Source organism: Paenibacillus hemerocallicola, from assembly GCF_006265175.1.
GTDB classification, from domain to species: domain Bacteria; phylum Bacillota; class Bacilli; order Paenibacillales; family NBRC-103111; genus Paenibacillus_AB; species Paenibacillus_AB hemerocallicola.
On the sequence record NZ_VDCQ01000004.1, the window covers coordinates 447 to 58,117 of the forward strand.

The 57,671-nt window shown below is 55.9% G+C and carries 55 protein-coding genes and 2 pseudogenes (1 of these 57 only partly in view); 10 read left to right on the plus strand and 47 right to left on the minus strand.

Annotation, left to right across the window (positions count from 1 at the left end; translation table 11 throughout):
- Positions 1–109: 109 nt before the first annotated feature.
- From FE784_RS03665 to FE784_RS03680, 4 genes are all read right to left on the minus strand, one after another.
- Positions 110–1,135, minus strand: coding sequence for a LacI family DNA-binding transcriptional regulator (locus FE784_RS03665; protein WP_139600780.1), 1,026 nt, complete (start codon positions 1,133–1,135; stop codon positions 110–112).
- Between the two features lie 119 nt (positions 1,136–1,254).
- Entirely contained in the window at positions 1,255–2,226 is a 972-nt protein-coding gene (locus FE784_RS03670) for an ROK family protein (RefSeq protein WP_139600781.1), read from the minus strand.
- 35 nt (positions 2,227–2,261) lie between these two features.
- Positions 2,262–3,560, minus strand: coding sequence for a Gfo/Idh/MocA family protein (locus FE784_RS03675; protein ID WP_139600782.1), 1,299 nt, complete (start codon positions 3,558–3,560; stop codon positions 2,262–2,264).
- A 276-nt stretch (positions 3,561–3,836) separates the two neighbouring features.
- On the minus strand, positions 3,837–4,391 hold the full coding sequence (locus tag FE784_RS03680) for a superoxide dismutase family protein (RefSeq protein WP_139600783.1): 555 nt from the start codon (positions 4,389–4,391) through the stop codon (positions 3,837–3,839).
- A 187-nt stretch (positions 4,392–4,578) separates the two neighbouring features.
- On the opposite strand from FE784_RS03680, the gene FE784_RS03685 reads away from it, so the two are divergent.
- Complete coding sequence (locus FE784_RS03685; RefSeq protein WP_139600784.1) at positions 4,579–5,631, plus strand: YheC/YheD family endospore coat-associated protein; 1,053 nt, start codon at positions 4,579–4,581, stop codon at positions 5,629–5,631.
- Between the two features lie 67 nt (positions 5,632–5,698).
- Here FE784_RS03685 and FE784_RS03690 read toward each other — a convergent pair whose 3' ends face one another.
- The 11 genes from FE784_RS03690 to FE784_RS03740 all read right to left on the minus strand — a co-directional run bounded on the left by FE784_RS03690 (position 5,699) and on the right by FE784_RS03740 (position 18,240).
- The gene (locus FE784_RS03690; protein ID WP_246131892.1) at positions 5,699–6,496 is read right to left on the minus strand and encodes a YheC/YheD family protein; all 798 of its coding nucleotides are present in this window, start codon (positions 6,494–6,496) and stop codon (positions 5,699–5,701) included.
- A gap of 200 nt (positions 6,497–6,696) precedes the next feature.
- Positions 6,697–8,475 carry a peptidoglycan D,D-transpeptidase FtsI family protein gene (locus tag FE784_RS03695; RefSeq protein ID WP_139600785.1) on the minus strand — a complete coding sequence of 593 codons (1,779 nt, stop codon included), beginning with the start codon at positions 8,473–8,475 and terminating at the stop codon, positions 6,697–6,699.
- A 653-nt stretch (positions 8,476–9,128) separates the two neighbouring features.
- Entirely contained in the window at positions 9,129–10,469 is a 1,341-nt protein-coding gene (locus FE784_RS03700; protein WP_139600965.1) for a peptidase U32 family protein, read from the minus strand.
- Between the two features lie 17 nt (positions 10,470–10,486).
- Positions 10,487–11,449 carry a peptidase U32 family protein gene (locus FE784_RS03705; protein WP_139600786.1) on the minus strand — a complete coding sequence of 321 codons (963 nt, stop codon included), beginning with the start codon at positions 11,447–11,449 and terminating at the stop codon, positions 10,487–10,489.
- Positions 11,450–11,457: 8 nt separating this feature from the next.
- Positions 11,458–12,510, minus strand: coding sequence for an endolytic transglycosylase MltG (mltG, locus tag FE784_RS03710; RefSeq protein ID WP_139600787.1), 1,053 nt, complete (start codon positions 12,508–12,510; stop codon positions 11,458–11,460).
- Positions 12,511–12,657: 147 nt separating this feature from the next.
- Complete coding sequence (locus FE784_RS03715) at positions 12,658–12,978, minus strand: DUF1292 domain-containing protein (protein ID WP_139600788.1); 321 nt, start codon at positions 12,976–12,978, stop codon at positions 12,658–12,660.
- The gene (locus FE784_RS03720) at positions 12,975–13,295 is read right to left on the minus strand and encodes a DUF1292 domain-containing protein (RefSeq protein ID WP_139600789.1); all 321 of its coding nucleotides are present in this window, start codon (positions 13,293–13,295) and stop codon (positions 12,975–12,977) included. Before FE784_RS03720 ends, FE784_RS03715 begins: the two co-directional genes overlap by 4 nt.
- A 9-nt stretch (positions 13,296–13,304) precedes the next feature.
- Positions 13,305–13,724 (minus strand): Holliday junction resolvase RuvX, encoded by a 420-nt coding sequence (gene ruvX / locus FE784_RS03725; RefSeq protein WP_139600790.1) that lies wholly within the window; start codon positions 13,722–13,724, stop codon positions 13,305–13,307.
- A 90-nt stretch (positions 13,725–13,814) separates the two neighbouring features.
- A complete protein-coding gene (locus FE784_RS03730; RefSeq protein ID WP_120749027.1) occupies positions 13,815–14,075 on the minus strand; it encodes an IreB family regulatory phosphoprotein in 261 nt (86 codons plus the stop codon).
- 143 nt (positions 14,076–14,218) lie between these two features.
- Positions 14,219–16,855 carry an alanine--tRNA ligase gene (alaS, locus tag FE784_RS03735; protein ID WP_139600791.1) on the minus strand — a complete coding sequence of 879 codons (2,637 nt, stop codon included), beginning with the start codon at positions 16,853–16,855 and terminating at the stop codon, positions 14,219–14,221.
- 506 nt (positions 16,856–17,361) lie between these two features.
- Positions 17,362–18,240 carry a phytanoyl-CoA dioxygenase family protein gene (locus FE784_RS03740; RefSeq protein WP_139600792.1) on the minus strand — a complete coding sequence of 293 codons (879 nt, stop codon included), beginning with the start codon at positions 18,238–18,240 and terminating at the stop codon, positions 17,362–17,364.
- A 132-nt stretch (positions 18,241–18,372) separates the two neighbouring features.
- Here FE784_RS03740 and FE784_RS03745 point away from each other — a divergent pair, with 132 nt between their 5' ends.
- Positions 18,373–19,248 (plus strand): AraC family transcriptional regulator, encoded by an 876-nt coding sequence (locus tag FE784_RS03745; protein WP_176705951.1) that lies wholly within the window; start codon positions 18,373–18,375, stop codon positions 19,246–19,248.
- 1,234 nt (positions 19,249–20,482) lie between these two features.
- Here the strand turns inward: FE784_RS03745 and FE784_RS03750 are convergent.
- The 4 genes from FE784_RS03750 to FE784_RS03765 all read right to left on the minus strand — a co-directional run bounded on the left by FE784_RS03750 (position 20,483) and on the right by FE784_RS03765 (position 24,859).
- A complete protein-coding gene (locus FE784_RS03750) occupies positions 20,483–21,349 on the minus strand; it encodes a YitT family protein (protein WP_425465528.1) in 867 nt (288 codons plus the stop codon).
- A gap of 169 nt (positions 21,350–21,518) precedes the next feature.
- On the minus strand, positions 21,519–22,622 hold the full coding sequence (locus FE784_RS03755; protein WP_139600794.1) for a metallophosphoesterase family protein: 1,104 nt from the start codon (positions 22,620–22,622) through the stop codon (positions 21,519–21,521).
- A 322-nt stretch (positions 22,623–22,944) separates the two neighbouring features.
- On the minus strand, positions 22,945–23,805 hold the full coding sequence (locus FE784_RS03760; protein WP_139600795.1) for a DMT family transporter: 861 nt from the start codon (positions 23,803–23,805) through the stop codon (positions 22,945–22,947).
- Between the two features lie 286 nt (positions 23,806–24,091).
- Positions 24,092–24,859, minus strand: coding sequence for a DeoR/GlpR family DNA-binding transcription regulator (locus FE784_RS03765; RefSeq protein WP_139600796.1), 768 nt, complete (start codon positions 24,857–24,859; stop codon positions 24,092–24,094).
- Positions 24,860–25,100: 241 nt separating this feature from the next.
- Between FE784_RS03765 and FE784_RS41790 the strand changes: the two are divergent.
- Both FE784_RS41790 and FE784_RS41795 read left to right on the plus strand, forming a co-directional pair.
- Positions 25,101–25,295: pseudogene (locus FE784_RS41790) on the plus strand (YiaA/YiaB family inner membrane protein); the annotation flags it as partial.
- 69 nt (positions 25,296–25,364) lie between these two features.
- Entirely contained in the window at positions 25,365–25,541 is a 177-nt protein-coding gene (locus FE784_RS41795) for a YiaA/YiaB family inner membrane protein (protein WP_246131898.1), read from the plus strand.
- A gap of 216 nt (positions 25,542–25,757) precedes the next feature.
- On the opposite strand, the gene FE784_RS03775 is transcribed toward FE784_RS41795, so the two are convergent.
- The 4 genes and pseudogenes from FE784_RS03775 to FE784_RS03790 form a co-directional block, all read right to left on the minus strand.
- Positions 25,758–26,690 carry an ROK family protein gene (locus tag FE784_RS03775; RefSeq protein WP_139600797.1) on the minus strand — a complete coding sequence of 311 codons (933 nt, stop codon included), beginning with the start codon at positions 26,688–26,690 and terminating at the stop codon, positions 25,758–25,760.
- Positions 26,691–26,834: 144 nt separating this feature from the next.
- Complete coding sequence (locus FE784_RS03780) at positions 26,835–27,080, minus strand: hypothetical protein (RefSeq protein ID WP_139600798.1); 246 nt, start codon at positions 27,078–27,080, stop codon at positions 26,835–26,837.
- A pseudogene (locus FE784_RS42600) lies at positions 27,014–27,340 on the minus strand (sulfatase-like hydrolase/transferase); the annotation flags it as partial. The gene FE784_RS03780 and the pseudogene FE784_RS42600, both read right to left, overlap by 67 nt.
- Complete coding sequence (locus FE784_RS03790) at positions 27,235–28,110, minus strand: ABC transporter permease subunit (RefSeq protein ID WP_342779075.1); 876 nt, start codon at positions 28,108–28,110, stop codon at positions 27,235–27,237. The gene FE784_RS03790 and the pseudogene FE784_RS42600, both read right to left, overlap by 106 nt.
- 370 nt (positions 28,111–28,480) lie before the next feature.
- Between FE784_RS03790 and FE784_RS03795 the strand changes: the two genes are divergently transcribed.
- The gene (locus FE784_RS03795) at positions 28,481–29,461 is read left to right on the plus strand and encodes an ABC transporter substrate-binding protein (protein ID WP_139600801.1); all 981 of its coding nucleotides are present in this window, start codon (positions 28,481–28,483) and stop codon (positions 29,459–29,461) included.
- A 52-nt stretch (positions 29,462–29,513) separates the two neighbouring features.
- On the opposite strand, the gene FE784_RS03800 is transcribed toward FE784_RS03795, so the two are convergent.
- The 3 genes from FE784_RS03800 to FE784_RS03810 form a co-directional block, all read right to left on the minus strand.
- Positions 29,514–29,810, minus strand: a complete 297-nt coding sequence (locus FE784_RS03800) for a hypothetical protein (protein WP_139600802.1) — start codon at positions 29,808–29,810, stop codon at positions 29,514–29,516.
- Positions 29,811–30,006: 196 nt separating this feature from the next.
- Positions 30,007–31,002, minus strand: coding sequence for a Gfo/Idh/MocA family protein (locus FE784_RS03805; RefSeq protein WP_139600803.1), 996 nt, complete (start codon positions 31,000–31,002; stop codon positions 30,007–30,009).
- Complete coding sequence (locus FE784_RS03810; protein ID WP_139600804.1) at positions 30,999–32,003, minus strand: Gfo/Idh/MocA family protein; 1,005 nt, start codon at positions 32,001–32,003, stop codon at positions 30,999–31,001. The genes FE784_RS03805 and FE784_RS03810 overlap by 4 nt, the downstream gene beginning before the upstream one ends.
- A 136-nt stretch (positions 32,004–32,139) precedes the next feature.
- Between FE784_RS03810 and FE784_RS03815 the strand changes: the two genes are divergently transcribed.
- Positions 32,140–33,042 carry a helix-turn-helix domain-containing protein gene (locus tag FE784_RS03815; protein ID WP_139600805.1) on the plus strand — a complete coding sequence of 301 codons (903 nt, stop codon included), beginning with the start codon at positions 32,140–32,142 and terminating at the stop codon, positions 33,040–33,042.
- 16 nt (positions 33,043–33,058) lie between these two features.
- Here FE784_RS03815 and FE784_RS03820 read toward each other — a convergent pair whose 3' ends face one another.
- The 5 genes from FE784_RS03820 to FE784_RS03840 form a co-directional block, all read right to left on the minus strand.
- Positions 33,059–34,192: a cytochrome P450 gene (locus FE784_RS03820; RefSeq protein ID WP_139600806.1), complete on the minus strand. Its 1,134-nt coding sequence runs from the start codon at positions 34,190–34,192 to the stop codon at positions 33,059–33,061.
- Positions 34,193–34,251: 59 nt separating this feature from the next.
- Positions 34,252–34,833 (minus strand): TetR/AcrR family transcriptional regulator, encoded by a 582-nt coding sequence (locus tag FE784_RS03825; RefSeq protein WP_139600807.1) that lies wholly within the window; start codon positions 34,831–34,833, stop codon positions 34,252–34,254.
- A 235-nt stretch (positions 34,834–35,068) separates the two neighbouring features.
- Entirely contained in the window at positions 35,069–35,410 is a 342-nt protein-coding gene (locus tag FE784_RS03830) for a hypothetical protein (RefSeq protein WP_139600808.1), read from the minus strand.
- 152 nt (positions 35,411–35,562) lie between these two features.
- Positions 35,563–37,107 (minus strand): flotillin lipid rafts scaffold protein FloT, encoded by a 1,545-nt coding sequence (locus tag FE784_RS03835; RefSeq protein WP_139600809.1) that lies wholly within the window; start codon positions 37,105–37,107, stop codon positions 35,563–35,565.
- A gap of 15 nt (positions 37,108–37,122) precedes the next feature.
- Positions 37,123–37,659, minus strand: a complete 537-nt coding sequence (locus tag FE784_RS03840) for an NfeD family membrane protein (RefSeq protein ID WP_139600810.1) — start codon at positions 37,657–37,659, stop codon at positions 37,123–37,125.
- 265 nt (positions 37,660–37,924) lie between these two features.
- Between FE784_RS03840 and FE784_RS03845 the strand changes: the two genes are divergently transcribed.
- Genes FE784_RS03845 through FE784_RS03855 form a run of 3 tightly spaced genes read left to right on the plus strand, consistent with a single transcriptional unit; the run spans position 37,925 to position 40,099 of the window.
- Positions 37,925–38,554 (plus strand): YdcF family protein, encoded by a 630-nt coding sequence (locus FE784_RS03845; RefSeq protein ID WP_218103743.1) that lies wholly within the window; start codon positions 37,925–37,927, stop codon positions 38,552–38,554.
- 13 nt (positions 38,555–38,567) lie between these two features.
- Entirely contained in the window at positions 38,568–39,215 is a 648-nt protein-coding gene (locus FE784_RS03850) for a GNAT family N-acetyltransferase (RefSeq protein ID WP_139600812.1), read from the plus strand.
- Positions 39,212–40,099: a carbon-nitrogen hydrolase family protein gene (locus tag FE784_RS03855; RefSeq protein WP_139600813.1), complete on the plus strand. Its 888-nt coding sequence runs from the start codon at positions 39,212–39,214 to the stop codon at positions 40,097–40,099. Before FE784_RS03850 ends, FE784_RS03855 begins: the two co-directional genes overlap by 4 nt.
- On the opposite strand, the gene FE784_RS03860 is transcribed toward FE784_RS03855, so the two are convergent.
- From FE784_RS03860 to cymR, 5 genes are all read right to left on the minus strand, one after another.
- A complete protein-coding gene (locus tag FE784_RS03860; RefSeq protein WP_139600814.1) occupies positions 40,089–41,162 on the minus strand; it encodes an AI-2E family transporter in 1,074 nt (357 codons plus the stop codon). The genes FE784_RS03855 and FE784_RS03860 overlap by 11 nt on opposite strands.
- A gap of 143 nt (positions 41,163–41,305) precedes the next feature.
- A complete protein-coding gene (locus FE784_RS03865) occupies positions 41,306–41,503 on the minus strand; it encodes a hypothetical protein (RefSeq protein WP_138877404.1) in 198 nt (65 codons plus the stop codon).
- A gap of 5 nt (positions 41,504–41,508) precedes the next feature.
- Complete coding sequence (locus FE784_RS03870) at positions 41,509–42,030, minus strand: PRC-barrel domain-containing protein (RefSeq protein WP_139600815.1); 522 nt, start codon at positions 42,028–42,030, stop codon at positions 41,509–41,511.
- A 266-nt stretch (positions 42,031–42,296) separates the two neighbouring features.
- On the minus strand, positions 42,297–43,448 hold the full coding sequence (locus FE784_RS03875) for a cysteine desulfurase family protein (RefSeq protein WP_139600816.1): 1,152 nt from the start codon (positions 43,446–43,448) through the stop codon (positions 42,297–42,299).
- 12 nt (positions 43,449–43,460) lie between these two features.
- Entirely contained in the window at positions 43,461–43,880 is a 420-nt protein-coding gene (gene cymR / locus FE784_RS03880; protein ID WP_139600817.1) for a cysteine metabolism transcriptional regulator CymR, read from the minus strand.
- Between the two features lie 296 nt (positions 43,881–44,176).
- Between cymR and mnmA the strand changes: the two genes are divergently transcribed.
- A complete protein-coding gene (gene mnmA, locus FE784_RS03885; RefSeq protein ID WP_139600968.1) occupies positions 44,177–45,268 on the plus strand; it encodes a tRNA 2-thiouridine(34) synthase MnmA in 1,092 nt (363 codons plus the stop codon).
- A gap of 94 nt (positions 45,269–45,362) precedes the next feature.
- Here the strand turns inward: mnmA and FE784_RS03890 are convergent, their stop codons facing one another.
- The 11 genes from FE784_RS03890 to FE784_RS03940 form a co-directional block, all read right to left on the minus strand.
- Positions 45,363–46,175, minus strand: coding sequence for an IclR family transcriptional regulator (locus FE784_RS03890; RefSeq protein WP_176705952.1), 813 nt, complete (start codon positions 46,173–46,175; stop codon positions 45,363–45,365).
- 165 nt (positions 46,176–46,340) lie between these two features.
- On the minus strand, positions 46,341–47,771 hold the full coding sequence (locus FE784_RS03895; protein WP_139600819.1) for an extracellular solute-binding protein: 1,431 nt from the start codon (positions 47,769–47,771) through the stop codon (positions 46,341–46,343).
- 536 nt (positions 47,772–48,307) lie between these two features.
- Positions 48,308–49,489 (minus strand): N-acetylglucosamine-6-phosphate deacetylase, encoded by a 1,182-nt coding sequence (gene nagA, locus FE784_RS03900; protein WP_139600820.1) that lies wholly within the window; start codon positions 49,487–49,489, stop codon positions 48,308–48,310.
- A 48-nt stretch (positions 49,490–49,537) separates the two neighbouring features.
- Positions 49,538–50,365 carry a carbohydrate ABC transporter permease gene (locus tag FE784_RS03905; protein ID WP_218103744.1) on the minus strand — a complete coding sequence of 276 codons (828 nt, stop codon included), beginning with the start codon at positions 50,363–50,365 and terminating at the stop codon, positions 49,538–49,540.
- A gap of 16 nt (positions 50,366–50,381) precedes the next feature.
- On the minus strand, positions 50,382–51,263 hold the full coding sequence (locus tag FE784_RS03910; RefSeq protein WP_139600821.1) for a carbohydrate ABC transporter permease: 882 nt from the start codon (positions 51,261–51,263) through the stop codon (positions 50,382–50,384).
- 152 nt (positions 51,264–51,415) lie between these two features.
- Complete coding sequence (locus FE784_RS03915) at positions 51,416–53,710, minus strand: helix-turn-helix domain-containing protein (protein WP_139600822.1); 2,295 nt, start codon at positions 53,708–53,710, stop codon at positions 51,416–51,418.
- 54 nt (positions 53,711–53,764) lie between these two features.
- A complete protein-coding gene (locus FE784_RS03920) occupies positions 53,765–54,700 on the minus strand; it encodes an aldo/keto reductase (protein WP_176705953.1) in 936 nt (311 codons plus the stop codon).
- A gap of 12 nt (positions 54,701–54,712) precedes the next feature.
- The gene (locus tag FE784_RS03925; protein ID WP_139600824.1) at positions 54,713–55,483 is read right to left on the minus strand and encodes an SDR family oxidoreductase; all 771 of its coding nucleotides are present in this window, start codon (positions 55,481–55,483) and stop codon (positions 54,713–54,715) included.
- 20 nt (positions 55,484–55,503) lie between these two features.
- Positions 55,504–56,286, minus strand: a complete 783-nt coding sequence (locus FE784_RS03930; RefSeq protein ID WP_139600825.1) for an SDR family NAD(P)-dependent oxidoreductase — start codon at positions 56,284–56,286, stop codon at positions 55,504–55,506.
- A complete protein-coding gene (locus FE784_RS03935; protein WP_139600826.1) occupies positions 56,283–57,122 on the minus strand; it encodes an HpcH/HpaI aldolase family protein in 840 nt (279 codons plus the stop codon). Before FE784_RS03935 ends, FE784_RS03930 begins: the two co-directional genes overlap by 4 nt.
- A 47-nt stretch (positions 57,123–57,169) precedes the next feature.
- Positions 57,170–57,671 carry the end of a Gfo/Idh/MocA family protein gene (locus FE784_RS03940; RefSeq protein ID WP_218103745.1) on the minus strand. It continues 515 nt past the right edge of the window, so the window shows 502 of its 1,017 coding nt (coding positions 516–1,017); its start codon lies off the right edge, out of view; the stop codon is at positions 57,170–57,172.

Sequence of the window (57,671 nt, forward strand, 5' to 3'; positions counted from 1 at the left end):
GCTTTGCAGTCGTAGCTTTGCAATCGCAGCCGTTCAACGCAACTGCAAATAACAGCTGTCACGACAACAAACAAGCTCCCGGAACCGAATGTCCGGGAGCTTGTCCTATTTACCGCAAATCCGCAACCGATTCGCGCTCCAGCAGCTTCGGCTGGAGCATGACGCCCGCTTCCGGCTTCTTGCCGTCGATCAGCACGTCCAGCAGCATGTTGCAGGCCAGCCTGCCCATCTCGTAGGTCGGCTGCAGCACCGTCGTAAGCGGCGGGGTCATCATCTGTCCGAAGTCGATGCCGTCGAAGCCCATCACCGATATATCGCCCGGCACTTTGACGCCTTGCGTAGACAATTCGTTGACGACGCCGAACGCCATCATATCGTTGCAGGCAAAAATCGCCGTCGGCCGGACCCCTCTCTCCATCAACCGGCGGGTCTGGTCCTTGCCGTTCTCGAACTCGTACGTGCCGCTGTACGTTTCGTTGCCGCCTTCCTGCACGATCGGCTCAAAGCCCGCCTCCTGCATCGCCGTCAAATAGCCTTCGTGAATACTGATGCGGCTCGGCCGGTCCAGCGGCGCGGTCACATAGGCGATCCTTTCATGGCCTTTGCCGATCAGATGACGGGTAGCGATGTAGCCGCCTTTGCGGTAATCGAAATCGACCTGGCTGACATCCTCCATCTCCATCTTCTGATCGAACGCCACCACGTTCAAGCCCATGTCGATAAAATGCTTCAGCTGCTTCTTGTCGCTCGAAATCGACGATATGACGAGACCGCGCACCTGCTTCTCGAACATCGCCTGAATATATTTGTCTTCCAGCACCGGGTCCTGGAACGAGTTGCACAGCAGAACCTGATAATTGTTTTTGCGGGCGATTTCTTCGACGCCGAGAATGATGGAGGAATAGAACAAGTTCGTGATCGTCGGGATGACAACCCCGATCGTCATGCTCGTCTTCGTCTTCAGCTGCTTGCCCAGCAAATTCGGAACGTAATTCGTTTCTTTGGCAATGCGCAAAATTTTGGAGCGCAGCTCCGGACTGACGGGGTAGCTGCTGTTGCTCAGCACCCGCGACACGGTAGCCGACGATACATTGGCCATCTTGGCAATATCGTGAATCGTTAACGACTTTTTCATCTAAACGCCTCAATTTCCGGGAAATCGTTTACTATAATTAAAACGGTTTTATTTCGTTCCGTCAAGTCGCATCGCACCCGCGAAGGTGACAGGAATCCGACAATGCTGCCGCCGATCCGTCACGCTTCGAGAACATTCAAGGCTACGGACAAACCGGCCAGATCGCCTACCTGCTCGCCCAGTCCGGCCGGCACGATCCGGCAAGCTTCCACGGAAATCGACAGCGCCTCGTTTCGCAGCTCCTCCAGCGCGATCGGCTCCAGGATAGAGCGTTGACGGCCATATATGCTGCCGATGACGATCATCTCGGGATTCAGCAAGTCGACCAGCAAGGCAAGTCCTCTGCCGAGCTTGCGGCCGACCGTACGGTAAATGTGCAAAGCAAGGTCGTCTCCCCGTTCGGCCGCTTCGCCTACCGATTTCGCGGTTATGGCGTCCAGCTGCTCCAGGCCGGTGCAAAAAGATGGCGCACTACCGCTGCGGATCGCCTTCTCCGCTTCCGTCCGCGCCAGTCCGGCAATGCCTCCTCCGCTGCAGAAGCCTTCGAACGACCCGGCTTTGCCGAAGCCGATCGGTCCGTCCTCGGCCAACCGAATATGACCGACCTCGCCGGCCATATCGTTCGTGCCCGTGTACAGCCGTCCGTCCAATATAAGCCCGGCCCCCATGCCGGTTCCGAACGTAAGAAAGACCATGTTGCGCGTCCCCCGGCCGGCACCCCATTTCCATTCCGCCAATGCGCAAGCGTTCGCGTCGTTTTGCAGCGCCACCGGAACGCCGAATGAGTCGCGAAGCGGCGTCACGCAATCGATCCGGTCCCATAGCGGCAAATTGGGCGGCGATAAAATAAGCCCGGACTTGCTGTTCAGAGGCCCGCCGCAGCTAATGCCGATCGCGCCGATCGTTTCGCCCCGCCGTTCGTCCGCAAGCAGCCGTTCCATCGTCTCGCCAATGCGGTCAATCGCTGCCTCAGGCGTCGGCGGGGTCGGAAATTGCATCTTTTGGATAACCTCTATGTTGCCGTCCCGTGCTTGTCCGATCGAAATCGCGCATTTCGTTCCTCCGATATCGACACCACCCAGCAAAGTCATCCGCATCCCTCCTGCAAATCAAGCTTATTGATCCCTTACAACGTCTCCAGCGCCACGAGTTTCCTGCTCTCCATCGAACGGTCTGCGGCGAAGCCGATCAAGTGGCCGTATATCGATTCCTCCAGCGCGGTAGAGGAGATGGAAGGCTTTTCTCCGCGTACGACCCGAACGAAATCTTCGACCAGCCGCAAATCGCCGCCGCCATGCATGTCCTTCGATACGTTAAGCTCGATCCGCTCCTCGGTGTATTCGTGCCCCGCACGCGGGTCCGGCCGGCGGACGACGAAGTATCCGTCCTCCATGACCCCTTGTATTTCTCCAAACGTCCCGATCAAGTGAATGGAGCGGCACGGCTTCGACGTCCCTCCGGTCATATTATGGGAAGCGGTTGACCCGTCCTCGAATTCTACGACGACCGATTGGTGATCGACCACATCATTGTCGCATTTCCAGACGCAGCGTCCGTACGGATTATCCGTGCGCAACGATTCGATCCTTTCCTCCATGGACGGAACGACGCCCAGATGATAGTCCGGCCACAAGTACGGCGCCCATAGCTTCTGCTCCAAATAATGCTTCTTGGCGGAATAATTGCACGATTCCTCTATGGCGCAGTCCAGACAACGCTCGCCCGCGCCGAGGGGAGCTTTCTCGGCCCGGAAATAGCTGCGTCCGCCGAAGCTGCTTACCGTTGTCGGAGCGATGCCCCCTTTCATCCATGCGAGCAGGTCCAGATCGTGGCAGCATTTCGACATGAGCATGGACGATCCGCCCGTTTCCTTGCTTCTCCACTTGCCGCGGACGAAGCCCATCGCCATATGGTGGTAGCTGACATTCTCCGCCGTCTGCAGGCTCATAATGTCGCCGATTTCGCCGGCTGCCACGCGACGGCGTACTTCCGCATAAAACGGAGCATATCGCAACACGTGGCAAATCATCACTTTGCGCCCGTTCCGGCGCGCGCTGGCGAGTAGCTCGAGCACTTCGCTTTGCCCGGTGCCGATCGGCTTTTCCAGCAGCACGTCATAGCCGGCATCCAGCAGCGGCAGCGAAGTCGGCACATGCTGAGCGTCCATCGTTCCATTAATGGCCGTATCGGCAATTTTCCCGCTTCTGCTTATGAGCTCCTCCACGTCGACGTAGGACGCCTCGTCCGTTAATCCGAACATGTCGGCCGTCCGCCTCCGCCTGGTCGGATCCGGGTCTACGATGCCTACGATCTGCAGCTCGTCCGGATGCCTTTTCGCGTAAGAGGCATAAATAATCGCCCTATGACCGGCTCCGACGATAATCGCGGTTACCGGTCCTGATTTCGATGGCGATACAGCGGTCATAATACATCCCTCCAGGAAATACGATGATAGCGCTTCCTAACTGGAGTGTATCATAATTTGCCAGATAAAGTGGAGACTACGTCGAATTATTCGGAACCGACCAAATAACCTCGCAAAGTGGGGCGTCTGCTCCGATAATTATCCTGGTACCTTTGCGGGACCCGAGACATATAAATTCTGACCAAAAAGACCGCCCCACGGGACGGTCTCGACCATTGAACGGAATCATCCGGACAAGTTGAAGCTGGAGCTCTACGGCCGTAATTACGCAGCCGATCAGCGAATGACGCCGCAAGCGATGCGAGTGCCGGAATTGCCTGCCGGGTCGGTCATGCCGTCATCGGCCTTCTCGTGGATCACGATGGCGGTGCCGCCCTCCTTGCGAAGCGAGTTCGGCTTTCCTTTCGCAAGCGTCACTCCGCTTGCCAGCCAATCCGCCTTGGCGGCTCCGTCGGCGCCGACCGTCACATTCGGCAAATCACCGGCATGCGGTCCTTCCATGCTGAGCAGTCCGTGCTTTTTGCCCTGAGGATTCAAATGGGGACCGGCGCTCGTAAAATCGGGCGCATCGCATTTTCCCGTGTCGTGAAAATGAAAGCCGTGTACTCCCTGCGGGATGCCCGTCACATCCAAACGCACCCGTACGCCACCGGCCTCCTGAGTAAACGTAGCCCCTCCGATCGGCTTCCCTTCGGCGTTCACGACGGTAGCGCGAACCATGGACTCCGTGGATTCGGCTGCGGCCGGTCCCGAGACCGGCTTCGAATCGCAACCCGTAGCAGCGAGCATCAGCAGCCCGAGCGAAAGCAAACCGTACTGTTTTCCATTCATGCTGTTAACCTCCCGAATGTTGGTGTTCGTGTTGGCCATACGTTACACCATTGTTCACGTTTCGGGGAAGCCTTAAACGCGCACCGCCCGATTGCAGCGGGGCCGCTGCACCAACAATACGGGCCGGCATATGCTGAATGGATGACATTTACAATCTGCACGCATTCGACATTTCGGGTGATACGGTATGAAAACGAATCTGTTAGGCATTATGACCCAACGAATCGGCACCCCCGGCCGCTTCATGCGGCACGCGCGCGCAGCCGTTTCCGCCGGCTTCTCCGGCGTCTTGTTGTTCGCGCCGGGCGGTGTCCGGTTGACAAGCAAACGAATTGAAGGATTTGTTTACGTGTCCGGCTCGCGCTGGAGAAAAACCTCGAGCGTGTATCCGACCGTAGCGATCGACATCGGCTATTACACGAAACGCGAAACCGTGCACCAGTCGATCCGGATCAAAAACTCGACGCCTATCCGTTTTACCGGCTTCGCCTCCGGAAACAAATGGACCATCCAGCAGCATCTGCTCGCATCGCCTGTCATTAGGCCGCACCTGCTGCCGACCAAGCCGATGAAGACGACGGAAGACGCATTCGCCTTCGCGCGCGAGCACGGTACGATTATGATCAAGCCGATAAACGGCAAAGGCGGAAAAGGCATTATGAAGCTGAGCCGTGCGGACGACGGCTGGACACTGCGTCGAAACGGCAGGGCGGTCCTCTCCGGCAACGAGCGCAACGTCCGTTCCGTATTGCGGAAGGCTGCGGCAGGCGGAAGCTACTTGCTGCAACGATGGATCGACATCCGCAACCCGGAAGGCCGCGTGTTCGATATTCGCTCGCTCGTACAGAAGAACGGAAGCGGCGAATGGGTGACGACCGGAACCGCGGTTCGCGAGGGGCCTCCGAACAGCATTACGTCCAACATTTGCGGCGGCGGCCGCGCCTGTGATACGAGGGCGTATTTGCAGGGCATTTTCGAGCCGGACAAGGTAGACGAACTGATGGATCGGCTTGGCGAGCTGTCCCGTCATATTCCTCCTCATCTGGAAGCCGATTATGGCAAACGGTTTACCGAATTCGGCCTGGACTTCGCCGTCGATCGGTCGGGCGAGCTGTGGCTGCTGGAAGCGAATATCAAGCCGGGCAAATCGGTTATCCGCAAAGTGTACGGAGAAGATGCCGCCAGGAGGAGCTTCCTGCTCCCGTATCAGTACGCGCGCCACTTGGCTACACATTCTTAAACCGCAATGGATCGCCGGTCTGATTCCCGGCGATCCATTGCGGTTCAACGCGTTACAAGAGATTCGATTAGTGCGGTCTCGTATTGACTTCGAAAATCCACAACCGTCCGGAGCGGTCGAAGCCGTAATCGAAGCCAAGCTCCCCGATACCCGGAAAATGCTTCTCCAATAAATGAGTGCTGATGCGGGTCACATTGCGCATTTCATTTTTTTTGCGCCTGACGAGCGAGCCTGACAGCGAACGCCTGATGCCTTCCGCCGAGGATAGCATCGTCCCGCCGCGGCACAAGTTCGTGACGAACATGCCTGGATTCGCCAGCCTGCCTACCATGGACCGCGTAACCCATCTGCTGTTTACCTTCACGACTTTGACCCGGTAATCGATCGGACGTCCCCGTATGGTAGCCAGATGAATTCCTCTTTGCACGAGATAAGACCGTTTCCGCTTGATGGCCTTTACCGCAGCCAGCATGCCGCCGAAGCTGCGGTATCGGGTTGCTTTGCGGCGATGGCGGATCGTATACGAGGAACCCGATTTGATGACCATAATGACGCCCGAGCCACCCGTGCCGACGACCGGTTTCATGACGACTTTCCCGTATCTGGCCAACATGGCGGACAAATTATCTGGAGTGAAGATGCGGGTTTCCGGAATATGCTGGGCGACTCTCCCGTCTTGTCGCAGAACGGACGTTTTCACCCATTTGCTTGCGACCTGACGCGATATTCTCGCTTTCTCCTCGACGTCCGGCGGATGCGCGGAAGCCGCCGTTACGGCGGGCTCCTCGATAACGGCTGCAGCCGTCTCGGGCTCGGACGATGCGATTTTCGCTTCCATTCCCTCCTCTTGCAGCGTTTGTTCCATCAATATCCCTCCTCAAACGTTTCTGACGAAGCCATCCCGTTCGATGTCGCCAAAGCCTTCGTTAGCGGAAGCCAAGCTTTACCGAATGTCGAATGCGGCAATAATCGTGACGCATAAGCTATACATGTGCGGATAACGATATATCGTATGCCGGGCCGGGGACATCTTCCTGTTCGTTTGCCCCCGGGCATATGCCGCTTCTACTGTGCGGCCAGCGCATTCATAATATCGCGGAATGCGGCTAACGAACGGTTCGGACCGTTCTCCGGCTCGTTCTCGGCTACGACGGCAACCGCATATTGGGGACGCTCGACCGGTCCGTAGCCTACGAACCATTGATGAACGGCAGCCCGTCCCCCGACGGTCGTTTCCGCGGTTCCTGACTTCCCCGCCAACTTCCATTTAGCCTGCTGAAGCGGCTTGCCCGTACCGGTCCTCACCACCTCCTGCATCCATTTCCCGATCTCGTGCGATGTACGGGAGGAAATGCCATCTTGGCTTGAGGATAAGACGTGCACGGGAAATGACTGGGCTACCGTATTGGATCGGTATCGGACGTCCCGGACGATGCGCGGGCTGAACACTTCCCCGCCGTGCAGCAGCGTTACGACGAGGTTTGCCGCCTGAAGCGGAGAAACGAGCACATCCCGTTGTCCGATAGCCGTTTGAACGCGAATGCCCTCATCCTCGGAAGGCAGCCTCCCGGCAAAAATTTGCCCCCGCTCCTCGCCGTCCAATTGGCTCCAAGCTTGTCCGCCGGAGTTTTCCTCCGTCCAACCGACCTGCCGGTCCAGACCGAGCTTGTGGGCAATCTCCTGCAGCTTTTCGCCGCTTAGGCGCTGCATCACTTTCGCGAACACGACGTTGCACGACTGAGCGAACGCCTGCTCGAGCGTAATCGTTCCGTGTCCTCCGTGCAGCCAGCAAGTAAAGCCGTATTTGCCGAATGTGCCGTTGCACTCGAACGTCTCGTCGGGCTTGACGATCCCTTCCTCCAGAGCGGCGGCGGCGACGGCGGTTTTAAACACGGAGCCGGGAGCGATAGCTTTGATCGCTTTATTCCCCCAATCGCCATTATCCGGCAGGATGCGATACGGGTCGAAATCGGGTTTGCTGACCATCGCCAGCACATCGGCGTTCTCCGCATCCAGAACGACGGCCGCTCCTGACGCGATGCCCGCCTGATCCAATATGCGCTCGACCTTCCTCTGCACGTTCAAATCGAGCGTTGTCTGCACCCGCAGCGGGTAATACGGGTTGCCCGGACTGACCAGCCGCACGTCGAGGCCTGACAAAGGACGGTTGTTCCCGTCCGTGAACAAGCTGACCGATGTTTTGCCGACGCCTTGCAAATACGGCTCCATCGTTTTCTCCAGTCCGGCCGCCCCGATCCGGCTGGTCAGCGATAAGCTGCCCCGCGACAGCTGCTTGGCGAATCGGGACTCGATCCGCTGCGGATTTTGCCCGATAAACCCGATGGCATGCTTGGCAGCCGCATTGGCGGGGTAGCGGCGTACCGTCTCCATAACCTCCGCGCCGGGGACAGCGAGCTGAACGATACGACGCGCCTGGTCGGCATTAAGCGGGATTGGAAGCCCGGTTCCGGGCTCGGTCCACATTTTCGGAACATTCGCATTGGCGTAAAAATCGTTCCAGCTCTTTTCCTCCGCACCCAAAATACGGGCGATCTGACGCATCCCGCCGTCTTTGTCCGCTGCGCTCCGTTTAACGGGAAACAGCACCAGCGCCCGTACCGTTTCCCCGGTTATCGGCAAGCCGTTGCGGTCGTAAAATTGCCCGCGGCCGCTGTCCAGCTCGATCCCCTGCTCGCGCTGCCCGACCGAGTTGCCGATCAGATCGATTTCCCGGCGCGAAAAGCTGCCCGAATCGATTATCTGTATCCACGCCAGACGCCCCAGCAGAACGGATAACATCAGCGTCATGGCAAGCAAACCGAACCATATTCTGCGCTTCTTCATAGGCTTATTCCTCTTTCGTCCTGTCCTTGTCGTCTTCTACCAGTATCGACAAAGAGGGGAACGGGCAAACGGAACCTATTTGCCGAGGACGGGATAAGCGACGCTTTTCTGAAGCATTGCCGCTTCATTCGTCACCCGAGTGGTTAGACAGGTCCCGGCAGCTGTTCGGGTTTTAAAAAAGTAATAACGGAACATACGTACGCTATTGGTCCGTATACCACTGCAAACCGCACAATAACGGAATAATATTCCGCTATGAAATGGTTTTAAACCTTGTTCTTCCCGATAATCGGGTATAACGGAGCGAAGTTCCGCTATTTTCGGAATAGCCGTGTAAATCGGGACGATAGCGGAAAACCGTTCCGTTAATTTCGAATTCGCTGCAGTCTGCGAAGAAAAGCTTCAGATCGAAACCCGATCGATGACGTGCATCCGAGCTTAAGAGTCATCTGTGGGGCCCCGAAGAGCGGCATGTTTGTCCGTAACGTTATAAAAACCGTCCGTCAGCGTATTTCAAGGGTGAGCGACCGCGATTCAGCGGTTGTTTTCCCGGTAATGAAAGTCTCATATCGCTTTCCTGGTTTAGCGAAGGTAACTTTCGCGCAAAAAAAAGGGCGGACATTCGTCCCCCCTCCAACGTCGTAGCTATGCGATTACTTCTTCCGCCCGACCTGCTTGCGCATCATGTCCATCGCCTTGACCGGCTGCTCGACCTTGAACCTCACGAGCTGCAGCGGATGGCGCGCGGCGTCCAGCACGTTGCCCTCTTCGTCGGTCAGCTCGCCGACTCTCTGCTTGAACAACGTTCCGCCCGGACCGAAAAACTCGACTTCCTGGCCCGGCTTGAAATGATTGCGCTGCTGAACGGTCGCTACCCCCGTCGATTCGTCATAACCGACGACAAGTCCGGCGAAGTCGTAGTCGATCCGCTTGTCCTCCGGACCGAAAATATGATCCTCGTGGTCCGGAGCGTCGAAGAAAAAGCCGGTATTCAGCGGCCGGTTCGCCGCCTTGTATATTTCCCGCAGCCATTCTTGCTTCAGCTCATACCCTTCGGGATCGGCATAGTAAGCGTCGATCGCCTGACGATACGCGTTTACGACCGTGGCTACATAGTGGATGCTCTTCATCCGGCCTTCGATTTTGAAGCTCTCCACGCCGGAACGGATCATCTCGGGGATATGCTCGATCATGCACAAATCTTTGGCGCTCATCATGAACGGATCTTCCCCCTGGAACAGCGGAATCCCAGTCATACCATCCTTGAACTTTTTCGGCGGCCGGTCCGATGGCGCTTCCCGCTCCGTCACGATCTGCTCGAGCTCAACGTCGCCGTCCTCGAACAGGTCGTACTTCCAACGGCATGATTGGCAGCAGCCGCCACGGTTCGAATCGCGGTCGGTGAAATGGTTGGACAGCACGCATCGGCCGGAGTAGGAGCTGCACATCGCGCCATGGATGAACGTCTCGATCTCGATGTCGACGTTCCGCTTGATCTCGAGAATCTCCTCCATCGTAGCCTCCCGGCCCAGCACGACCCGATGGACATCCTCTTCCTTCCAAAACTGCACGGCTTGCCAGTTGACGGTCGATTGCTGCGTGCTTAGATGGATTTCCAGCTTCGGCGCGGCCCGCTTGCACGTCTCGATAATCGCCGGGTCGGCAACGATGATCGCCGCGATACCGGCGTCCTGCAAATTGCGCAAATAGTCCTCGATCCCGGCGACATCCTCGTTATGCGCATAGATGTTGGCCGCCACGAACACTTTGGCGCCGTACCGGTCCGCGAACTCGACAGCCTCGCGCATTTCCTCGAACGTGAAGTTGTCGGCATTCGAGCGCAGCCCGTATTTTTGCCCGCCTATATAGACGGCATCCGCGCCGTAATGGATCGCGAATTTCAGCTTTTCCAAGCTTCCTCCGGGAGCGAGCAGCTCCGGTTTTTGTCCCGGCCTCAGCTTCGTATGAACGGCTTGTTCCAGCGTATTGCCCATCATGATCCCGCCCCCTGTCAGTATACTTGCTCCTTGTAGTAAAAGCCGAAGGACAGCTCCCGATCCGGGTCCTGCAGCTCGCGAATCGGCTCTAGCCACGCCTCGTCGAAGACGTAGCCCCCGGGATCGGCCTTATAGGCATCGATCGCTTTCCGGTAGCAGCGGACGACCGTCTCCTTGTATTCGAGCGTCTTGAGCAGCCCTTCGATCCGGAAGCTGTCGATGCCGGCCTCTATAAGCTCGTGCAAGCTTTCCAGCATGCACATGTCGTCCCCGCTCATTACGTGCGTTCCGTTCGTGTCCTCGTAAATGGGATATTTCTCGTCCTTGCGCTCCTCTTCGATCAGAAACAGCTTGCGGTCCGCATCGAGACGTTCGCCTTGCGCCGATTGTCCCTGATGCTTCCAATAATTCGTCAGCAGCGTCCGCTTCGAATGATAAATGTTCGTCATGCCGTGCACCTGCACCTGCACTTCGGCCTGCACGTGCCGTTTGATTTCGGCCACCTCGTCCATATTGAGCTCCCGGGCGAGAAAGACGCGCGTCGCGCCTTTGCCGACCCAATAGTTGGCGGTCACGTAGTTCGTCGACGTCATTTCGGCGTTCCAATGGAGCGGCAGCTTGACGCCGGCCTGCCTCATGGCGATCAATACCGCCGGATCGCCGAACACGACGGCATCCGCGCCAGCATCCGCGATGAGCCTCAAGTAGTCGGGCAGCTCGGGAAGCACCTCGTTATGCAAAATACCGTTGCATACGACATACGCCTTTGCCCCTTTGTCATGTGCAAAACGAATCGCTTCCCCGATCCGCTCCTGCGGAATATTTCCCGTCAGCCGCATCCCGAAACGGTCGTCCCCGATATAAAACGCATCGGCTCCGGCATTCGCCAGTCGCCCGATTTCCTCGATCGAGCCGGCGCCGATCAGCAGCTCGGGCTTGCGGCAGCCCGCTTGTTCTCGTGTTGCAAACTCGCTCATTGCGGTTGTCACCTCTTCTTGCTATCCGCTATATTTTTCAAATGCTGGTCGTACGTCTCCGCAAACGTATGCTTCTGCGTCCCGTCGCTTTTCGTGACATAGAACAAAAACTTCGTCTCCACGGGGTACAACGCGGCCTGGATCGATTTCAGACTGGGGCTTGCGATCGGTCCCGGAGGAAGTCCGGCGATTTTATAAGTGTTATAAGGACTGTCTACAAGCAAATCTTTCTCGAACAGCCGTTCCTTAGGCTTGTCCAGCATATATTGAACGGTCGCGTCGATTTGCAGCTTCATGCCGATTTTGATCCGGTTGTAGATGACGCTGGCCACTATGGCCCGTTCCTCGTCGTCGACCACCTCGCGCTCGATCAGAGAGGCGACGGTCATCATCTGGTGAAAGGTCAAGCCCGTTTGCTTCAGCTTGTCCGGCCAATCCGCCGGCAGCCCCGCAAGCTTCTTGTCCAGCTCGGTTACCATGCGCAGCACCATGTCCTTCGTCGTGCTGTCGGTCTTGAGCTCGTACGTCTCGGGAAACAAATACCCTTCCAGCCGATGCCTCAGCCCGGGATCGTCCGGAATGTCGCCCACCCATTTGACCGATGCGAACTCCTGCAAGCTATTCGTCAGGTCGAGAAACGTTTGACGGTCGAAGCCCTGCCGTCCTTCCAGCCTGTCGGCGATTTGCAGCACCGTATAGCCTTCCGGAATCGTAAAGCGGAGCGCCTCCTGCCTGACCGTATCGCCCTCGTTCATTTTCCCGATAATCTCGTCCAGCTCCATGCCGGGTTTCATTACGTATTCGCCGGCTTGAAATCGGCCGCCTTCCTTTTTATAAATCAAATAATAGCGAAATACTTTCGCGTCGCGGATCAGCCCGTTCTTCTCGAGCAGCTTGGCGATTTGTCCCGACCCCATCCCGGGCGGAACGGTTATCCGCACTTCGTTATCCGCCGCCTCGGTCGGCTTCAGCGCATAAGCGACATACATCGCCGTCCCCGCCCCGGCCAATACCAGGGCAAGCAGGACGATTGCCAGCGTGATGAATGCGATTCGTTTCAATCTGCTTCCTCTCCCATGTCGTTTCGAGGTTCGTTCCGCGGCAGCTTTCCCCGGCAGGCCGGACCGGAATACGAAAAAAAGAGCGGTCCGTGAGCCGCCCGTAGTCGCTATCTCGTATCCGGCCGGACCGGGTGGGTGCCACCCGGATTAAGGCCGATCCTGAATGGGAAACGACATTTCGTCGTATATTTCCGAAACCGTCTCCCATTCGTCGTCGTCTTCGATCGTTTCCAGCTCGGGCTCGCCATCGCCGGAAACGGAAATTTTAAAGATAGCAACTTCCTTTTCTTTCTTCAGCTCATCCGTTTGGAGAACCGCGTAATCGTTTCCGTTGTGCCGGAACTCGGCCAAAATCCGGTACGCTACCGATTCATCCTGCTCGTCGAACAGTACTATTTCGTTCCCGTAGGCTTCGCGCAGCGTGCGTATCGCCTCCGCTTGGTTCCATCCCTCTTGACCGTCGCTCATGCCTTATCCCCGAGCTCCGACTCCGCGACGAGCGTATTGAACGTTTCTTCCACTTCGTTCCACTCTTCTTCGTTGTCGATCGTATACAGCTGAAGGTCGTCGCCGTCTTCCTCGTACCGGAACGCGTATACTTCGTCCGTCTCCTCGTCTTCCTCGTCCACCTCGACCGGTACGACCATCATGTACTTGTTGCCGGCGAATTGTCCGGATTCGACTTCGAATTTCATGATGACTTCGAATTCTTCCTCGTTGCCTTCTTCATCCGGAATATAAATGATTTCCGGCTCTTCCAGGTTCAACTCTTCTTCCTTCGACATGGGCACACCTCACCTTTTCGATTTGGAATCCAAATAGTTTTGCAAAATGAGCGCGGCCGCCATCTTGTCGACGACCAGCTTCCGCTTCTTCCTGCTGACATCGGCCTCGAGCAGCGTCCGCTGCGCCGAAACGGTCGTTAGCCGTTCGTCCCACAGCATGACGGGCAATTGCAGCGCATCCCGCAGCGTATCGGAAAAGGCGATGCAGATTTCTCCCCGCGGACCGATCGTATTGTTCATGTTTTTCGGCAGACCAACCACGATATCGGATACTTCGTATTCCCCTGCGATTTGTCGCAAACGCTCCAAATCATCTTCGGGCTTGCGCCTCCGGATCACTTCGACCCCTTGCGCCGTCCACCCGAATTCGTCGCTGACCGCTACGCCGATCGTTTTATCACCGTAGTCCAATCCCATAGTTCGAGCCATTGTGTTCTCCCGTCGCCGACGGCCGGCTTCCCGTTATCCGCTCCCCGCGAATAAGCACGGAAGCCGATGGAAAGCTCCACCGGCCATCGGTCATTTATGGTGCTGCAGATAGAAACGGACCAATTCTTCGATCAGCTCGTCGCGTTCCCTTTTGCGGATAAGGCTTCTCGCGTTGTTATGGCGGGGTATGAACGCAGGGTCGCCGGATAACAAATAACCGACGATTTGGTTGATCGGATTGTATCCTTTCTCCTGCAAGGCGTCATACACCGCCAGAAGTACCTCCTTCGGCGAAGTTTCCACGCCATCGGCTTTGACGTCGAATTTCATCGTTTTGTCCATCGGATTCATTACCAGAACACCCCCCGATTGCTGTAATGCCATAGTGTGCAGCGAATGTAAAATTTTAGTATGCGCTCTAATCTATTTATTCGTCATTCTCCGCAAAATTCCTGTCGGATCGGAGAAAAATTCACAACTTGTTCGTATAAATATCAGTTGGCCGCCGAAGCATGCCCGGCCACAAGCGATTCCACGGCCGCCAACGCCTCCGGAAGCTTGGACGGATCTTTGCCTCCGGCCTGCGCCATATCCGGTCTTCCGCCGCCTCCGCCTCCGCATCGGGATGCGGCTTCCTTCACGAGCTTGCCGGCGTGGAACCCCTTCTGCACGAGGTCCGGCGTCACGGCGGCGACGAGATTGACCTTGTCGTCGCTGACCGCTCCCAGGACGATGACGGCGGAGCCCAGCTTCACCTTCATCTGGTCGACGATGTTGCGCAGCGAATCCATATCGCCGGCATTGACCTTGGCCGCAAGCAGCGTTACCCCTCCGACCGATTTCGCGTTGTCGGTGAGCGATCCGGCTTCGATCGAGCTCAGCTTGCCGCGCAGCGATTCGTTCTCCCGGTTCAGCTCCTTGATCTGGGCGAGTGCGGACTCGACACGTTTCGGAACGTCCGGCACGCCCGACTTGAGCAAGCCTGCCGCTTCGCGCAGAAGCTGGAGCTGACCGTCCAAGTACAGGTAAGCGCTGCGTCCCGTGACGGCTTCGATCCGGCGCACGCCGGAGCCGATGCCGCTCTCGCTGACGATTTTGAACAATCCGATCTCCGCCGTGTTGCGGACGTGGCAGCCGCCGCACAGCTCGATGCTGTAGGAGCCGACTTGCACGACCCGGACGACGTCGCCGTACTTCTCGCCGAACAAGGCCATCGCGCCCATCGCCTTCGCTTCCGCGATCGGCTTCTGCTCGATGGTCACGCCGGTCTGTCTCCATATCTGCTCGTTGACGCGCTGCTCGATCTGCGCCAGCTCTTCGGCGCTGATACTGCCGAAATGGGAAAAGTCGAAGCGCAGCCGGTCCGGCTCGACAAGCGAGCCCGCTTGATTGACGTGATCGCCGAGCGTTTCCTTGAGCGCCTTGTGCAGCAGGTGCGTGGCGGTATGGTTTTTGACGATATCGTCGCGCTTGCCGACGTGAACCGCGGCTTGGACGGTATCTCCCGCGCGAAGAGTCCCTGACGCAACCTTGACGGTTTGCACCGTCTGGCCGTGAGGGGCTTTCCACACGTCCTCCACTTCAGCCTGAACCTGATCGTTCGACAGCGAGCCGCGATCGCTTACTTGGCCGCCGCTTTCGGCGTAGAACGGCGTACGGTCGAGCACGACCTGACACGTCTCGCCCGCGCCCACGATATCGACGAACGAGTCTCCGTGCACGATAGCGGTAATTTTAGCACTTGTTACCAAATCAGTATATCCAACAAATTCGGTTTTAACCGTAAAGTCGGCGAACGGTCCGCCCTGCACCTTCATGCTGTCCGTCTCTTGACGGGCCGAACGGGCGCGGCTGCGCTGGGCTTCCATTTCGTTCTCGAAGCCTTCGTGGTCGACGGTAAACCCGTTCTCCGAGGCGAAATCCTCGGTCAAGTCTAGCGGGAAGCCGTACGTGTCGTACAAGCGGAACGCATCGTGCCCGCCGATGACGGAGCCGCCTTCTTTCTTCAAGCCTTCAATAATGGCCGAGAGCATGTCCAGGCCGTCGGACAACGTTTCGTGGAACCGTTCCTCCTCGGTACGGATCACCTTCTCGATAAATTCCCGCTTCTCCACCACTTCCGGGTAGTACGAGCCCATAATTTCGCCGACGACCGGCGTCAGCTTGAACATGAACGGCTTGTCGATGCCCAGCGACTTGCCATAGCGTACGGCGCGTCGCAGCAAGCGGCGGATAATGTAGCCGCGGCCTTCGTTCGACGGAAGCACCCCGTCTCCGACGGCGAATACGACCGTGCGGATATGATCGGCGATTACTTTCAGCGCTACATCGTGGTCCGCGTTCGTATGATACGCGACTCCGGCGATTTGGCACGTCTCCTGAATGATCGGCTGGAACAGGTCGGTGTCGAAGTTGGAATCGACGTCCTGAAGAATGGAGGCGAAACGCTCCAGACCGGCTCCCGTGTCGATATTTTTGTTAGGCAGCGGCGTGTAGCTGCCGTCCTTGTTATGGTTGAACTGCGAGAATACGAGGTTCCATACTTCGAGGAACCGTTCGTTCTCCCCGCCCGGCCAGCACTCGGGATCGCTCAAATCGCCGTACTTGTCGCCGCGGTCGTAAAAAATTTCCGTACACGGACCGCACGGACCTTCGCCGATGTCCCAGAAGTTTTCCTCGAGCTTGTAAATACGGTTTTCCGGAATGCCGATCTTCTTGTTCCAAAATTCGTAGGCTTCCGTATCTTCGGGATACACGGTAACGGACAGCCGGTCCGGATCGAAGCCGATCCATTTTTTGTCGGTCAGGAACTCCCATGCCCAGGAGATCGTCTCTTCCTTGAAGTAATCGCCGATCGAGAAGTTGCCGAGCATTTCGAACATCGTATGATGACGGCGCGTTTTGCCGACATTCTCGATGTCGTTCGTGCGGATGCACTTCTGCGAGTTGGCGATGCGCGGATTTTCCGGAACGACGCGGCCGTCGAAATACGGCTTGAGCGGCGCCATACCGGCGTTGATCCAGAGCAAGGATGGGTCGTTATGCGGCACGAGCGATGCGCTCGGCTCGATTTTGTGTCCTTTGCCTGCGAAAAATTCCAGCCACTTTCGGCGAACTTCACTTGCTTTCATCGTTATGCTCCTCCGTTTGAATGGGCTTATTCTCACTCGCGGTAGGCCGCTGTCTCCATATACGCGACGATGTCGACCTTCCTCCATAAAAGGAAGCAAATGAGATTCTCTAATAAACAATATTGGTTCACGATCGGCCCGAAAAAAACAAAAAACGCCCCTGAAAGTCAGGGACGAGATCGTTCTCGCGGTACCACCCTGGTTATTGCGGACGCAGACAGGAACGATGCGCCTGCCGGATTCAACGGGGAATCGCGGGACGCGTCGCGAACGGGCTGCGGCCCTCAATCGCCTTAAGCGGAAAATAACGGTTCCGTACCCGGTGGAGTTTGTCCACGCTCCGAAGCAGCTTCGGCCATCCTTCTTCATAAAGGTTCTTGCAGCCTGGCGTCGGACGCTGCAGCGGTCCGGCGCCGGAACCTTCTCTCTGGATCAAGGTCGACGGCTTACTCGTTTCGTCATGGCTTTGACAGTATGCCGTCCGGCATATTGCCCGGAAACGGCTTTCATTCCATCATTTTATCGTTGCCACCCGTCATTGTCAATGCTGGCGGGAGCTCCGTGTCGGCGGGAGCTCCGTAAACGACCGGAAAATTTTCGCCGGCTAAAATTTCTCCCGGTCGTACGGCGACGTGCCCCTTCATCACATGATTTCCGCTCGGTTCGTAGCGCGTATGCCCGGGCATGTAGTGAACCGCTATCGCTCTGCGCTTCCGATCGGAGCGATTATGCGGGCTTCCGTGCCATGTCATGCAGTGGTGGTAGCCCACTTGGCCTTTCTTGATCTCGAACGGAACGGCTTCGACGACGGCGCTCTCGGGCAGCAGCTCCGGCTGTTTATGGTACGGCTTGAAGTCCGAGTCGCTGGCCAAATATTTTTGATGATCGCCCCATTTGTGGCTGCCCGGCACCATCCACATGCATCCGTTCCCGATTACGGCATCGTCGAGCGCCACCCAAGCGCTGACCAGCTCGGCCGGCCGAATGATCGGCCACAAGGGGTAATCCTGATGCCACCCTGTCGGTCCGCCGGATACCGGGGGCTTGTATTGCACTTGATCGTGCCAGATTCGAACCGTATCGGTTCGGCACAATTGCGCGATTTCCGCGCAAATGACCGGATGGGCGGCATGCCGGAGAAACTTCTCGCTTGCCATCCAAATATTGACGATTTGCACGACCCGCTCGCTGACCGACATTTTCATATCGTCATACAGGGAGCCTTCCAATAAGTTGCGGTTGAGTACCGGCCGGTTGACCGTTTTTCCTTCGATAACATCGTCCAGCTCGTGCCGGAGCGCCTCCACCTCTTCGTCTCCAAGCAAAATGTCGCCTTTCAGAAACCCGTTCCGGGCAAACTCGTCCAATTGCGATTGCGTCAACATTTCGATTGCACCTCTTTCCGGGAATGATTATGATTTTGATGACGCTTTAATCGTAATCGATCCGGCCGGCCGAGTATTTGCAACAAATCGCGCTTCGTTTACAAGTTTTCAAGATTGTTGGAGGGAATGCCGATGAACATCGGATCGTTGCCGGAGCTTGCGCCCGCCGTCAATTACGCGAGCCGTTCACGCGCCGCCAAAGGCACCAGCTGGGGACCCCGACAAATTCCGGACTGTCAGTGGTTCTATGTCGTCGCAGGAGAAGCGACGCTTCAGCTCGGACCGGATACGTATAAAATCGAGCCGGGGGAGTGCGTCTTCTACGGCGCTCGTTCTCCGCATCTGCTGACGATCGTGCGTCCGACGGACTACTACAGCTTGCATTTTTCCTGGCAAGCTTCCGCCCCCGAGCCCGTGCATCCCGCTTACCGGATCGAGACGCTCCCTGCGAAAGCCTTATCGCTGAAAGCGGAGCAGCACCGGCTGGACATTCCCGGCCACGCGGAAATCACGATTCCGCACCACTTCCGCATGCCGGGCATGGAGCCGTTATTGGACGAAATCGTGAAGGAATACGAGCACGAGCATCTCGGATTTTCTTTTCAGCTGAGAGCGCTGTTGATGGAACTGATCACGCTTGCCGTGAGGCAGTGGACAGCACGGGATACTGCGGAGAGAATAGGCAAAATCGGCCCGGCGCTGCGGGCCATGAGGGAACGGCCGGACCGGAACTGGTCGGTAACCGAGCTGTCCGGGCTGTGCGGCTACCATCCGAGCTATTTCACGAAACTGTTCAACAAGGAGGCCGGGACTAATCCGAAGCAATTTCTCGTCGCGGAGAGGGTCAAGCAAGCCAAGCAAATGCTGCTGCGGGGCGAATCGATCCAATCGATCTCGGAGAGGCTCGGATATTCCAGCCTCCACTATTTCAGCAGCAATTTCAAAAAAGAGACGGGCTTGACCCCCAGCGAATTCAGACAGGAGCCCGGCACGAGCTCTGAACGGTAACAGGAGGACCGAAGAATTCGAGGCGAAATACGGTGTGCGGAACGAAAAAAAGCCCCTGCGGAGCTCGGGACGAACGTTCCGGTCCGTCCCCTCCCGAGGCGTAGCATGCCGCATAGGCCCGCTTCGCTTTAGCTTTTTGGAACCTTATTCGCCAGCTCGAAGCCGGTCTTCTCCACTTCTTCGTTGCCGAGGTCCCTTGCAATACGCGGCACGCCGGCCTGCATTTTCATTGAAAAAAGACGTCGTGCCCCGTAATCGGCCCGCCGTCTCTTTCTCGATTTGCTATGGACATAGTCCGGTTTCCCCGGAGAACACGAGGCCCATCCCGCGATGACCGACCGATCGTCGATTGCGGCTTACCCGCATAGGTAGCGTAAATGCAAAAGTGCATGCAGTTTCGATCAATAGCGGAGTTGGCGCGATTCTGCATGCAAAAATGCAGGTAAATGACCCCGGAAATCGATTTTCCCGGAAAATCGGGGCAAACGGCATGCACTTTTGCAGGCAGATTAGCGAAAATCAGGATCTTGGCTTGTACAAACTGCACTTTTACATTTGGAGCAGTGAACATGACTGCAAGTTAGTGCGGAATCTGGCGTGTACATCGTTTGATAAATTCGATCGGTCCGCATCGGCCCCCTTTTATCGTTTAGTGCACAACTCGGTTTTTCACGATGGGAACGCCGCGATGAGGATGGACGATCGGGATTTAGAACGATGAGTTCCGCTATTTTGACAGCGAGGGAACAAATCGTTCCTTTAAGTAGTCGTGAAACCGAGTGAGAAGGCCCGAACGGAACGAAAAGTTCCGCTATCGGCCGGAATCAGGCCGTATACCGAGTCGCCGAGCGTAATAGAGGAACAATTCGTTCCGTTAGGCCCCTTTTCCACGCCATGGGGAACAATAGAGGAACTTTTTGTTCCACTTACCGCTAGGTTACGAACTACTGGTACTGGGCTCTGGAACTTTGCCAGCAAAGGTTCGCTTCACTTTTTGGGATTCGGATTACGCTGCAACACCATACTTCACTTTTTGGGGCACAGCTCGGGGTCCCCGGAAAGTATTCGGATAACACTTCAGCGCCATACTGCACTTTCTGGGCAGTTTTTCGGGGCCCCCGAAAAGTATTAGGATTACGCTGCAAAGGTTCGCTTTACTTTTTGGGGCTAACTCGGGGTCCCCGAAAAGTATTCGGATTACACTACAGCGCCATACTTCACTTTTTGGGGAATTCTAGTGGATATCCTTCTTTTTGAAGCGCCCGCCCTTGACATCGTGAATGTTGCCTATGGCGAGAAAGGCGCCGGGATCGAGCTCCTCCACGATCGATTTCAGCTTTGCCTGCTCCAGTCTCGTAATGACTGCGAAGATGACCTGCTTGTCGTCGCCGCTGAAGCCGCCTTCCCCGTTCAAATAAGTGACCCCTCGGCCGAGCCGTTGAAGAATGGCGTCTCCGAGCATTTTGGCATCCTCGCTAATGATCCATACCGATTTCGACTCGTCGAATCCTTCGATCGTCAGGTCGATCATTTTGAACGCGATATAATAGGCAATCAGCGAATACATCGCCCGGTCCCACCCGAATACGAAGCCGGCGCTGCCGAGAATGAAAAAGTTGAAAAACATCACGATTTCGCCTACGGAGAACGGCGACTTTTTGTTCAGCAAAATCGCTACGATTTCCGTTCCGTCAAGCGAGCCGCCGACGCGGATCACGATCCCGACGCCGATTCCCAATATGATGCCTCCGAACACCGCAGCGAGCAGCGGATCGATCGTTAACGGTTCGACAGGGTGCAGCAGAGCCGTTCCGATTGACATGACGATGACCCCGTAAAGCGTAGAGATCGCGAACGTTTTGCCGATCTGCTTGTAGCCCAGCAGCAGAAAGGGCAAGTTGATCAACGTCAAAAACAAGCCGAGCGGCAAGCCGGTCAAATGCTGGCAAATGATCGAGATGCCGACAACGCCGCCATCGATAATATTGTTCGGCACTAGAAAGATTTCGAGCCCGACGGATACGAGAGCCGCCCCGAGAAAAATGAACACCGCTCTTCTCGCGATTTGAATTTTCGAGCTTCGTTTATGCTGCCTGCACAGCTCCGCCGGCAGCGGCTGGTCCAGTGTAGCCAATCCTACGTCTCCTTTTCATCGATACGGATCGCTCTTGCAACTGAACCTATTGTAACCACAATTGCCCCGGACTACCATTCCCACTGCGCCACGCCCGGCTCCGCATCCTTTCTTGCTTGTTGCCCGTCATCGCCTGCTAGTATCGCAAGCTCCGGTCATTTCCCGCGCCGAATCTCGTCAAGTGGAGCATACGGTGCCGCACATCGAGCGTCACGATATCGAAAGCCGTCTCGGTCCTCGTTCCCTCAACCCTCTCCGGCGCTACCTCGAAATCCCGGTTCGTCACGGCATTAAGCGTCGAGATGAGCGGGATTCCATCCTTAACGAGCACCTGGTCGTAATGGACATGGCCGAAAAAGCATCCCGCCACGCTCCCGGGACCGCACGCCGAATAGTCGGCCTCGACCGATTGGGCGAAATCGCCGTCCGTCGGAACGGACCGATACGTGCCGCCGTTGCGGTAAGCCGCGATAATGCCCCACATCGCCTCCTCGTTCGCTATCGGATGGTCGGCGCCGAATACGTCTTCCTGCCCGATCGAGACATGGGAGAAAATGACGACGGACCACTCCCCGCGATCCGGTTTATCGCGCATGTCGAGCGCGTCGTGTGCCATCCAGCGCAGCTGCTCGTTCGAGAATGCATATTGCCATTGCCCCTTTATCCGCAGCCCTCCTCTATCCGTTGTCCGGTAAGGAATGTCGATACAGTTCAACACGATCATTCTGACCTTATTGCCGGGGATATCGAAGCAGTAGTACAGACCGTTGGGGCGAGCCGGATCAAGCGACACCGACCGTTCGATTCTACGGACATACAAGTCGTAGCTTTCTTCGGGAAAAACGACGTTCCCCGTCCGGTCCGGATCGCGATAGTGGTCGTAAATAGAATTATCGTCATGATTCCCTTTCAATGGAAAAAAGGGAAGACCGATGTCGTTGAGCCTGTTCATCAATTGCTGCTGGGACTCCATGAACTCCGCTTTCGGACCGTTCTTGCTGTGATCGCCGCCGCAAACGATCGCCTCCAGACGAATATGGCCGGCCAATCGTTTAATCGCCTCCACCGCGAACAGCTGGTTGCCGCCCGCGCTATGATGAATATCGGTAATAAAGACGAAATTGACCGTATCTGCATGCTGCACCGAACGGCAACGGGTCAACACTTCTTCCGCCTCGGCCGCCAAATAGTCGGGCAGCCCTGCCGATTCGCTTACGGACGTATTAGCTTTCTGTTCCATTCGATTTCCCTCCGCCCATGATCGCTGGTCGCTTGCCTAAATTCAGCATGGTTCTTGCTGAGGTGCTCCGATTTCACGAAATAAGGTTGGTTCCAGCCTTATTTTCCGCGACCGCCCCGCGTACGCGGCGAGCAATTCTCGATGAAAAAAATTTTCGAGTAGAAAGATCGGCGTATTTAATTCATACGAAAAGATTGCGTTTTTCCGCTAAAAACGGCTTCAATGCAACTAAAAAGCTATTTGCCCATGACCGGGTTAGTCCGGGTCGTACGGCCCGAGCGAAAATCGATGAAGGGATACGTTATCCCAGACGATAGCTCTACTAATATCCCGAAACCGCGATAAGAAAAATTCCCGCGACAACGACAACGGATGCCGCCAGACGCCTCGCTCCGTGCTTTTCCTTCAGGACGATCACTCCTAGGAGCGCACCGAACACGATGCCGACTTCGCGGAGCGGAGCGACATAGGTTACTTGCGCGTGCTGCATCGCGTATAGAAATAGCAAATAGGACCCCGGGGATAAAACCGCTCCGACCGCATAAGTCTTCCATTGGCGAAACACGATCGCCGTTATTTTCCGGGAAGAAAACGCGGACGGAGTGAGTCCCAGGATGAAGCCGATGTTCGTGACGGCGAGCAGGGCGAGCGGCGACAGCGTCCCGAGATTCAGCTTATCGACGAGCGTGTACGACGTCGTGCATAATCCGACGGACAGGGCCAGCATAATAGGCTTCAATGACAACCGTTCCCCGTTCCGCGTCGGCGTCCAGCCGCTCATCGCCACGAAGCCCGCGACCAGGCAAAGGATGCCGAGCCAACCGATGGCCGGTAAAGATTCGTGCAAAAACGCGACGCCCAGCACCGGCACGAGCAGCGTCGAGGTCCCCCTCATGATCGGATAAGCCTGCGACAGATCGCTGCGTCTATAGGTCACCGCGAGCAGCAGCGAGTAGACGCTTTGCAAAATGATCGATAACGCGATCAGGAACCACGCCTCCGCGGCTATGTCTCCTTTCGTCAGCTCCTTCCATGCGACAGGCAGCAGCACGATCGTGGACGGGATGTACATGGCCCACAGAAAAACGGCTTTGCTCTCGCTTTTTTTGGCAAACAGGTTCCAAACCGCATGCGCCTGCCCCGAACCGACTACGAGAAGCAACGACAGCTCCGGTAAAGGCATACCCAGCCTCCTACTCTTAAAGAAACCACTTATATACACAAATTAGCACATATATACACAAATACGCAATATAATTCACACATATACAACCCCAATTCCCGAAATCAAAAACAAAGACGGTACTAAGCCAAGCTGAGATCCAGTACCTATGAGAGAATGGTTTCCGTTCCGCCACAACGCTTGCCATGCAAAAAAGGATCGGAACAGCTGCATTCGCGCAGCGCCCGATCCTACAAGTATTAAAGCGGCTTGCCTCAGACGCATTGATCCCGTCGTCTGTTCTTTCTCACTCGCACACAATTTCGATGCCGTGCCGCCCGTACCGCTCCACGAGCCCACGGTCGATATCGGGATCGGTGACGAAGCGTTCCACCTCGGTCGCGCCGCATATTTTGGTGAGCGACACGCAATCGAATTTGCTGCTGTCCGCAAGCGCGATCGTGCGCTTCGCGTTGTTCAGCAATATTTTTTTCACCTGGATTTCTCCGATCCCGTAATCGGTAATTCCTTCGGACAACGTCACCCCGCTCATGCTCATAAAAAACAGGTCGGGATGAAAACGGGCGGCAAATTGCTCGGCCAGATCGCCGATCAGGCTCTGTTCCTCGTTGCGGATGACCCCGCCGATCAGCACGATCGTGTAATGCGGCATATCGACGAGCAAGGTCGCGATCGGAAGCGAGTTTGTAATGACGGTGAGCCTTTCGAATTTGCGCTTCAGCAGCTTGGCAAATTCGGTATTCGTCGTGCTGACGTCCATGGCGATCGACATGCCTTGTTCCACATATCGCGAGGCGATTTCGGCCAGCTCGCTTTTTTGCTTGAGGAAAGCCGTTTCCCGCACGGTCAGCGGTATTTCCCTGCTGTAATCCAACTGCTTCGATATCGCGCCGCCATGGACGCGCGTAAGCAGTCCTTCTCTTTCCAGATGCTCCAAATCGCGCCGGATCGTCTCGAACGAAACGCCGAGCAGCTCCATCAGCTCCGACGCTTTGACCGATTTCTCCCGTTCCAGCTTATGGACGATCGCTTGATGCCTTTGCTGCGCAAACAATCCGTTTCCCCCTTCCGAAGTCGGCACGCGTGGCGCGAAGCCTTGCTCCTGTCCCAAAGTGTACCACATGCCGGGTACTACGAAAAGTTAGTACTATTCGCTTGAGGGACGCGGATATAATATAAGATCAGGTACTAAGACTAAGCGCTAAACGAACGGCACTCCGACAGACGGCAATCGACAAAATTCGGCCGGCGCGGCGTCAGGCGCCAATACTCCTTATCCGAGGTGTTGTATGATGATGAGAAGAAGAAATACGGCAGCATTTTCATTTATGGCATGGGCATCGTTTACTAGTGCGTTTCTGGCGATGTTTATCGGAATCTACACGCTGGAAGAAGAGCTTTCCGTCAAAGGGTATTACGCCGTCGCCGCCTTGTACTTGACCATGTCCGCCTTCGTCCTGCAGAAAACGGTCCGCGACAATCAGGAAGACGAGCACACCGGCAAAAAACGGAACACGGGCGCCTTCAACTTCCTGGCCTGGGCCGCCTTCGCCACCGCCCTGATCGCCATGTTCATCGGTATCTACAACTTGAATCAACCGTTGTCCGTGCAAGGCTACTACGCCGTAACAGCGCTCTTTCTCACCATGTCCTCGTTCGTGCTGCAGAAGACGGTCAGAGACAACAAGGAAGACGACGATCTGATCGGCCCGTCGAACGTCGATTCTCAGGAGTAACCGGTGTGGAGAGACGGACCGACATACTTATATTAACCCCACAAAGCGGGGCATTGCTCCGATGCTTATCCACGGTACTTTGCGGGGACCCCGAAACTAACAACGGCCTTCCGGCTGCCTGCGATATCGAGACTGGTCGGATGGCTCGTCGATTTCATCATATCGACACTGAAACGCAAATAAAGCGGCACCATTCGCGGTGCCGCTTTCCTTGTTTCACCTCTCAGCCTTCAGCAGCGACAAAGCGCCGGCAAATGCGCTGCCCGACGTATCCTCCACGGTCTCGAACGTCGGAACCTCCTGTGGCGGCACTCCGCAGACCACGATCTCCGCTTTTGCGGAGGGGATAAACAGCTCGTGGCTTTTCGCGATATTGCCGCCGACGATAATCGCCTCCGGCCGGAACTCGCGGATATACGGCGCCAGCAGCTCGCCGAACAGGCGGCCGAAGCTCGCGAACGCATCCGCCGCCTTCGTATCGCCCGTACGCGCGGCGTCGGCGATCGCCTTGACGTCCCCATCCGCGCCCAAGCCATAGGCGGCCGCTACCCGCAGCATGCCCCGCTTCGATATGTAATCGTCCGCAATGCCGTCGCGGAACGGATCGTTCCACAATTCTCTGCCCTTCACGATCCCGTTCTCGTCGATAAACGAGGACCCCGTACCCGTTCCGATCGTAATGCAAATGGAACGGCGGTAACGTTTCGCGTGCCCGAAAGCCAATTGCCCGGCCGCAAACATGGCCGCATCGTTATCGAACACGATAGTCGCCTGGGCGGACAGCTTCTCCCCGACTTCCGCATCGGCTGCTATGCGCTCCTTCATCGCCTCCCGCAAATTCGTACCGTATAACGCGTCGTACTTGTCCTGTCCGCGAATGTAGCATATCCCGTTCTCGTAATCGAACGGGGATGGAAACGCGTAGCCGACGCCGATCACTTCGAACGGAGCTCCTCCGGACAGCTTGTCAAGCAGCGCTACCCGTCCTGCAATAAGGCCGTAGAAGTGGGCAAGCAGCGTTTCTTTCCCTTCCTTTCCGCAGGAAGGAAACGTTTCCACCGTATCGGGGACGGTCTCCCCATCTTCCCGGACGACGGCTGCTTTGATCGAGGTTCCCCCGACATCGAACACGATGGCGTAACGATTCATAGTTTTTCGACTTCCCCTTTTCCCCGAATTTCTTCCTAAGTATAAGTGAGAATTCCCTTCATTGTCCAAAGGGGGATTATAGTACGGGAAAGTCGAAAAGATCCCCGGTTTGCCAAACCCATCGCGCGAGCCCTCCCCGGTGTTTTATTTGCACGCTTTCTTCAATTGCTTCTCCAGCTCGGCCGCCGCCTCCGGCAGCTCGCCGGCCAAATTGCGGCGCTCCCCGGGATCAAGCTCCAGATCGTTCAGCTCGGGGATATCGTTGTATGTCTCGATATATTTATATTTTCGGTCGGCGATCGCCCTGCCGTTCAGCAGTTCGCTTACCTGATAACGCTTGTGCTCGTCCGTATCGCCGGCCAGCACCGGCAGCAGCGACTTGCCGTCCATTGCCGAACGGCTGTATTCCGCCCCGCCCAATCGAGCAGGGTAGGATGCAGATCGGCCAATTCGACGAGCGCGTCGCTCACTTGGCCGCGCCTGTTTCCTCCCGGATCGGCCACGATAAGCGGCACGCGCAGAGCTCCCTCGTAAAAAACCGTCTTCAGAAACAGGCCGTGGTCGCCGAGCATTTCCCCGTGATCCGAACAAAATACGACGATCGTATTGTCCGCGAAGCCCCTCCGTTCGAGCCGGTCCACGAGCTCGCCGACCCACTTCTGCGCACTGTTGATGTACAGCACCGCGTCAACGTATTCGTTCCAGTTGCTGACGGCGTAATACAAGGCGAAGGTGGCAAGCGCCGGGGTCGACAATGGCAGCACGATGCGGACAAAAACCCGGAAGTCGTTGCAGCCGTCGATTTTCGCCTCCACCGGTTCGCGCCGTCGATGCGGGCCGATTCGTAGAGCCCCGGGTCTACGCCGGCGAGAGCGGCGAGAAAAATGATCGTTCCCCAGCCGGTTTCCTTCCATATCACTTGGGACGTCACAAGCGTGCGGAACCAGCCCGGCTCCATCAGAAACGGAACTTCCGTACCTCCCGCCGCCTGAATCAGCACATTGACCACACCGCCCTCCGTCGTGAAAAAAATGTAGTAAATGCCAACGACGACGACCCACGAAACGAAGTGGGGCACGTACAGCAGCGTCTGCACGAACCGCTTGTAGACAGTCCGGCGCACCTCGTTCAGCAGCAAAGCGAGCGCGATCGGCAGCGGAAAGAAGAAAACCAGGTTGTATATTCCGAGCACCATCGTATTGCGGAACAGCATCCAAAACTCCGGCTCGCCGAAAAACCGGTTAAAATGCTTCAGTCCTACCCAATCGTTTTGCCAAAAGCCGAGGTGCGGCTTGAAATCCTGAAACGCCATCAGCACGCCCCACATCGGAACGTATTTGAAAATGGCGAAATACAGCAAGCCGGGCAGCACCATCACGTATAACAGCTTGTCTCTGGACAATCTTCTGAGAACTCTCATATTCCCATCCGTTATCGGTCGGAACCGCCCTGCGCCCGGTTCGTTCATCCGGGTCCTGTGCGGTTATCGTTAAGCCCGATTATAGGGACCGGAAAAGCGGCACGTAAATATCCATCATACAACAAGTTATCCGAACGGTTATCTCAACATTGACAAGGAGTTTCGGGCTTTTATCCATTTCCGACACTCGCCTGACGGAGATCGGAATCGGATTAGAAAACGTAATGCAGTACTCGCTGCTTGATAGCCAATCCATTGATGCAACAAAAATTAATATTGACAATGATTCTCATTATCATATAATCTATAAACTGTCATCTATGTATAAAACCGCATTAAACCTACTATACGGAGGAGCTATTCATTCATCATGAACGAAACTCGACTCAAACTCGCTTCAGCGCTTCTCGGCTTGACTGCGTTAGCGGTAGCGGTAGCTGGCTGCAGCGGCAATGCGCCGTCGGCCGCTTCCACTTCCGCATCCGGAAGTAAAACATTGGCCGATGCGAACGCCCAACCGTTCCAGCGTACGATCAGGCATGCTGCCGGAGAGACCGTGCTTACCGCCCGGCCGGGAAATATCGCGCTTCTGGATTACAGCTTCGTCGATTATCTCGCCGCCCTGGACGTCCGGCCCGGAGCAACGGTCTCGTTCGTCAAAAATGAGCTTCCCCCCTATTTGGCCGACCGGGTGTCCGGAGTCAAATTTCTCGGAACGATCGGCGAAGCGAATCCCGAAGCCATTTTGGCCGCGGACCCGGATTTGATTATCGGCGCATCCCCCGGAAGCGACAAAGCATACGATCAGTTGACCAAAATTGCCAAAACGATATTGCTCTCCCAGTCCGAATTCGATTGGCGTAAAACGTTGAACGAGTTCGCCCCCATCGTCGGGAAAGAGGATAAAGCCAAACAGGTGTTGGAGGATTACGACAAAAGGATGGAAAATGCCGCCAAACAGCTCAAATCGGCCATCGGGGAACAAACGGTCATGTTCCTGCGCATTCTGCCGAAAGAATACCGGGTATACGGGAAACTCAGTCCGGCAGGATCGGTTCTGTATGACGATCTGTCGCTTCGCCCCGCTTCAGGCGTTCCGCTGGACAAGAAGCAACTCGCCGTTTCGATGGAGGCGCTGCCCGATTTCGATCCTGACCATATCTTTTTGCTCGCCCAGGATGACGCCGAAGCCAAAATCAAGGAGCTGCAAAACAGTCCGCTATGGAAAAACTTAAAAGCCGTCAAAAACAACCGCATTTATCCGGTGGACCAACGACTGTGGATACAAGGCGAAGGGCCCATCGCCAGCGCGACGATGCTGGAGCAGGCAGTGAAGGAGCTGACCAAATAGGTTCCTGTAAATGTCGAAGGAGCGCTCGGGGCAAATCAATAAAGGCTTCCCGTTAGGAAGCCTGCTTTCGCTTCAGTTGTCTCTTAAGCCGGACTGCCGTTCGAAGCGCCGCCATCGGGACGATGCCGCCCGCTTTTGCATGGCCGGCGTTGTTCAAGTCCAGCTTGGCGAGCAGGTTCTCGACATCGCTTTTCGTTTGGGTAAGCTGCTGCAGCTGTGTCTGCTTCGCCTTGGCCACCAATTCGTCGGACGAGATCCGATAGGAAATCATGCCTAGTATAAGCAACGGAATCGCACCGAGACAAAAGGTGAAGCCGATCAGGCGAAACAAATAGGTCGGAATCCGCATGAGTTGACCGGTCCCCTTTCGCCCAGGAATTTTTCTTACTATTTTAATAGGAACAATAGGTTTTATACATATATTGAATTATATCGGCAGACGGCCTTTTTTGTCCAGAACGAATTCGGTGTGTCGTTTCCAAGAACTTATACAAAAAAACAGAGACGAATTAAATCGTCTCTGCCCGTTCCTGCTTTACTTATAGTTACGCTTGAAGCTTCACCGGCTGGCCGGTCTTCACCGACTCGTATCCCGCCAAAGCCACTTCCGCCGAGCGGAGACCGTCCACGCCCGAGATCGGGGCAGGCTTGCCGGCGATGAGCGCTTCGACGAACGCTTTGACCATGTAATGGTCCATATTGTCGCCCCAAGGCAAATATTGGCCTTTGCCGATCTCCTCGTTGAACAGCTCGTTTTTTTGCGCGAAGCTGTCTACGGAGATCGAGCCCTTCGTTCCGACGATTTCCATCGTCACGTCGCCCCATGTCGGGAACGCCTTCGGGCGCGACCAGCTCGTGTCCAGCACGCCGACGGTGCCGTTCTCGAATTTGACATGGATCATGCCCGCGTCGTCCACCTTCAAGTTCTCGTGGAACAAAGTAGCGGCGTATGCATAAACCTCGGTCACCTTGGAACCGGTAAACCAGTTCATCAGGTCCATGACGTGGACCGTATGATCCAGCAGGGCGCCGCCGCCGGACAGTTCCGGCTCGACGAACCATTTTCCCGGCATCGAGCCGCGGTTCGTGCCTTTAATCGCCAATATCGCGCCGATCTCGCCGCGGTCAACGGCCGCTTTCGCATTAATGACTGCGGCCAGATAACGACAAGGGAACGCCGTGAACAGCTGAACGCCATTTTCGTTGCAGGCTGCGATCATCTGCTCCATCTCGGTGACGGATATACCTAGCGGCTTCTCGCAAATGACGTGTTTCTTCGCTTTGGCCGAGTCGATCGTGAGCTGGGCATGGAACGCATTCTCCGAGCAAATGACGACTGCATCCATGTCCGCTACGGCGAGCAGATCGCGGTAGTCTTCGTAATAATTCAAGCCGTTTTTGGCAACGGCGGCTTCCACTCGGCTTTTGACTTCGTCCGCGATGCCGACGACTTCCACTTCCGGCAGCGACAGCAAAGCATTCAAATAGGAGAAGGCATGGCCGTGGGCGAAGCTGATCATGCCGATTTTCAGCTTTTTCATCGCGATCCCTCCCGTACGCTGTTATCCAAGTAAACCGCTTGGCCGGTTCGCGCCGATTCCATGATCGCCAGACCGATCTCCAGCGCCTTGTAAGCATCGTGAGCCGTCACGATTGGCTCGCGGTTTTCCCGGATGCAGTCGATGAAGTGGCGGATTTCCAGCTCGAACGGACTGTTGAAGCCCGGGCTTTGCGGAACTTCGACGAACGGACCGCCCGATTCCGCACCGGCGGCTTTCCGGACTTGCAGCGATACCGATTTGGAGCTGTCGCTGCGGATAATGCCGGAGCTGCCGGCGATCTCGGCGGCGGTCGTGAACGCCCCCGGGTATCCCCAGTACGCTTCCACGTTGGCAACCGCTCCGTTCTCGAATATGAGCGTGGCCGATGCGTAATCCACATCGCCCTCCAGCTTGCGGAGTCCGTAAACCGACCGAACTTCGCCGAGCGTCCAGCGCAGGAAATCGAGGTCGTGCACCATCAGGTCGATCACGACGCCGCCGCTCTTTTCGTCGTCTTTAAACCACGGACGGCGTATGCCGGGATGTCCCCCGATGCGTTTCGCGTGAGCTACGCCGGCCCGACCGATTGCGCCTTGAGCGACTCTATTTTTCATTTGCACATATTCCGGGAAGAAGCGGACGACATGTCCGACGAACAGACGGACACCGTTTTCCTGGCATACGCGAATCACTTCGGCCGCATCCTCCAGGCTGAGCGCGATAGGCTTTTCCGAAATAACATGTTTGCCGGCACTGGCCGCCTTGATCGCGAACGGCTTGTGCAGATAGCTCGGCAATGTGACGCTGACGACCTCGCAGCCGGATTGCTCCAGCATATCGTCGAACGACGTATACGCTTTCGCGCCAGTCCGCTCTGCCAGTCTCTGAACGAGCTTCTCGTCCAGATCGCATACTCCGACAACGGTTACGCCGGGAATTTTGGCATAGCTGCTCGCATGAACGTTACCCAATCCTCCGCAGCCGACGATGGCTACTTTCATGGCTTTCCCTCTCTTCATTTCGTTGTATAATAACCCTATGGCCAACGATACAGCCTTTGCCGTCCGGCGTATATGCCGTCATTTGTCGGTTTTATATCCAATTTTGCCATGCCCGTATGGGAGGAACCGCGACCTTATGGAAATATACAAAGAACCGATCCATTATCAAAATCCCGTGCTGTGCATCAAAGTATGGCAATTCGAAGCCCAGCACAGCGCTTCCGTTCCGCCCAAGCCTGTCCAGTCGGTCCAGCCGGTCCGCTGGCACTACCATAAGGAAGTCGAGTTTATACTCGTGAAAAAAGGGCTTCACGAGATGCATACCCCGAATCACACTTACATGCTGGGTGAAGGCGAAGTGATGGTAGTCGGCTCTTCGCAGCTTCACCGCTCCCGGATCATCGGCCCCGAGAAGCTCGTCTATATCGTGCTGCATGTCGATTTCGAGCCGTATTTCGATCCGGCGATGATGCGATATTACCGGCATTTCTCGGAGGTGCATCACCCGCTGGAGGAATTGAACTACATGTTCGGCGAAAACCCGGGCGTTCGTGCCGAAGTCGGAACGATCATCGAACGGATCCACCAGGAAATTATGGACAAAACGACCGGGTACGAAATCGCCGCCAGCATGCATATCAAGCACCTGCTGCTTACGTTGCTCCGGGGGGATTCGCGAGGACTGCTCCAGGCGCACGATTTGATCGACCCGGGGGTAATGAAACCGATTTTGGAATACGTGGACACTCATTTGTCGGAAAAAATCGAGCTGGAGCAGGTGAGCCAGATTGCCGGCATGAGCTATTTCTACTTCTCCAAATATTTCAAAAAAGCGATGGGCTCCCCGTTCACCGACTATGTCAACCGGAAGCGGATCGCCAAGGCGGAACGCCTGCTCGTGACCAGCGGACAAAACGTCGGAGACATCGCGAGAGCCGTAGGCATCGAGAATATGGCCCATTTCTACGAGCTGTTCAAACGGTTCAACGGCTGTACGCCAAAGCAATATTTGTGCAAAATCGACGCCAGCGGCAATTAACCGTGCTCGAGCTTGATTAGTTTAGCCGAACGGGGAGACGGTTCACCCCGAAGACGATCCAGCTGTCCAGCCTTTTCAAATCGTACGAGCGGTCTCTCGCGAACCGCGGGAAACGCTCCAGCAGCGCCTTTACGGCAATGCCCGCTTCCAGTCGGGCTAGTTGCGAGCCCAGACAAAAATGAATACCGTGACCGAACGCGACATGCGGATTCGGATTGCGCGAGCCGTCGAAAATATCAGGCCGCTCGAACACGTCCTCGTCATGGTTGGCGGAGCCGATCCGGACGTGGACATGCTGCCCGGCAATCAGCCGCTGCCCGCGCAATTCCGTATCGCGCACGACCCGGCGGACCATAGTCTGTACCGGAGAACAATAACGGAGCACTTCTTCCAGCGCTTGGGGAACCAGATCCGAATCGGCGGCAAGACGATCCCGTTCATCCGGCAAGCCGTCCAGGCACAAAATGGCCGAGCCGATGAAGTTGGTCGTCGTTTCGTTGCCGGCTACGAGCAGCAAAATGCAAAACCCGATCAGCTCCGCATCGCTAAGCCGCTCATCGTCCACGTTAACGGCCGTAAGCCGGCTGATCAGATCGTCCTGCGGCTCGCGCCTGCGCTGCTCGGCGACCGATGAGAAATAGTCGGTCATCTCCTTTTGGCAGCGAAAATAGTTATCCGAATCGTTGCCGACGAGCTCGTCGGACCATTGCTTGAACCGGTCCCGGTCTTCCCGAGGAATGCCGAGCATCTCCGCAATGACGATTACCGGCAGCGGACCGGCAAACTCGCGCAGCGCGTCGACCGCTCCTTTCGATTGCGCCTCGTCCAGAAGCTGATGCGTTACGGAGCGGATCAGAGGAATCAACGCTTCCACCGCCCTCGGCGAGAACGCTTGGGATACAAGCGACCTCAGTTGCCTGTGCTTGGGCGGGTCCCTTCTCAGTACGCTTGACTCGATCGGCTCATCATTGGAGCGAACAGTCTGAAACTGGGATGAGAACCGCTCATGGTCGGAAAGCACCGTTTTGACATCTTCATATTTGTACACGTGCCACGAGCCTTTTTGCTCTTGGAATTGTACGGGGAAAGACATTCTCATTTGCCGGAACTTGGATAAGGGAATCAATTCCTCCGGAACGATCGGGATCATGGGCGTATCTCCTTTTTCTCCATCTTCGAACTGACTGGTCAGTGCAAAAAATCAAAAAATTAACCCCCGCTATTCCCGATAAATAAACCCGATGTAACGGTCATATAGAGAAAATTCTCGATCTCTTCCCGCGATATGCCGCCCTCATTGCTCAGGAAATAATCGCAGCTGCTGTCCACGAGGCCAATAACGCCTGTCGCGGCCAGCCTGCAGTTCATGGCGCGAACGATTCCGTGCTTTTGGCCTTCCTCCAATATGCCTGCGATGTAGCACACGTACTCTTCGCGCAGCTTCTTCAGCTCCGCAAGCACCTCTTCGTCGATCCCGTTCGTCAATTCGTGAAAGACGATATGGGCCAGCCCGCTGTTATCCGTGAACAAGTCGAGGTTATGCCCGATTATCCGCTTGATTTGTTCCTCCAGCTTCAGTCCCGCGTTAAGATCCGAATCGATCCGTGCCTTCAAATGCCGCAAACCATCGCTAACGACAGTCTTGAACAGCTCCGATTTGCCGCTGAAATGATAATACAGCGTGCCCTTTGCCACATCCGCCCTCAGAGCGATATCGTCCATGCTTGCCTGATGATACCCTTTCTCGGCGAACACCCCGATCGCCGCCTGCAAAACTTTGATTCGACTCATCCTTGATCATCCTTTCAAGACTCGCTGCTCTTCCGCCAATATTAATTTGTACTGACTAGTCAGTTTACATCGAGTGTAACACAGGAACAATCTTCCTGAACAGTCCCGAAATATCATCATTCGGAGTCATATGCTGGATCAGGCCAAAAAAGCCAGGCTTGTTGCCTGACTTTGCAATGTAGTGAACGTAATCTGCAGTCTTCGTGCGGCGGCCTCACCGGAAAGACGATCGACTCTATTCGCCGCTTTGCCCGCCCGACTTTTCTCCTGAGCCTCCGTTCCCTTTTTGCTGCTTTTGCTGTTCCTTTTTCTTCGATTCCTGCTCTTTTTTCTTCGATTCCTGCTCTTTTTTCTTTAGCTCCTGCTCCGCTTTCGTTTGCTGCTCCAGCTGATACTGTCGCATTTCCTTGTACATCTGGTATTGCTTATTCAGCTCCTGATCAATAACTTTGGACTGGTTGCTCTGCTGCTGTTGCTGGTTCGCTTTCTGCGCGCCAGCGGACTTGTCGCCGCAGCCCGCCGTAGCCAAAGCTGCCGCCGTCAATAAGCAGCCAATGCCGATTCGAAGGTATCGCAATGCCATCCCTCCTTATTTGGGATTAGAATTCCCCTTTCGGCCTCGATCGATACGCATCGGCGGCAGGCTTCCGGCGAAAACAAAAAGCTGCGGAAAAACCGTTGTCCGGTTCTCCGCAGCTCTCGGCTTGCCGCTTGCACTTTGCAGTTTCGTCAACCTTTATCCGCGTCCAAATTCGTTGCAACCGGCTCTATCGGAAGCGACTTCGGCTTAAGCGCGGTCACTTCGGCCGGGGCCGACGCCCCGAATTTGCCGGTCAACCCTTTCACCAGCTGGTCGACGTCGATGCCCGATACGCTCTTGAGCATTTCCGGAGCCGTCGCCATAAGGGACGTCACATAGTTGCTTATACGGGCCGCCCCTTCGCCATGGCCGGTGTCGACGACGGTAAGCTTATCGATCGCGCTGATCGGCGCGGCCACCTTGCCCGCAAGCTCGGGCAGCATTTTCACGATAATGTCGAGGATAGCCGCTTCGCCGAACTTCTCGAACGCCTCGGCCAGCTTCTGCTTCGCTTCGGCTTCGGCAAGTCCGCGCAGCCGGATGACCTCGGCGTCGGCCGTCCCTTTCGCCCGCTCCGCGTCGGCGATCGCCATACCCTCGAGCCGCTTCTGCTCGGCATTCGCTCTCGCTTCCGCCTCGATCGTGTACTGCAGCGCGTCCGCTTCGCGCAGACGGCGCGCCTTCTCCGCTTCCGCCGCCTGCTCGACCGCATACCGGTCGGCGTCCGCTTTTTTCTTCACTTCCGCGTCATACTGCTTCTCGCGGCGCAAAATCTCTTTGCCCTCAAGGTCGATTTCCCGCTCCTTGCGGACGAGCTCGACTTTCATTTGCTCCTCGACGACGCTTTGCTTCGAACGCGCCTCCTGAATATGGTAGGCTTGGTCCGCTTCGGCCTTCGCCATATCCTGATCCTTCTTGAACGCCGCCGTCTTGAGCTCTTTCTCCTTGGCCGCTTCGGCGATGTTCGTATCGCGCAGCAGCTCCGCCTTCATCCCCTGCTCTTCCGCGTTCGCCTTCTGAATACGCGCATCCCGCACCGCTTCGGCCTCGGCTATTTCCGCATCCCGCTTCACCGCGGCGATCCGCGGCTTCCCGAGCGAGTCGAGATAGCCGTGCTTGTCGCGAACGTCCTTGATCGTAAAGGAGACGATTTGCAAGCCCATCTTCTTCAAATCTTTGGCCGCAACCCCTTGCACTTCCTGAGCGAACTTGTCGCGGTTCCGGTACACTTCCTCGACCGTCATCGAACCGAGGATCGAACGCAAGTGGCCTTCCAGCACTTCCTGCGCTTCGCTCTTCAGCGCTTCGGTCGGCTTGCCCATGAACTGCTCGGCCGCCGTCGCCACGTCTTCGACCGAACCGCCGATTTTGATGATCGCCACCGCGTCGGTCATGACCGGAACACCCTGCTCGGTATACACTTCCGGTGTGGAAACGTCCAATTTGTGCGAGAGCAGCGACAAAAATTCGGCTTTCTGGAATATCGGCAATATAAACGCCCCGCCGCCTCGTACGATCTTGATTCGCCTTCCGGATTCGTCGACCAAAGCATTTTTGTTGCCCAGGAACGATCCGGTCACGATCATCGCTTGATCCGGACTTACCGTCTTGTACCTCGCCCAAAACGCCAATCCGAGCACCACGATAACGCCGATCACAATTGCGGGGATAACCAAAGCTTCCGAAAAATTCATCCAATCTCTCCTCTCTTATTCCAAGTTGTCTTCGAGCCTCGAGACGAACAGCGTATCGTCCCGAACTTCCACAATGACGACTCGCACGCCGGCCTCCAGCGTGTCTCCGTCGAAGCTGGCCGCGATTTGGTTCGTGTGTCCGGCGCCTACTTTTACGAGCACTTCCCCGTAGCCTCTGGGCGGAATCGGGACCAGCACCTCGCCGATGCGGCCGGACAACTCGCGGATCGAGAAGCCGGTGGAGTTTTCGCTGTTTTCCATCGGCCGGACATAAGCGACATAAACCAATATCCCGACTGCGATCGCGGCGGCCGAGGCGAGCAGGACGGCAAGCACGCTGCCAAGCGGCGTATAATGCAGCACCAGCAGGCCCGCGCCTCCGAATGCCGTTATGACGCTCACAATTACCATCGGGCGCAGCTTGCGGACCGCATCCACCGAAAGGAAATCAAGGATGCCGTCAAGCGCATGGCTGAGCAAATCGCCGAATACGACGGTGACGATGGCGAATAGGACGCCGCCCGCCAGGCAAGCCCAAAACAGTTGCTCCACGTCGGTCTCCTCCGCTCTTTTTTAACTTCATTTTCCATAACTTGCACGATGCTGCCAGTCACTAAGTAATACGCAGTTTTCTTTGAGAGGTTTCACAATTTCGACAAAATTGCCGACGTTTTTGCCAACGAAAACCGACACGGAAATGCGCGATACCTGCGCGTCCCCTGAACCGTTTCACGGGCCGTCGAGGAAACGTCTCTTTTTGTCGAGACCGAAACAGGTTATAATGAATCATATTTGCAGCAATGGCGGAGATTAGATGATGAAAAAGCGAAAAAAGAAAAAGCTCCATCCGGTAAGGCTGTTTTTCCGCCTGCTGTTGTCGGCCGTGCTCGCCGTCGTTCTGTATTTCGGCGGCATGAGCTGGGTGATCCTGCATACTTGGAAGACGTCCTCCGGCACGCCAAGCGACGGCATCATCGTGCTGGGGGCAGCCGTATGGAACGGCAAGCCGAGCCCGGCGCTGCGGGAAAGAATCGAAATAGCGCTGGACGCATGGAACAACAAGCTGGCCCCCCGGATCATCGCCACAGGCGGAATCGGTCTGCCCGGCGAGCCATCGGAAGCGGCCACGATCAAAGCTTATTTGGTCCAGCGCGGTGTTCCGGCGGACGCCATCCTCGTCGAGGACAAGTCCCGCAGCACCTACGAGAACCTGCAAAACAGCCGCGAGCTTATGGAGCGGTACGACATGCGCAGCGCGATTCTCGTTACGCACGGCTATCACGCCTTCCGCGCGCGCATGATGGCCGACATGCTGGACATCGATTCGACCGTCGAACCGGTCCAAGTCCGCCCTTTGCGGCTTGCGTACTATACGCTTAGAGAGTGCGGCGGCGTTGCCTACTTATTCGTTACCGACCCGCTGCGCTTCATCAAGGCGCTATTGTGAAAGGAGAGCCCTTATGTCCGTCATAGTCCGTCCATATACGAACGACGATTACGAAGCGCTGCTTGCTGTTCAGCGCGAGGCGTTTCCCCCTCCCTTTCCCGAATCGCTCTGGTGGAAAAAGGAGCAAATAGCGGCCCATGTCGAAACTTATCCGACGGGGGCCATGGTCGCCGTATGCGACGGCATAGTCGCCGGCTCCTCCACCTCGCTGATCGTCACCTTTGCGGGAAAGCCCCATACGTGGGAAGAAGTATCCGATAACGGTTATATCCGGCATTCCCACGAACCGGACGGAGACAGTTTGTACGGAATAGACCTATGCGTCCGTCCTTCGCACCGCTCCAAAGGGATTGCCGGGGCGTTGTACGAAGCGAGGAAAGAGCTGGTCGTCCGATCAGGCTTGAAGCGTTTCCTGGCCGGATGCCGCATACCCGGCTACCATCTCCATGCGGACCGCATGGACGCCGACGAATACGTCCGCCGCGTCGTATCGGGCGAGTTCAAGGATCTCGTCCTGTCCTTCATGCTGAGGCAAGGACTAACACCGATACAGGTGCTGGACAACTATTTGAAAGACGAAGAATCGCTGGACAAGGCGGTGCTCGTCGAATGGAAAAACCCGGCGTTTGCCGATCAACCCGAAGGGGATGAAGCCGTATGAAACCATATCAGATCGCTGCCGTCCAATACGGAATCGGACCGCTCAGGTCCGAGAACGAGTTCTGGAACCGCCTTCGCCGTCATCTGGCCAAAGCCGAGTCCGAGGGCGCCAAGCTCATCGTATTTCCGGAATATTTGACCGGGCATTTGCTCTCCCTCGCTTCTCCGATGAACAATGAAGAGGCTTGCGAGTATTTGCACCGTTTTACCGACGAATACAAAACCCGCTTCGCGAAAATGAGCCGCGAAACGGGCATCACGATTCTCGGCGGTACGCATATCCATCGCGAAGGCGCCCCCGAAGGTACCGTTTCCAAACGGTATTACAACGAAGCGTTTCTCTTCTTTCCGGAGGGACGGATCGAAAGCTACAAAAAAATCCACCTGACGCCCGAGGAACAGCGCGCTTGGCCGCTGCTGCCGGGAGACCATTATGCGGTGCACGAAACGGAAGTCGGCAGCGTCGCGATCCAAATTTGTTACGATATCGAATTCCCGGAAAGCTCCCGCATCGTTGCCGACATGGGAGCCGAAATCATATTGTGTCCGTCCTATACGGATGCCGCAGCCGGTTATTGGCGCGTTCGCCACTGCAGCCAAGCCCGCGCGGTCGAAAACCAGCTCTACGTCGCGCTAAGCGGTCTGATCGGGAATATGCCAGACGTCGAGCAGGTCGATTCCGGCTACTGTCAGGCAGGCATATTCGCCCCATGCGACCGACCGTTTCCGGACAACGGCATTTTGGCCGTCGGCTCCGCCAACCGGAACGGAATCGTATGCGCGCCCGCCGACTTGGACATGCTTACGCACAACCGTTCGAAGGGAGCCGTGGCGCCGTTCTACGACCGACGTCCCGAGCTGTATGCAACACACGTCAAGTCGTAGGCTTCCGATGCACGTAGTAAATATAAATGTGGTGGACGATCACCTTCAGCACGGCAAAGCACGGCACGGCCAAAATGAGCCCGATAACGCCGGCAAGCTCGCCGCCGACAAGCAAGGCAAAGATGATCAGCAGCGGATGCATATGAAGCGTCCGCCCCACCACTTGCGGGGAAATGACGTTCCCCTCCAAAATTTGCACGAGCAGATTGACAAAGACGACGAGCAGCACCATCTTGAACGATACGGTCGAGGCCATAACGATGGCTGGCGCCGCTCCGAAAAACGGTCCCAAATACGGAATAATGTTAAAAATCGCCACAATGCTGGCCAGCAGCAAAGCATAGGGCATTCCGATCAGCCAATATCCGATATACGCGAGCAAGCCGACCAGAAGACAAACGAGAAATTGACCGCGGATGTAGTTGCCGAGGGCGGTGTCGATGTCGATGACGAGCTTGATCGCGTTTTTTCTATGGGTTCGCGGCACGGTGGCCAGCACTGTCTTCTCGATCACCTGATAGTCCTTGAGAATATAAAAGGCGAGAAACGGAACGATGAATGCAACCATCAGCATATTGATCGTGCTGCCGATGCCGTCGACGAAATTGGCGATGAACGCGGACAACGCGTCTTCCATTTTCATCAAAGCGTCATTAATGCCGCTTCGCACGCTTTCCGGCAGCATCCGGTTATCGTTCAACCCGTTGAACAGCCCCTGCGCCCGCATCGTCAGCTCCGGCATATGCTCGTTCAGCTCTCCTACCTGCTTCACGAATATCGGCGTCAAATTCATCACGACAACGGTCAGCGACGTAATAAAAACCGCATAAATGAGCAATACCGCGGCCGTTCGCGGCACTCTGCGCTCGTTTAACAGCCTTACGATCGGGTTGAGCACGTAGGAGATCATGAGGGCGATCAGAAAAGGAGCCAGCACGGCTTTCAAAAATCCGTAAGCGGTGGCGAGTATCGGCTTGATTTGCTGCATCATGAACAAAATAATAAGACCGAGCAAAATATAGACCATCGTCACGAACAGTCTGCTCTTCAAAAACTTATCCATTTTCACCCGCCCCCTTCCCCTTACAGTATATGTACAACCCGCCCGACTTCATTCAAAAAGAAAAACCGTCCCTTTCGGGACGGACAATTGAAAAACAAAAAAGACCAGAGCATACATGCCCCGATCTTCTTTATCGAAATGCATCAGTTCGCATGAACTTCCGGCATTTCTTCCTCGAAGAACAGATCGTCCAGCGAGCTGAGCGTACCGTCTTCTTCCACTTGGTAGACGGACATTTTGTCACCGTTGACGGTCAATTCGATAAAGCAGCTCCAGCAATAATATTGATGGGAGCCGATTTTCCCTATATCCTTAGAATTGCAGTTCGGACATCTTAGCATGATTCTCACCCTATTTCCTGAAATGATGGCGTTTCTTGCACGATACAACTAACGGGCACGATGACGGCGTCCTCCCCGATCTTCATCGCTTCGGATGAGGGAAGCCATTTACGCCCTTCCTTGAGGTCGGAGATCAAACCGCCGGACAACTCATACCCTATTATCTTTTTATCCATTTGTTCCCCGAAATAAACATCTTCCACCAAACCGAGATGATCGCCATTTACGGTAATGACCGGCAAGCCCTTGATTTTGAAGCTGCCGTCCAATAAACAGACCGTGCGGTCGTCATCTTCGTCGTGGTCCCGGACGACCTGCTCGTCCTTCACGGTAACGGCGTCCGTTCCTAAAGATACGATGTCGTCCCAGGCGATATATCGGGATGAAGCGAACCAATGCTTCGACTCTAGAAGCACACCTTGAATATTCCAATCGCGATCGATCACAAAATCTTTTGCTGTCCCTAACTGCTTGCCCGTCTCAATCTCGATGACAGGCAGCCCCATGATGTCTTGTGCCCTACGCAAGGTGTAACCTCCTAAGAGCTTTGCAAAGCAAAGCCGACTTCGTAAGCATCAACAGAGCTTTGCGAAGCAAAGCTGGCTTCGCAAACATCGGCTTTGCTTATCATTCGTCTATATGATGGCACGCCAGACGGAATTTCATTCCATCCGAGCGCGGGTTGTCCTCGGCGCATGTCTTTTTTCTAACGGTGTCGATCAGTTGGCGATCGTGCTTGCGGGATTTGCTTGCCCTTTCCCACCTCCTTATCGATACTATACGGGGGATGCCCTTAATTTCTATTACGAATTCGCCGCGAAATGGTTGCAGTTTTTTGTGCTGCGGTACGAATTTGTTCGAGATTTTGCGTAAATCCGAAGCTGAAACGAATAGCCGAGCGCATGACGCTCTCCGGCAGATGCATCGCGCGCAGCACGTGGGATAGTTCGAGCGACCCGGACGTACAAGCCGAACCGCTTGCGGCGGCGATTCCTTCAAGATCGAGGCTCATCAGCATCGTCTCGGTATTGGCTCCCGGGAAGCTTACGTTTAGGATGTGGGGCAAAACGTCTGTAGGATGGCCGTTCACAATAAAGGCTCCGGCCTCAAGCTCGCGGGTAAACGCCTGAATCATTTCCTGCCGCAGCATTTCTACATGAAGACGGTTATGGTGCTGCGATCCGACCGCCAGCTCGGCCGCCTTGGCAAAGCCGACGATGCCGGCCACGTTCTCCGTGCCCGCCCTGCGCTTCCGTTCCTGGGAGCCTCCGACCAAATAAGGCGGAATCGATATCCTTCCGGATATGTAAAGCGCCCCGACGCCTTTCGGTCCGTAAATTTTATGGGCCGAGAAGCTCATAAAATCGACGGGCAGCGCGGCCAAATCGATCGGCAGCAAGCCTAATGCCTGAACAGCGTCCACATGGAACGCGATTCCTCGCTCGCGCGCCAGTTCCCCGATCCGGACGATAGGCTGGAGCGTTCCGACCTCGTTGTTGCCGTACATGACGCTGACGAGAAACGTGTCGTCACGGATAGCCGCGGACAGTTCCTCCATTCGTACTTGGCCATACTCGTCAACAGGCAAATACGTCACTTCATAACCGCGCTTCTCCAACTGCTCGCATGCATGAAGGACGGCATGGTGCTCCGCCTGCGTCGTAATCATATGCTTCTTGTCTGTGCCATACCGGGCTGCGGCTCCGAATATGGCCGCGTTATCGCTCTCCGTACCTCCGCTCGTGAATACAAGCTCCGAAGGCGAGCAGCCTATCAACGCGGCCAACCGGTCCCGCGAACGGCTCAGCGCGATTCGCGACTCTCTGCCGAACCCGTGCAGACTGGAAGCATTTCCGAATTTCTCCGTGAAGTAAGGGAGCATCGCCTCCAATACTTCGGCATGCATCGGAGTCGTAGCCGCATGATCTAGATAAATCGGGCTCATCACTGACACCCGTTAAATATAGAACATGAAGTTCTCGTTTTTGCCTTCGTCCTGATACGTGATCAAATTGGCCAGTGTCGTCGAGTCGAGCACTTCCGCGATGCTGTTTTTGATGCGTATCCACAAGTCCCGCTTCGCCGGATCGTCCTCATCGGTAAAGTCTACCGGACTGATCGGCCCTTCCAATACGCGGATGATGTCGCCCGACGTGATTTCTTCGGGCGATCGCGACAATATATACCCGCCGTAAGCGCCGCGAATGCTCTTGACCAGACCGGCGTTGCGAAGCGGAGCGATCAGCTGCTCCAAATAATGCTCGGAAAGCTGATTCTTTTCCGCAATGCTTTTCAAGGAAGTAGGACCTTCACCGAACTTCGAGGCCAATTCCATCATGATAGTAAGCCCGTATCGGCCTTTTGTCGATATTTTCAAAGTTGCACCTCATTCATCGCTTCTTCTTTCCTTACTATTTTAGCCAATTTCATCCTTATGTTTACGTGCCTGTTGGCCGGAAATTTGGAAAAAACTTGCATATGGCAGCAAATATCATTTATATGTTAACATATATAGCTACGTTATGGTATCCGTAACCTTGACATCTTGATGAAAAGTTTAATAATTTCTATCGTTTTTGTATACTTTAGACGCAAAAAAGCGATTGTACTCCGTTTGTGGTATGATAGGAAGACAGCATGAACGAGTATTATATGAAGAAAGAGGTAAGCGGCATGGCAGCAAACAACGCAAATACGCGAATCGTCGTCGGCATGTCGGGCGGCGTAGATTCGTCCGTTACGGCACTGCTGTTGAAGCGGCAGGGCTTCGATGTGATCGGCATTTTCATGAAAAACTGGGACGACACCGACGAATTCGGACACTGCACCGCAGAGGAAGACGCCGAAGACGTGCGCCGGGTATGCGCCCAAATCGATATTCCGTTCTACACCGTCAATTTCGAGAAAGAATATTCCGAGAAAGTATTCGACTATTTTCTCGACGAATACCGGAAGGGCCGCACGCCGAACCCGGACGTCATGTGCAACCGTGAGATCAAATTCGGCGAGTTTTTGCAAAAAGCGCTCACGCTCGGCGCGGACTATTTGGCTACGGGCCACTATGCCCGAGTCGAACGCAAGGACGGAGAATTCCGGCTGCTGCGAGGCGTCGACTCGAATAAAGACCAGACGTACTTCCTCAATGCGCTCAATCAGCAGCAGCTGTCCAAGGCCATGTTCCCGATCGGCCATTTGCCGAAAGCGAAAGTGCGCGAAATCGCCCTCGAAGCCGGTCTCGCCACGGCGAAGAAAAAGGACAGCACCGGTGTCTGCTTTATAGGGGAACGGAACTTCAAGGAATTTTTGAGCCAATATTTGCCCGCCAAGCCAGGGGATATCCGCACCTATGATGGAGAATTGAAAGGACGCCATGACGGCCTTATGTACTACACGCTGGGGCAACGGCAAGGACTCGGCATCGGCGGTTCGGGGAACGGGGAGCCATGGTTCGTGGCGGGCAAAGACCTGGAACGGAACATTTTGTATGTCGTTCAAGGCGAGACCGACCCTCACCTGTATACGAAGGGACTGATCGCGACCGATCTGAACTGGATCAGTCCGACGCTGCCGGATTCGGATATCGCTTGCACGGCCAAATTCCGTTACCGCCAGCCCGATCAAGGCGTAACCGTACGCTTCCTCGGAGACGGCCGATGCGAAGTCATTTACGATAAGCCGCAAAAAGCCGTAACCCCCGGACAAGCCGTAGTGTTCTACGATGGGGAAACGTGCTTGGGCGGAGCCGTTATCGATAAAACGTTTTGACTGCAAGCGCGAAAGCTTCTCTCCCGGTGACTGCCGATTGGAAGCTTTCGCGTTTTTATTGCCGCTAGGTGCCATGCACCCGACGTTGGCGTACTCACGGATTGGCGAAATAGCCGATACGCCGCGATAATTGCGAAGCCAAATTTTTCACGGTAATGCCGAACTCGTTCATTTTGTCTTCCGTTACCCCGTACCCGCTGGCGCTGATGGCGGCCACGACGTCCCCGTCCTTGTTGCGGATCGGAGCCGCGAAGCACCGCACCCCGAAGCTCGCCTCTTCGTTGTCGACGGAGAAGCCGAGCTGCCGTACGCGCTCGAGCTCTTCGAGGAATGCCTCGAGCGAGGTGATCGTATTGTCCGTCATCTTCTCGAAGATGCAGTTCTCCATCACTTTCCGAATCCGCTCCTCGGGCAGCCATGCGGTCAAGCATTTGCCGAGCGCCGTATTGTAGACGGGTCTGCGCTGACCTACGGCGCCGAACAAATATTTGAGATGGTCGGGCTCCACATTGACCAGATACAAGACGGAGTCGTTCTCCAAAATGGCCAGATGGGCGGTAAAGCCGATCCGGTCCACCAGCTCGATGAGCACCTTTTTCCCCTCGTCGACCAAACTGGTCGAATTGGTAAATACCGAACCGAGCTCGAACGCCTTCGGACCGACCATGTATTTGTCCGTATTTTTCAATTGTTCGAGATAGCCATGCGTCAGCAGCGTCAGCATGAGTCGGTGAACGACGCTTTTATTCAGCTTGAGCTGCCGGGCGACTTCGCTTACCCCGAGCGGACGCCGCTCCAAAATAAAGCATTGCAAAATCATGAGCGTCCGGTCGACCGACTGGATCATGAAGTAGGGTGCATCTTTTTGTGCTTTTTTGCTTTTTTCTGTCAGTTGTTCTTCAGCCATGTGCATTCACGTTCTCCTTTTTATTGCCGGACGAATAAAATCCGCCGTCTCTTATAGCGATACGCCTATTATAGCAAACATTCGCCCAAAATGAATAGAGCCGCCCGAAGAGTCTGTCAAGACTCGCCGGACGGCCACGGGTGCGCCAACAGCTGTGGCGTCCGCTTACTTGTTGTATTTCTTGATCGTGTCGTTGAATTTTTTCGAGATCGAATCGATCGTTTGCTTCGGCGTAGCGTCCTTGATGAACATCCGCTGCATTTCCGGGAACATCGCCGCGCGCATTTCCGGATAACCCTTGATCCCCCAGCCCGGGTCGACAACCGGCCAATCTTTGGACTTCGTCGTCAGCTTGAACAGGAATTGCAGCTCCGGATCGTCCTTCGTCCACGAAGGAGCTTCTCCGAACGGATTGAACGCCTTGGTGGCCGTCGTGTAAATTTGGTTTTCCGTTTGCGACCAATACAGGAACCGTTTCGCCCATTTTTCTTTCGCGGCGTCTTTGTTTTTGAACACGACCCCGAAGCCGAACTCCATCTTCAGCGCCGATTGTCCTTTCGTCGGGGACGGGTAGTTGACATACATATACTCGTGCGGTCCGACGACGGAGCCGTCCTTGAGTCCGTTTTTGACCAGATCCGCGTGGGAAGTGCCGGCCACGATCATGCCGGTTTTGCGCTGCTTCCAGTAATCGAGAGCGTTGACGGCGGAGAGCGTCTCCGGATGCGGATGTACGAGCCCTTCGGAGACAAGCGTATTATAGAAGGAAAGCGTCTGCTCCGCTGCCGGACTGTCCGCTGCCGTATATTTGGAATAATCGTCGCTGAACAGCTTGGATCCGAACGCGACCATCGTATTGTTGTACAGCTGGTCCCCTTGCTCGTTCAAAGCGAACAGGGTCATCCCGTACGTGCCCTTATCCTTGTTCGCAACCGCTTTCAAAGCGGCTTGAAATTGATCGGGAGTCCATGTACGGAATTCGTCCTGTGGCAGCAGCTTCTCCGCGCCAGCTTCTTTCCACAGCGATTTGTTCAAAATTAGCGCGGATATCGTGGCCGAATACGGCATCGTCACGATATTGTTGTTGACCGATACCATCTTCATGACGTCCGGGTTTTTCTTGATCTGCTCCAAATCTTTGGCCGGGATCACATCGTTAAGCGGGGCCAGCGCCCCCATCTGGGCGTAAGCGAGCGTCCGAACCGGCGTATCCAGCAATACGTTCGGCGCCGTGCTCGAAGCGATCGCCGTCGTAATTTTCTCGTTAATGCCGTCGAACGGAATAATTTCCACGTTTACTTTGACGTTCGGATACAGCTTGTTCCACTCGGGCACCAGATCCTCTTTGACCCAATCCCCCGGCTTCTGACCGGACTTGAGCGTTCCGACCTGCGTCATCCAGACGGTAATCTCCGCCTTCTCGTCCTTCTCGTTCACTGCCGCTTGCCCGGTCTTGGCCGGCTCCTGCGCATTATTCGCCGTGCCGCTTCCCGAGCCGGAGCTGCAGCCGTATGCAAAAACGGTTAAAGCGAGCGCAAGCGGCAATGCGAATGCGCGTTTTACGGTCGGTGTACTGAACCCGAAAAATTTGCTCATTCCGAAAAACCCTCCCTTGTTCTATCGCGTTCCGTGTATGGGGCCTCTGTCCCGCAAAACATCCGGAAACCTGATGCCACCGTACCATGGAACACCCGCTGCCAGTAGGTGAAATTCGTAAGGTTTGGGTCGAATTGTTCAGGAGCGCGTTGTCGTCCGAGCATTTGAACCGAAAGCCGGGAAAAACACCCGAATCGGCTGTGCTTCCTTCAAGACTTGGCTATCCACTATTATACCGTAACAATAGGGGGACAGCCATTACGATGAACCCTGTCTCCTTCTGCTTGCTCCCTATCCGCCTATCTGCCTGCAAAAGCGAAAGTGCAGGTAGATTCCCGGAAATAGCCGTTTTTAGCGAGTTAAGGCGCGATCTAACTGCACATTTGCAGGTAAAAGCGTCAACAGGCCGAATTGGGGCCAAACAAGATGCACATTTGCATGTAGATCCCGGACGGACGGTCCCGCCGTCGGCTTGTTCTCCGGCCGCCAAGCGAACAACGGCAAGCTCCTGATGGAGCTTGCCGTTGCCACTTTTCCTAATTTCGATGATGCACGTCCACTCCCTGCTCCACAACACGCCCCCGCAGCAGCACCCGGCGAACCTCGATGTTCTCGGATACGATGACGAGATTGGCCAGCTTGCCCTTCTCCAGGCTGCCCATCTCCCTGTCGGCGTTAATCGCCCTGGCCGGATTCAGCGAGCCCATGACGAAGGCGTCCACGATGCCTACGCCGGTGTGGCGCATCATGTTCCTCACCGCCCGGTCCATCGTCAGCTTGCTGCCGGACAAGCCGACACCTTCGATAAATCGTACGTCCTCATACTCGCCGCCCGGCGTCCCATTCTCCAAGCCGGCCTCGTCGATCGCATCGGTAATAACGATCACTTTGTCCGTGCCCTTCGTCTTGTGAATCAGCTTGCACATGAGCGGTCTGACATGTATCCCTTGGGCGTCCGGGATGACTTCGGCATAAATGTCGTCATGGACGAGTACCGCTTCGTCGACGCCGATTTCCCTCGTGCCCTCGTACCGGGAAGGCGAAGGCGACGTTCCCGAAGCGTTCGTGCAGTGGCAGCCGATCCGCAGCCCTTTGTCCACGAGCGAGAAGATCGTCTCCGCGTCCGCTTCCGAATGGCCGACCGACAAGGCGATGCCGTATTTCGAGGCGGCCTCCGCGAATTCGGCTTGTCCATCCAGCTCGGGAGCAAGCGTCCACACTTTGATCCGGTCCCCCGCGACGGCGAGCAGCTCGTTGTATTCGTCCGGATCGACCGGGCGTATCGGGGACGTTACAGCTCCGTACTTTTTGTTAATGAACGGCCCCTCCATATGAATACCGACGATCGCGCCGCTGTAGGGCCGCTCCCCGACGCGCAATATGTTGCGCACGCCCTCGAGCATCTCTTCCCGGCTCTGGTTGTACACGAGTGTCGGCAATATTCCGGTCGTTCCGTACTTCAGATGGGACAGCGCGAATAAATAAGGCTCCTCCCAGGACCAGTATCCGCCGCCGCCGTGGCAGTGAATGTCGATAAAACCCGGACCGACGTATTCGCCGCCGGCGTCGATTACTTCCGCCCCTTCGGGTATTTCGACGCTCCCCTTCGCGCCGATATCCGCGATCGTTTCTCCGTCGATCAGCAATACACCGTCTTCTATGACGGAAAGCGCGGTAACGATTTTGGCATTAACGATCGCTTTCAGTTGTCCGTCCATATATATCTCCCCCTCGAAAAGTGCCGCTGGCTCGCTTTCCAACTCCTGCTATCCCTTCACCGCTCCGAGCGTTATGCCCTGGGTAAAATAGCGCTGGAAGAACAGAAACACAAGCAGTACCGGTAGCGTAGCGCATAAGGCGCCTGCCATGGCGACCCCGTAATTAATATCCACCTCTTGCACTTGTCTTGCAATTTTCACGCCTACGGGAAGCGTATAAGTTAGTTTGTCTTTAAGCATGATCATCTGCCATACGTAATCGTTCCACGAGTTCACGAACGTAAAGATGCCCAGAACGGCTATGCCCGGTTTGGCCAAAGGCAAAATGACCCGGGAGAATGTCTGCCATTCGCTGCAGCCGTCGATTTTGGCCGCTTCGATCAGCGCCCCCGGCAGCGTCTGCATGAACTGCTTGAGCAGAAACACGCCGAACGGCCAGCCGACAAGCGGGAGCAGCACGCCCCACAGCGAGTTGGTCAGCCCGATCTTGTTCATCATCTGGAACAGCGGAATGAGCAGCACCGTATGCGGAATCGACATCGAGGCGATCATGACCGCGAACAGCCATTTCGAGCCTTTGAACGGCACTTTGGCAAACGCATAGGCGGACAGCGAGCTGACCGCGATGACGAGCAGCGTCGCCACGACCGAGATGAACATGCTGTTGTACAACCAGCGAAATAACGGAAAATCGGTTACGAGAATGCGGAAATTGTCCAGCGTCGGTTGGCGCGGAATCCATTCCGGCGGAATTTGCAGCGCCACCTTCAAATTTTTGAACGACCCGATCAGCATCCAGTACAGCGGCCACAAGAATAACAAAGCGCACGCCCAAATCCATACATGTCCAAGCAGCATCGGCCATTTCTTCAGCATTTGTCCCGCCCCCTTCTCAATATTCCACGTCGGATTTCAACAGCTTGAATTGGAGGAACGCGATGAGACAAATGATCAGACACAGCATGATGCCCATCGCGTTGGCGATGCCGAAGTTCATGTTGACGAATGCCTCCCGGTAAATGAGCATGAGGATGGTCGTCGTCTTGTAGGCCGGCCCGCCTCCCGTCATCAGCAAAATGATCGCGAACACCTGGAACGCCCCGATCGTCGACGTTACGACCACATACAGGACGGAAGGCTTCAGCATCGGCAGCGTAATGTGAAAAAACGCTCTGACCGACGTCGCGCCGTCCAGCGAAGCCGACTCGTACAAATCTTTCGGAATTCCGTTCAACGCAGCAGTGAATACGACTACGGAGCTTCCGAGCGAGATCGTGATCAGAATAAGCGACAACGACGTGTAAGCGTATTCGGAACCGAGAAAATTGACGGGCGCAAGTCCGATCAGCTTCAAAAAATAGTTGCCTAGGCCGAACTGGTTGTTGTACATGTACTCCCATACCATCGCCAAGCTGACGATGGACGTCACGCCCGGGATGTAGAAGGCCGCTTTGAAAAACGATTGCAGCTTCTTCGGATACACATGAATGATGGCCGACAGCAGCAAGGCGATTACAGTAATGGACGGCACCAAATACAGAACGAAGACGAGCGTATTCCATACCGCTTTCCAAAACAACGAATCGTTGACCAGCGTCTTGTAGTTGTCCAACCCCGCGAATACGTACTCCGAGTAGTTGAAAAAGTACAAACTGCTCCATATCGACGAAAAAATCGGATATACGACGAAAGCAACGAAAAATAGCAGCATCGGCAATACGAATAGCCAGCCGCTTAATTCTCGCCGGTATTTCAAGCTCCATAATTTCCCCATATCATTCGCCCCTCCTGTTCGGTTGTGTAGGATGATGTCCGACGGCAGCGCGTCGGCGTCATGCTACCAACGTACCATGCGGTACGGAGGGGCGATAGGTGAAATTCGTCAGGAATGGTGCGGTTTCCTCAGCTTGGGCCGCGCAAATCGCCTTAATTCGCGGAGGAACGGCTTTTCGCGGCCTCAGACTCCATCCGGGCAGGCTGGGCTTGAACGCTTTTCCGGTATTGCGACGGGGACAATCCCGTATTGTCCTTGAACCAGACCCCGAAGTAATGGGAATCGGCGAAACCGGTCTTCTCCGCCACCTCCTTGATTTTGAGCGACGTTTCGGCGAGCTGCTTTTGCGCGTGCTCCAGCCTTAAACCGCTTACATATTCGGCGAAGCCGACGCCGACTTCCCTTTTGAACAGCTGGCTGAAGTAGTTCGTATTCAAGCCGAGCTCTCTGGCGGCATAATCGACGCCGATGTTCGGATTGGCGAACCGCTCGCGGATCAGCTGCAGCGACTTGGCTACGTTGGGGCTGTGTCTAATTTGTTTATGGATCAAAGGACCGAGCCGTTTTTTGACGGACGCGATAAAATCCCGGCCATTTTTCTCGAACGGCTCCAGCGTCAGCCGGGCGCTCAGCTTGTCGAGCCAATCGTCGTCCATCCGTCGATCCGAGCCGCCGAACTGGATCAGCAGCTTGTTCATATGATTGTGCAGCGAGATCAGCAGCGAATGGATGACGGACGGAGCAACGGATCTGGCCCGGACATAAGCGATCAGCTCTTCCATTACGCCTGCGCACATGTCGAAATCGCCCTCGTCCATATAATACAGCAGCCGATTCTCGAACGACTCGGGGTATTGGTGCTCCCAGGAGGCTCCGGAGAACAAGATCGCCGGCTCCTCCTCCATCCGCTCGCCGACCCGGTATTTGAGCAGCGTCTTCGCTTCCTCGAACGACGTTTTGACAAAATGGATATCCTCATACCCGTTCCCTACGAAAGCGTATGGCTGCAGCTTCAGCTCATCGCGAAGATGGTCGAGCAGCGGCTCCAGCAGTGCCAGCATTTCATCCTGGGGACAATTGAAAATGAGGCAAAACTGATTGGCCGCAAGCGTATCCGAAATCATCCCGCCGTGAAGCTCCATATCGCGGATAGCCCTTTCCGCGGCGGATAACGCGTTCTCGTCCTTGACATCGTGGACGTATAGCAGTACGACCTGGAACCACGGCCGCTCGAACCGGAAGTCCAGCTTCCGTTCGTATTCGCGTAGCTCCTCCACCGACATATTGCGTTCCAGCAAGGAGCGGATCAATTTCTCCCGGAGGAGCGGAATTCCGTCCTGCAGCTTGTCGAGCATATGGTTGAAGGCATGGCCCAGCCTGCCCAGCTCATCCTTGTACTGCACGTGGAACCGTCCGCTCAAGCTTCCGCGCTCGACCTCGCGGACGAGCTTGACCATTTTTCGGAGCGGCATCGTAATCGTGCGCAGCAGGAAAGCCGAGACGACCGTCATCAGCAAAATCGAGACGAACAGGAAAAACAGCCAGAGCGAATTGACGTTACGCAAATCCTTCAATACGATTCGCTGCGGTACGGAATGAACGAACGTCCAGCCGGTCAGCTTGTTTTTGGCATAAGCGAGCATGTACGGCTCGTTGTTCTGATGAAGGAACGTGTAGCCTTGTTCTCCCGTCAGCAACGATAAATCGATCTGCGAGCGAGCTCCGGCGCCGTTGCCCGACGTGTAAGCGACTCCGGCCGAGTCGACGATGCTGTTCGTGCCTTCGCCCAGGTTGGAGACGGATAGAAACCCGTCGAACACTTGTGGGGAGACGGAGATGACCAGATGGCCGATCAGCGACAAATCCGTTTTGTCGTACATCGCGTTGAACATCATGATCGACGTCTTACGATCGTTCCACCTGACGAACGACCAGTAGGAGGAGCCGTCCGACTTGCCGAGCCTGTCGTACCAGCCCTGGCTGGCGAATTCCTCCCCGGTCAGGAATGTGGGCATGTTGGCGTCCTCGACGCTGATTTTGAACACGTTCTGGTACCGGTCGATCAAGTAAATCGCGTCGATCCCGTATAAATTGTCCCACATCCGGTGCAGCTGATTGTATACCTCGTTGAACGCGCGGATCCGTTCGCCTCCGCTTAGGGCGGACATGTCGCTGCTGAACCGTTCCTGGATGTCCGGACTGTACAACAGCACTTGCGCCGATTTCTGGATGTTCTGGAAATAGTGATTGATGCTGCTCGTATAGTATTCGATCTGCTGCACCATCACCTTTCCTTCCCGTTCGGTAATAAGCCTTTTGATTTGCGTGGAAGACAGGGCGGCAAAGGTGGCCAGCGTCAGCAGCGAAACGAACGCGACGGACAGCCACATTTTTCTCGCCAGCGTCAAGTCGTGAAACCGGCGAATCGCGTTGCCAATCGTTTTCATGGACGCCCCCCTCTTTGTTTGTGTGCCGGCCAGTGCCGACGCGCGGCTCCTATATTACTTCCACATGAGGGGCGTAACAACCTTCTCGGGAACTTCGCGGAACCGCAATGCAATTTCTTCCCTCAAACGTTCGGGAATGGCCGGTCCTTCGATCAGGACCAGGTTGTCCTTGATCTGTTCCTTCGTCTCTGCGCCGATGACGAGACTGTGCACGCCCGGAAGATCGCGGATGAAAGAGACGGCCATCTGCGGCAGCGGCACGCCGTACCGTTCGGACAGCTCCCGCAGCGCCGCGAGCGGCAGCCGCGCCTCCTCCAGCTTGGCCGGAAGCTCTTCATCCTTCATATAGAGCAGTCCTTGCAAAAATACGCTGCGGACGAACACCGTCTTCCCCGCGCCGGTCAGCATGTCGAGACAACCGTTGACGAGCGGGCGGTGGTCCAGCACGTTCATCGGCAGCTGTACCGCCTCATACGTTTCGTCCCGCAAGTAGTCCCAGAGTATCCGGTACTCCGCCTCGGTATTCACCCCTACGGATATGCCGGCCTGCCCGATCAAGCCTTCGTGCCGCATCTTCCGGAAGGAAGCGGTAATGTGATTCCCGAAATGCTCCATGACATCCGTGTTGTGAAGCATCAGAATCGGAACGGAACGCATGCCCAGCCGTTCCAGCGAGCTTTCGATCAGTCCGCGCATCGTCCGCTCGATCTGATTGCCGTCCGCATGCGGCTCCGGCTTCAGATGGATTTTGCTGGTGATCAGCGGCTGTTTGCCATTGAAAAATTTGCCCAATATGATTTCGGACAGCCCGTAAGCCGATGCCGTGTCATAGGAGGAGACACCGCCTTCCCAGGCGTACTTCAAAAGCTCGAAACTGCTTTCCTCGGAGGGCATCCCCTCGCGGTTATGAATGCCGTACGGCATCCCCAGCTGTACCGTACCGAGCGTAAGCTTCGACAGACCCGGGCTGCCGCCGTTTCTCTTCTGCATGTTCATTCTCCTTTACCAGGCGGTCCAGCCGCCGTCGACGACGATATTCGAGCCGGTCATATAGCTGGATGCCCCCGAAGCGAGGAAAACGACGGCGCCGACGATTTCTTCGGCCTTGCCCGCCCGGCCCAGCATCGTTTTCTTGCCGAGCAGCTCCAGAAACGGCTCGTTTTGCTGAATGTGCGGATTCGGAAAAGGCCCCGGCGTAACGCTGTTCACGCGGATTCCTTTGCCTGCCAGATGCGCGGCGCAGTAACGGGTAAATTGGATGACGGCCGCTTTTCCAGCGCCGTAATTCGCAGGATTGTTCGCACCGCTGTCTCCGTAAATGGAAGGATCGGGCGAGACGATACCGTACATCGAGCCGAAATTGACGATGCTGCCTCCGCCCGACCGCTCCAAATAAGGAATGACTTCCCTTGTACAGCGGAACACGGTCCCGGCGGCTCCGTCCAGCCCTTTCTGCCAATCGTCGTCGCTCATCCGCTCGACCGTGCCGAGCGGCCCGTAGCCGGCCCCGTAGGTGGCGCAATTGATCAAGATGTCGATGCCGCCGAGCCGGTCGGCCGTTTCCTTGAACATTTGGCGAATCGATCCGGTGTCCGATACGTCGCAAGCGATCGATGAGATCCGATCGTGCCCCTGCTCCCGCACTTCCAGATCGGCCACGGCCACGTCCGCCCCGAAGTCCGCCATCGCACGCGCCAAAGCCGCGCCCAGATAGCCGTTGCCGCCCGTTACGACCGCATGCTTGCCTTCCAATGAAAACAGTTTCTCGTACATGCCGATTCCCCCATGAAGCTTTATTTGGCCGTATAACCGCCGTCAACCGGCAAATTCGCCCCGGTCACATAAGCCGAAGCGTCCGAAGCCAAAAACACGATGCTGCCCATCAAATCCGTATCGTTCGCCATTCTCCCGAGCAGCGTCCGCTCCGAGTAGCGCTCGACGAACGGCTGCGGCGTCCGGTGCGACGCGAGCCCCCCGGGACTGATACAGTTGCAGCGAACATTTTTCGGCCCGTAATAGCTGGCTGCGAACCGGGTGAAGTTGACCATTCCGCCTTTATGGAAAAAGTAGTCCGGGACGAATCCGTGGAAGCCCATATCTTTGTAGAGCGACCCGTCGGCGCCGACCATGCCCTGGATGGACCCGATGTTGATAATGGAGCCCGAGCCCCGCTCCGCCATCAAATCCCCGAATGCGCGCGTAACGGCGAACATGCCCGTCGCGTTGATGCGCATGCTGCGGTCGAATGCTTCCAGCGGGTCGTCCCAGGACGACATCGTGCGGGCGACGGCATTGTTGACGAGAACATCGATCCGTCCGTGCCGTTCCACGATGCGATCCCGCAGGGCGAGTATCGATTGCTCGCTTTCCTGGTCCAGCACATGCGCGCTAACGGATACGCCTTCCTTGGCGAAGCTCTCCTCCAGCTCCTGCAGTTGTTCGGCATTACGGGTCGTCATATTCGTCGCCGCCCCGGCCTGAGCGAGCGCGAGCGCGATTTGCCTTCCGTACAGCCCCGCTCCGCCGGTAACGAGCGCAACTTTGCCTTCCAGCGAAAACGATTGCATAACCGTCATGGCGCCACCTCCTCGGTTCGATCCGCGTACACGCTGCGCACTCGTCCGGCGTCCTGCTTGTGCAGCTCCCCGACGATGCCCCGGAAATATTGGGTCAAAGCGATGACGTCCGCCCCCACGCTGATGAACCGGTAACCCATCGCCACGAGCTCCTCCGCGTTGCCCGTCGAACCGACCGTTCCGGCGAATTTGCCGTGCTTGACCGCCAGCTCCGCGATCTTCTTGCGCGTCTCGCCGATAAGCGGATGGTCCATCTGTCCCGGAGCGCCGATCGATTGGCTGAAGTCGCCCGGACCGAAAAAAATCATATCCAGCCCCGGCAGGGCGATAATATCCTCCAGCTCGTCAAGCGGCTCCACGTCTTCGATCTGCAAAACGTTGAAGCGCTGCTCGTTTGCCTGCCGCAAATATTCGGTGAAATCGATGTTGCAATAGGCGCCGTCGGCATTACCGCCGTCCACCGGCCGCAAACCGAGCGGATGGAACTTCGTGCTGCGGATGACCGCCTTCGCATCGGCCGCGCTCATAATATGGGGGACCATAATCCCCGTCGCGTCCATTTCGAGCGGGCGAATGTAATCGCTGTAGCCGCCCCGGGCGACGCGTACGATCGTATCGACGCCGTGCGCCTTGGCCGCCAAAATTTGCTTCTCCACGACCGACCAGTCGTTCGGCACGTGCTCCATATCCGTCCATATGCAGTCCAATCCGCTCATCGCGGCGATTTCGGCCGCCCGGGCATCGCCCAAATTCAACTTCGTCGCGTAAGCGATCTCTCCGGCCCTCAGCTTTTGCAGCACGCGGCTTGGCCGCATCGCGTAAGTTATTTTCGCCATAAGTCATTTCCTCCCCGATTCAAGTAGCGTGTATAAGTGCTTGATATTTATACGGTATAATGCCCGTCTTGCAGAGCCGGGGCGATTTCCGCCAATTCCACCTCCCGGCCCCCTTGTTCCCGGCTGCGGATACCGGCGATGACCAGCTTCATCAGCTCGACCGTCTCCTCGAACGGAAACGGCCGGCTCCCGGTCCGCAAATAATCGATAAAGCTTTGAAGCTGCGTTTTGAACGAGTAAAACGTATCCTGGCTCTGAGCGAAGGCGCTTCCGGCCGTCCCGCACAACTGCAGCATGCCGAACGCCCCATACATATCGGCGTGGGCCGCGATGACAATATCCGCCCCGCTCGCATGCTTGAGATGGACGACGTTTTTATCGGCTCTGCCCGTATTGCGAACAGAGACGAACCCGGGCCCGACAATCGGATAGATCGCTTCCAACGCATGGATGCCGTAACGCTCCCAAGATTTCGGAGTCGTAATCGTCGCGAACCGTATGTCCCCGAGACTGCTCGTCGATATCCGGTAAGGCATAAATTCCTTCGTA

Excerpts from the sequence above, each read along its gene's own strand:
- FE784_RS03845 (WP_218103743.1), top strand. The coding sequence starts at position 37,925 with ATGAAAAAGCGAAAAAAGAAAAAGCTCCATCCGGTAAGGCTGTTTTTC.
- FE784_RS03910 (WP_139600821.1), bottom strand. The coding sequence starts at position 51,263 with ATGGGGAAATTATGGAGCTTGAAATACCGGCGAGAATTAAGCGGCTGG.
- FE784_RS03935 (WP_139600826.1), bottom strand. The coding sequence starts at position 57,122 with ATGGCGAAAATAACTTACGCGATGCGGCCAAGCCGCGTGCTGCAAAAG.
- FE784_RS03850 (WP_139600812.1), top strand. The coding sequence starts at position 38,568 with ATGTCCGTCATAGTCCGTCCATATACGAACGACGATTACGAAGCGCTG.
- FE784_RS03855 (WP_139600813.1), top strand. The coding sequence starts at position 39,212 with ATGAAACCATATCAGATCGCTGCCGTCCAATACGGAATCGGACCGCTC.
- FE784_RS03810 (WP_139600804.1), bottom strand. The coding sequence starts at position 32,003 with ATGAAAGTAGCCATCGTCGGCTGCGGAGGATTGGGTAACGTTCATGCG.
- FE784_RS03740 (WP_139600792.1), bottom strand. The coding sequence starts at position 18,240 with ATGTTGACGCAATCGCAATTGGACGAGTTTGCCCGGAACGGGTTTCTG.
- FE784_RS03690 (WP_246131892.1), bottom strand. The coding sequence starts at position 6,496 with ATGGAACAAACGCTGCAAGAGGAGGGAATGGAAGCGAAAATCGCATCG.
- FE784_RS03720 (WP_139600789.1), bottom strand. The coding sequence starts at position 13,295 with ATGTCGAAGGAAGAAGAGTTGAACCTGGAAGAGCCGGAAATCATTTAT.
- FE784_RS03875 (WP_139600816.1), bottom strand. The coding sequence starts at position 43,448 with ATGAGCCCGATTTATCTAGATCATGCGGCTACGACTCCGATGCATGCC.
- FE784_RS03930 (WP_139600825.1), bottom strand. The coding sequence starts at position 56,286 with ATGACGGTTATGCAATCGTTTTCGCTGGAAGGCAAAGTTGCGCTCGTT.
- FE784_RS03705 (WP_139600786.1), bottom strand. The coding sequence starts at position 11,449 with ATGAGCGAGTTTGCAACACGAGAACAAGCGGGCTGCCGCAAGCCCGAG.
- FE784_RS03800 (WP_139600802.1), bottom strand. The coding sequence starts at position 29,810 with ATGCGGATTCCGACCTATTTGTTTCGCCTGATCGGCTTCACCTTTTGT.
- nagA (WP_139600820.1), bottom strand. The coding sequence starts at position 49,489 with ATGGACGGACAACTGAAAGCGATCGTTAATGCCAAAATCGTTACCGCG.
- FE784_RS03920 (WP_176705953.1), bottom strand. The coding sequence starts at position 54,700 with ATGCAGAAGAGAAACGGCGGCAGCCCGGGTCTGTCGAAGCTTACGCTC.
- FE784_RS03675 (WP_139600782.1), bottom strand. The coding sequence starts at position 3,560 with ATGACCGCTGTATCGCCATCGAAATCAGGACCGGTAACCGCGATTATC.
- FE784_RS03805 (WP_139600803.1), bottom strand. The coding sequence starts at position 31,002 with ATGAAAAAGCTGAAAATCGGCATGATCAGCTTCGCCCACGGCCATGCC.
- FE784_RS03775 (WP_139600797.1), bottom strand. The coding sequence starts at position 26,690 with ATGAATCGTTACGCCATCGTGTTCGATGTCGGGGGAACCTCGATCAAA.
- FE784_RS03860 (WP_139600814.1), bottom strand. The coding sequence starts at position 41,162 with ATGGATAAGTTTTTGAAGAGCAGACTGTTCGTGACGATGGTCTATATT.
- FE784_RS03670 (WP_139600781.1), bottom strand. The coding sequence starts at position 2,226 with ATGACTTTGCTGGGTGGTGTCGATATCGGAGGAACGAAATGCGCGATT.
- FE784_RS03815 (WP_139600805.1), top strand. The coding sequence starts at position 32,140 with ATGGAAATATACAAAGAACCGATCCATTATCAAAATCCCGTGCTGTGC.
- FE784_RS03790 (WP_342779075.1), bottom strand. The coding sequence starts at position 28,110 with ATGAGAGTTCTCAGAAGATTGTCCAGAGACAAGCTGTTATACGTGATG.
- FE784_RS03730 (WP_120749027.1), bottom strand. The coding sequence starts at position 14,075 with ATGAATCCGATGGACAAAACGATGAAATTCGACGTCAAAGCCGATGGC.
- FE784_RS03780 (WP_139600798.1), bottom strand. The coding sequence starts at position 27,080 with ATGGACGGCAAGTCGCTGCTGCCGGTGCTGGCCGGCGATACGGACGAG.
- FE784_RS03700 (WP_139600965.1), bottom strand. The coding sequence starts at position 10,469 with ATGGGCAATACGCTGGAACAAGCCGTTCATACGAAGCTGAGGCCGGGA.
- FE784_RS03825 (WP_139600807.1), bottom strand. The coding sequence starts at position 34,833 with ATGAGTCGAATCAAAGTTTTGCAGGCGGCGATCGGGGTGTTCGCCGAG.
- mnmA (WP_139600968.1), top strand. The coding sequence starts at position 44,177 with ATGGCAGCAAACAACGCAAATACGCGAATCGTCGTCGGCATGTCGGGC.
- FE784_RS03755 (WP_139600794.1), bottom strand. The coding sequence starts at position 22,622 with ATGGAACAGAAAGCTAATACGTCCGTAAGCGAATCGGCAGGGCTGCCC.
- FE784_RS03835 (WP_139600809.1), bottom strand. The coding sequence starts at position 37,107 with ATGAATTTTTCGGAAGCTTTGGTTATCCCCGCAATTGTGATCGGCGTT.
- FE784_RS03865 (WP_138877404.1), bottom strand. The coding sequence starts at position 41,503 with ATGCTAAGATGTCCGAACTGCAATTCTAAGGATATAGGGAAAATCGGC.
- FE784_RS03745 (WP_176705951.1), top strand. The coding sequence starts at position 18,373 with ATGAACATCGGATCGTTGCCGGAGCTTGCGCCCGCCGTCAATTACGCG.
- FE784_RS03890 (WP_176705952.1), bottom strand. The coding sequence starts at position 46,175 with ATGGCTGAAGAACAACTGACAGAAAAAAGCAAAAAAGCACAAAAAGAT.
- FE784_RS03695 (WP_139600785.1), bottom strand. The coding sequence starts at position 8,475 with ATGAAGAAGCGCAGAATATGGTTCGGTTTGCTTGCCATGACGCTGATG.
- FE784_RS03680 (WP_139600783.1), bottom strand. The coding sequence starts at position 4,391 with ATGAATGGAAAACAGTACGGTTTGCTTTCGCTCGGGCTGCTGATGCTC.
- FE784_RS03895 (WP_139600819.1), bottom strand. The coding sequence starts at position 47,771 with ATGAGCAAATTTTTCGGGTTCAGTACACCGACCGTAAAACGCGCATTC.
- FE784_RS03715 (WP_139600788.1), bottom strand. The coding sequence starts at position 12,978 with ATGAGCGACGGTCAAGAGGGATGGAACCAAGCGGAGGCGATACGCACG.
- FE784_RS03820 (WP_139600806.1), bottom strand. The coding sequence starts at position 34,192 with ATGATCCCGATCGTTCCGGAGGAATTGATTCCCTTATCCAAGTTCCGG.
- FE784_RS03925 (WP_139600824.1), bottom strand. The coding sequence starts at position 55,483 with ATGTACGAGAAACTGTTTTCATTGGAAGGCAAGCATGCGGTCGTAACG.
- alaS (WP_139600791.1), bottom strand. The coding sequence starts at position 16,855 with ATGAAAGCAAGTGAAGTTCGCCGAAAGTGGCTGGAATTTTTCGCAGGC.
- FE784_RS03665 (WP_139600780.1), bottom strand. The coding sequence starts at position 1,135 with ATGAAAAAGTCGTTAACGATTCACGATATTGCCAAGATGGCCAATGTA.
- FE784_RS03685 (WP_139600784.1), top strand. The coding sequence starts at position 4,579 with ATGAAAACGAATCTGTTAGGCATTATGACCCAACGAATCGGCACCCCC.
- ruvX (WP_139600790.1), bottom strand. The coding sequence starts at position 13,724 with ATGGCTCGAACTATGGGATTGGACTACGGTGATAAAACGATCGGCGTA.
- FE784_RS03795 (WP_139600801.1), top strand. The coding sequence starts at position 28,481 with ATGAACGAAACTCGACTCAAACTCGCTTCAGCGCTTCTCGGCTTGACT.
- FE784_RS03905 (WP_218103744.1), bottom strand. The coding sequence starts at position 50,365 with ATGCTGAAGAAATGGCCGATGCTGCTTGGACATGTATGGATTTGGGCG.
- FE784_RS03915 (WP_139600822.1), bottom strand. The coding sequence starts at position 53,710 with ATGAAAACGATTGGCAACGCGATTCGCCGGTTTCACGACTTGACGCTG.
- FE784_RS03760 (WP_139600795.1), bottom strand. The coding sequence starts at position 23,805 with ATGCCTTTACCGGAGCTGTCGTTGCTTCTCGTAGTCGGTTCGGGGCAG.